The sequence below is a fragment of the Secundilactobacillus sp. MJ173 genome (genome assembly GCF_059704265.1).
In genome coordinates this window covers 57,672-104,666 of record NZ_BAAKGN010000034.1, presented here as the reverse complement: position 1 = coordinate 104,666, position 46,995 = coordinate 57,672, and the positions used below count along the sequence as shown (strand labels likewise).

Below are 46,995 nucleotides of genomic sequence, written 5' to 3'. Positions count from 1 at the left end.
CAATATAGACTTGTGGCACAGCCCCTCTTTTTAATTTATACCAAACAAAAAGCTCCGAACTGGGGAGGTTCGAAGCTCTTTAACGCTGTAATTAATACTCACCGATCATCCTTACACGGGAACTAATTGGTTATCTATTATGGGGGAAATAACACTTAGTTTATTAAAATTTACAGGGAGAAGTTTATTTTATCCCGCAGGACTTATAGCGATCCGCTTTCTCAATTACAGTAAATTCTTATCATCAGAAGGTCAAAGACCAGGCATTGCAGGTATTGCGACGCTACTATGAAGCCGCTACACCTACAGGAAAGCCCTTACCATCATAACGATAAATCGGTACTCTCAATATTAATTAAGACACCGAATACCCATCACACTAATGTTTTGGATAAACATATTTTACCACGTTTACATCAGGAATTAAATTTAATTAAGAAATTTTTCGTTAAAATCCTTGATTTTTTTAAGTAATTATGGGTTTATCATTCAATAATCGCAATTGAATTCAAAAAACAGCTGCATTAAAGGATCCAAACATAAATTCCAAGTCCATGGAGCTTTACTTCTATTTTGCTAAAACGTGTTCAAACAAGCAGACAGCTGCATGTAAGGCCCCTTTCTCACAAACCCCAAGCCCATGGGTTTATGAGAAAGGGGCCTTACACTCCGCTATCTAAACGCTTGTTTTCACACTCTACTTTTAATCCCCCACCGGATGAATATGCTCCACCGCGGCAACCTGATTCAAGAACGCCATATCCTTATCACTGATCTCAAAATCAAGCTCCGCATTGGCCTTCACGTGCGCCATTGACCTTGCTTTTGGTAGCGGTGCAATGTCGTTTTGAATCACAAAACGTAAGGCTAATTGGGGTACTGAGACGTGGTAAGATTCTGCAATCCGTTTTAAGTCAGGATCATTTACTAAATCACCGGTTGCTAACGGTGAATAAGCCTGAATGACAATCCCGTTGTCCTTAGCCGTCTTCACAATAGAATCCTGGGTATACCCAACGTAGTACTGAATCTGATCTACGGCAGGGGTAACCGTCAAGCCGTCCCAGTTTAACAGGTTTTCCAAATCATGGGTATTAAAGTTTGAGACACCCACCGATTTTGCCCGACCGCTGTTGTAAATGTCCTGCATGGCACGCCACACATCGCGATTTTCGGCATCGTGGTTGGTACCCATCTGTGCCCATGGCCATGGTGCGTGAATGATGTACGAGTCAACATAATCAAGGTTCAACGCCTTTAAACTGCTATCAAAGTCAGCCATAGCTTGATCATAAGACTTCGATTCTCCAGGCAACTTAGTCTGAACAAACAAGTCTTCCCGTGCGACATCGCTGGCTGCAATAGCTTCACCAACACTTTTTTCATTCTGGTAGGCTTTGGCAGTATCAATAAACCGATAGCCAGCTTTCAGTGCATTGCTAACGGCATCAACCGTTTCTTTACCTGGCTTAGTTTGCCACGTACCAAAACCAACTTTAGGCATCTTTAACCCATTATTCAATTCAAACGTATCTGTAATCGTCGTCATTCGAATTCCTCCCTATCCAGTTATACAACATATTATATGACCTTATAGTAGGTCTAAGGCAATCAAGAACACTTATCAGTTAGTTACTTTCCTGCTGAAAAATCTTGCCCATTAAACCCGGTGCGATCTGCTTCAGTAATTTGTCGTAGTACTCGACACGGATTTCCCGCAGCAATCACGTTATCGGGAATATCCTTAGTCACAACACTGCCGCCACCAACGATGACGTTACTGCCAATAGTAACTCCTGGCAATACTGTGACGTTAGCTGCTAGCCACACATCGTTGCCAATAGTGATGGATTTAGCAATACAGCCACCCGTCCGCCGTTCAACCGGGTCAAACAGGTGATTACTGGTGTAAAGCCCCACTTTAGGCCCAAAAAGAACGTGTGAGCCAATGGTAATGGGCGCGCCATCCAACATCACGCAATCATAGTTGGCGTAAAAATGATCACCAACGCTGATGTTGCGGCCAAATTCACATCTGAAATTAGGTTCCACAAATGGTGTTTCACCCGCGTGCCCAACCAGCTGCGTGAATAATTCATTTCGCTTATCCGGATCAACTGTCCCATTCAATTTCTGAGTGAACGTCGTAGCTTTTTCTCGCACCTTCATTAATTTGGGATCCTCATCATCGTAAGGTTGACCAGTTGCCATGTAAGCAAATTTTTCATCTAAATTCATTTTAATCTTCCTAACTTCGTTTTAACCCATTATATCGCAAAATCCCGTGATGATTTCAGCAGCACCGAAAGCTGTTGAAACCATCACGGGATAAACTTTATCTAAATTAATTAAATTACTTAGTAGCTGGTTCAGCTGACATCACTTCATCAAGTGCTTCAGCTAACTTCTTAACACCATCCACGATACCATCTTCAGGTGTGTTAGAGTAGTTCATTCTGAATGTTCCGGGAACTGGTTCGTTACCAAAGAATGGATCACCAGGAACCACGGCAACGTTGCGCTTCAGGGCAGCATCGAATAACTTCTGTGAACTCTTAACACCTGGTACAGTTACCCATAAGAACATACCACCTTCAGGATTACTGTGTGAAACGCCCTCTGGGAAGTACTTATCAATGGCATCAACCATGATTTGTTCACGCTTATGGTAGAGTGCACTGATAGCTTTGATGTGATCGTTGATATCATTGTCGGTAAAGTACTGTGCACATACGTATTGTGAGAAGCTGTCAGTATGCAAATCAGCAGACTGCTTCATCATGGTGTACTTCTTAAGCAGCTTTGGTTCAGCCACTACCCAGCCAATCCGCAGACCAGGTGAGAAGATTTTCGACATGGTGCCCATGTAAATAACATGACCAGTCTTATCTAATGACTTCAATGAAGGTAAGTTTTCACCTTCCCAACGAATGTTACCGTATGGGTTATCTTCAAGGACCATAACATCATATTTTTCAGCCAATTCAACTAATTTCTTCCGGCGTTCCAAGGTCATGGTACGGCCAGTTGGGTTTTGGAAGGTTGGTACGGTGTAGATCAAGCGAGCGTCTGGATTGTTCTTCAAAGCTTCTTCCAGAGAGTCCATCTTCATCCCGTCTTCATCCATGTCAACACCAACAAAGTTAGCACCGTATGAACGGAAAACGTCAACCGCAGTTAAGTAAGTTGGGTCTTCAACGATAACGGTACTGCCTTCGTCGAGGAACATCTTACCGGTTAAATCAATCGATTGTTGTGAACCAGTGGAAACCATGACGTGGTCTGCAGTGGTATGAATACCTTCAACTTCCAACCGCTTTAATAGTACATTACGTAATTCGGGTACACCTTGTGCGGAGCCATATTGTAATGCAGCTGGACCCTTTTCGTCTAAGACTTTATCAGCAGCAGCTTTAACTTCCTTAACTGGGAATAGTTCTGGTGCAGGTAAGCCACCAGCAAATGACGTTACTGCTGGGTTTGCAGCTGCCTTTAAAATTTCACCAACGGGATCATTATCAGTCTTAGGTACACGACTAGAAAATTTGTAGTCCATATAAAACACTCCTCTATATGTAAGTTTACTAAAATACATTATGTTAATCCCTGCACATACAGCGATTTAGTTAGTATTATAGCACAAATAATTAGATTATGATTAGGAAATTAATAATAATACCACTATTTTTGATTTTTCAGCTAAAAAAAGTGATGCACATTTGAATGCATCACTCTCTTAAAACTAATCTAACCGCCCTTTACGGTGCCGTACTAAGTAGAACAACGTTGCAACAACCAAAACCGCTGCGCCAACAATCACCGAGATTCTGGTATCTGGGTTAACGAACATGAACCCTACGATGACGAGTAGCATGACAATGGCAAAGTAATCTGAAAATGGGTATAAAGGTAACTTAAACGGATGATTCTTCATCACCATGGCGTTATTTTTCCGGAAACGCAGCTCGGCTAATAAGATAACAAACCACGGAATCATACCCGGTAAGACCGATGAACTGAAGACCACCACGAACAGGTTCGAAGTCGATTTATTATAGGCAGAAAAAACGATATCAAGGATAAAGCCTAATAGAATCCCACCTGAGATACCTAAAATCGAAGCGCTGGGAACCACTCGTTTTGACAAATGACCAAAAATCTTTGGTGCATCATTTTCATGGGCCAGCTTAAACAGCATCCGACTAGAAGAGTAGATTCCAGAGTTGGCGCTAGATAGCGCTGCTGTCAGTACCACGAAGTTAATTACGGAGGCCGCAGCGGTAATCCCAACCTTAGCGAAAGTTGAGACAAACGGTGACCCGATTGCGCTCAGATGATTCCAAGGATAAATGGTGACGATCACAAAAATCGCGCCCACGTAAAAAATCAAAATTCGCAACAGTACTGACTTCACTGATTTAACGATTGCTTTCTGCGGATCAGCAACTTCACCAGCTGTGATTCCCAGTAATTCGATACCTTCGTATGACCCAACAATGATTGACATTGAGAAGAAGAATCCCTTGATACCACCGGTAAAGAACCCACCATGGGACCAAAGATTACTAAAACCAACCGGATGCCCACCATTGCCAAAGCCAAAGAAGATCACCAAAAAGCCAAGAATAATCATCAAGATAATCGTAACCACTTTGATCATGGCAAACCAGAATTCCAGTGAGCCATAAGCTTTAGCGCTGGCGAGGTTGGCAATCACTAAGAAACCAATGATGACCACCCCAACGGTAAAGGTATTAATGTGCGGCCACCAATACTGCAGATACTGAGTGGCAGCCACCACTTCAGACATCCCTACCACAATATATTCAAACACGTTGGCCCATTTTGCTAAATAGCCGCCTAACGGATGAACATATTCCGTCGCGTAATCCGCAAAGGAGCCAGTTCCCGGATTGATGTAAATCATTTCACCCAGTGCCCGCATAACGATGTACAGGATTAAACCGACAAACATATACGCCAATAAAACTGAGGGTCCGGTCCACTTAATGGTTGAAGTAGAACCCATGAACAGACCCACACCAATGGCGCCACCTAGGGAGATCATTTCCATCTGTCCCGCCGTCATTGACCGACGTAACTCAGGTGACGCTTTAACTTTTCGCTTCATTAAATCATTGCCTCTCCAACTTAACAAAATATTTGGCGCATTGAAATCGGGCGCAATGCCGGTTAGCACCGGAACACTGCGCCCGAGATTAAATACTGCCAATATCCGCTTGAGAACCGAACTCAACCATACGAATGAGAATGTTTCTACAAGCATCATTTACCCTTTAATATATTAGCACCAACTGATGCTCAAACAAAGGCATCTTAAGGATTTATTCGTGAAAAAGCACAATGAGACACAAACCGACAGTTATTATTTCCTGCACTTATTCTTGATTTAAAAACAGTCGCTTATTATCTCGCACAAAGGCCGCAAAGGTAGTCGCTGGACGGTGCAAAATCGTTTCGATATTATGATTAACCGTTTTCGTATTGCCAAGTTGCGTGATGATATACAGCATCACCATCACGTTAACAAATTCTTTTTTAACTCCCCGCCGAATCATAGTACGCCGAAATTTTAGTAGACTAGGTTTACTGTAAGTAATCGGCACGCCTAGTTCAGTCGTCATGATTTCAGCCGCCTGCTTGTAAGTAATTGCGGCAGGTCCCGTTATTTCTAATGCTTCACCAAGATACTTGGGGTCGCGTAGAACCGCTACTGCAACGGCAGCAATGTCTTTAGCGTCAATAAAACTGGTCTTAGACCGTCCTGCCGGCACAAATAGATCGTGATTTTGCTGAATATCTTGCAGATGCGTACTGGTTAAATTCTGCATGAAAAAACTTGGGCGAATGAAAGTATGAGGTAACCCCATCTCAGTAATCATCCGTTCAATCTTACGGTGCGGTACCATGGGATTCTTCTCCACACCAATCAAGGAAACAAACACGACTTGGTCAATCTTGTGGTGTTGTAACGCGGTTAAAAAGGGCTTCATATCTTGTTCAGGTTTCGCCAGTTCTGGTGGGCGAACGAAGAAAACTTTATTAATTCCCTTGAGTGCTGGTTCAAAGGTATCAGCATCCAAAAAATCAAAGTGCCGTGTTTTCACACCCAACTGTTTCATCTGGGCCGATTCAGAATGATAAATGCCAGCAACGACCTCCACATCATCGATTGCTGCCAGTTGTTCAACCACCGGCCAGCCAATATTCCCGGTACTGCCCAAAACGAGTATCTTATCCAACATGATGACCTTCTTCCAATTTAACCAGCAAATTTACTAGAATTGCTTGTTCCTGTTGATCCAAGGGAACAGCAAACTCTGACATTTGTGTGTTCGCAATTTGCTCACAGCGTTTAAAGGTTTCTTCGCCTTTAGCCGTTAACGTGAGAACACGTGCACGTCGATCTTGACTAGAAGCATGAACAGCAACCAGTTCTTTGGCCGTCAACCGTTTGACGATTCCCGAGACGGTCGCTCGATCCATCCCGACAATCCCCGCAACTTGAGCTGAAGTTAACGAATCCTTTGACAGCTCCAGTTGAGCAATCACAGCCCACTGCGCACTGGTGATACCTTCTTTTTCCAAGGCAACGTTGAGCTGATAGCGAAGTTCTTTAGCCACATCCATGATGAGATAGCCGAAATTATTCATAGTGTTTCTTCCTTTTTGAAATATAGTTAGTACACTAACTATATCGACTTGTGGAGTAAAAGTCAAAATTGTGCGACTAACCTTGGTTTCTTACCAGACTAGTCGCACAATTTAACACCTATAATTTGATTGTTGCTTTATCCCCATTAATTTGAAAATGAGTCCCATATGGTTCGGACAGTCTTGCTAAACGCTGTAAAATATCTCCTTTATTTGAAATCGTTGGCCATCCCTTTCGACCATCAGAAAGTGAATAATCATAGCCTAATTCAACGGGTCGTATCTCAACGCTTGTCAGCTTACCGTTCTCAATCGTCCAATCTGGTATAAACGCCTGATACAGTTTGGGATCAACTTGCATGCCACGAGTGTAGCCCGCCCACTGAGCGTTAAATAGTTCTTTTATCGTTGAATCAGTTGGCAAATCATACATCTCAAAATAATCAGCAGGTGCTTTGTTCATGCTTTGGATGTTAAGAATGAAATCACCTAAAGAATAGAAGATGGGACGATCCCGATATATTTCAACCGCACGGATCGTGTGTGGCCCATGACCTACAACCGCATCCGCACCACAATCAATACAAGCTCTGGCGAACTGTGCCAGAAAATCTGGAATTGATTCACGATCCTCAACCTTCATTTCGTGGCAATGAATTGATACCACCGCAAAATCAGCCTGATCCTTAGCTTCTTCGATTGATTGCCGAATCCTAGCCATGTCTTTTTCGTCCACTTCAGTAATGTGTCCTGGCTGATCGGCAACTTTAAATCGATAGTCTCCCAACGCAATCGTGTTATCCGGCACTTTTGGCTGAAACCCTGCTTTACGCAATAGCCGATTATTATCGTCTACATGTGTCACATCAACAATCTTAGCTAGCGCATTGCCTTGATCAGGTGTGACAAAATAAGTGGCATGGTAACGCAACGGATTCAATCCTGGTCTACCAGGTAAATAGGCGGAGGCATCACCAGCAATGGCAGCAGGATTAAACGAACTGGTCACACCAATCACACCTACTCGACCATTTGGTGAGTCATAATAAGCTGGCTGAGCGGCTTCTTGCATGTTTCTGCCAGCACCAGCTAAAGGAATACCAGCTGCATCCACGTAGTCCAAGGTTTTAGTTAGACCGCCATACGAATAGTCCATCGTATGGTTGTTAGCAAACGTGGTGGCACTAAAGCCAAATTCTTTCAAATCTTTCAAAATCGATGGATCTGAACAAAAATACCCACCGCCACTATACTGTGACCCGTATGATTCATACTTGTGGACCGTGGTTTCCAGGTTAAAAACACTGGCATCCGCATCTTGAATAATCGACTGGACGGCTTTAAAACCCGGGTAGCCGCCACTAGGCATATGACGTTGAATAATGGCGTCACCAACTGCTACAAACTTCGTCTTCATCTGCGTGTCCTCCCGTATCATTGATAAACTAAAAGCAGTCTGATTATCAGTCAGATCTTGACTGGTAATCAGACTGCTTAAGCCGTTATTTCGACATATCATTTACTATCAAACGTCAATTTTACGCGTTTAATTAGAATTTGATGTCCCAAGCTGGTTGTTCAAGTTCACCATAACTCTTCTTGATTTGGTTCTTAACAGCCTTAGTTTGGTATGCCTTAACAACATCTTTATAAGCTTGCTTGTTCTTGTTCTTCTTAGTAGCAACTATGACGTTGAAGTACTGCTTGTTAGCCTTGTTTAAAGGTTCTTTGAAGATTGAATATTTGATGTTAACGTGATCAGCCATAGCGAAACCACCATTAACGATTGCTGCATCGACATCGTCAAGCTGACGGGCGGTTTGGTTAGCATCGATTGGTGTGATCTTAAAGTTCTTAGGGTTAGATTTAATGTCACTTGGTGTTGGGTTCTTAACATTGTTCAATTTGATCAAGCCGGCACTTTGCAATAATTTCAGTGAACGGCCTTGGTTAGCTGCATCGTTATCGATGACAATGGTAGCGCCCTTCTTTAAGTCCTTAACATTCTTAACTTTGTGTGAGTACAAACGCAATGGTGCAGTGATTGAGTAACCAATTGAAGTTAAGGTACTATCCTTGTGGGCAGCGTTCCAAACATCCAAATATTGTTCAGTTTGGAAGGAGTTAATATCGATTTCACCGTTTTGAACGGCCTTGTTTGGTTGTACATAATCAGTAAAGTCCTTGTACTTAATCGTAACGTTGTACTTATCCTTTGCTTGCTTAGCAACAGTACTCCAAACTGCTTCATCACCCTTAGATGGTGCAACTCGACCAACTGTAACAGTTTGCGCTTTTTGTTTGCCGCTTAAACTGCCGCCAAAACTAAAGAAGCCAGCAACCACAATTACCACAACAACAATAATACCAACGATCCATTTAGTAGATTTCTTCATAATATTTTCTCCTCTGAGTAACAAATTTTATTATTTTTCAAAATAGCCTTTAACCACATCTTTATAAGTCTTGATCGTTTCTAGATAACTGCTGACAGTTGTAAATTCATCGGTCTGATGAACCACGCTAGCGTTATCCGGTCCTAAAACGATGACATCAATGTCAGGATTACCCTTGGTAAACACGCTGGCATCCGTGGCACCTTTGTAAGTAATCAGTTGAATATCTCTACCTTGATAGTTCTTTTCAGCTGCCCGTTTAGCAACCTGAACAAGGTGCTTTTCGGGTGCCGTTTCAACTGGATGCCAACTATGAATGACTTTAAAGGTTAATTCATAATCCGTTGTCGCATTGATATCATCCACCGTCTTTTGAATAGCATCGATAACGTGCTGATTGTCAAAGGCTAATGTCGGCCGAATATTACCAAATAATTCGCCGTATTCAGGAATAATGTTGACCTGATCGCCGCCTTTAATCAGCGTAATACTATGAACCAACTTACCCAGATACTCATCAACCGGTGCATCGTCAAAAATATGCTTTTCGCGATTGCTATATTCGTTCAGACCATCTAAGGCGTTGATGCCTAGTTCTGGAGTTGAACTATGAGTAGATTTCCCCTTACTCTGGATTTCGTAGTTAAAACTACCACAGTGTGCATAGACCACGTTACCATCACTAGCTTCACCAACCACCATGGCATTAACATCCTTTGAAATCCCCTGATCATTCAAACGGTTAGCGCCAGGTGTTCCAAACTCTTCACCCGCGGTAGCAATGAACCGAAGTGTCCCTGGAACTTTGTAGCCCTCTTTAACCAATTCAATGAACGTTCGTACTTGAGCAGCCAAACCGCTCTTCATATCTGCGGCACCACGCCCATATAGCTTGTCGCCAACGATTTCGGCACCAAATGGATCGTGATGCCAGGCATCTGCATTGGGAACCGTAACAGTATCTTGATGACCGGTTAAGACTAGGACATCATCAACTTTCTTCTCCCCAATTTCAGCAATCAGATTGGCTCTTTTATCACCAAATTCATCAATCTTATATGAAATGCCGTTTTCATCAAATAATTTTCCAATATATTTGGCAACTTCAACTTCATTACTATTCGGCGTTTGAATCTTGATGAAATCTTGTAATAGCTTAATTCGTTCGTTATCTTCTTCTGTACTCAACCTATTACCCTCTTCTATTAGTTATCTGTGACTATGACTTGTTGTCTTAGCTAGAACATCACCGGTGAGTTGAACCAGAACCACGAGTACTAGGACTAACAGTGTGGCAACTAACGTAATGTCGTTTGAAAATTGGTTGTACCCGTAAGCAATCGCGGTATTCCCAAGTCCACCAGCACCAATGGCACCGGCCATGGCGGTCATCCCAATCAAACTAATGAGTGTCACCGTCGTAACTCGAATCAATTCCGAACTTGCTTCTCTCAAATAGACATCAAAGATTAAATCCGGAACCGTTGCTCCTAAGGATTGAGCCGCTTCAATTTTCCCTTTATCAACACTGGAAATAGCTGCTTGAACCTGACGCGCATAAAACGGAATAACACATAGTGACAGCGGAACTAACGCGGCAGTCGGACCAATCTGTGTGCCAACAATTGCTTGGGTAACGGGTGCAATAAATGCAAGTAAAATAATGAATGGAATGGCACGAACAATCGACACGATTTTATCAAAAATGTTGAAAAGCACTCGGTTTTCTGCAATTCCGCCCTGATCAAAAATCACAAGTCCAACACCAAAAATCATACCAATGACACCGCCAAACAATGCTGACCAAAAGGTCATATATAACGTTTGTCCAATTGAAGTCAACCAACCGTTTTGTCCCAGCCAGCCTAGATGAACAACGTTAGGCATTAAGTGTGCGAATTCTGACATTATGCAATCACCTCCCTAGAACTGTATTCTTCAACATCGACTCCTGCCTTTTTTAGATAGGCAATCGCCCTTTCACGGTTATCCTTGGCACCTTTCAAGGTGACAAATAATGTTCCAACTGGTGTGCCGCGAAGCTCATCGACGTTACCGAAGATGATGCTGACTTCTACATCAAAATCCTTGTAGAGCGTTGCTGCAATGGGATCCACAACGTCTTTACCAGTGTATGTGAGATGAACTAGTTCCCATTCTTCATGATTCAAACGTTGAATGGCATCCTTATCCAGAAGATGGATGGCCTTTTTAAGTTCACCCTGAGTCCCAATCAACTCTTTGGTTAATTCTTTTTGGGGATGGGTGAAGACGTCGACCAACTCACCACGTTCAATAATTTCGCCAGAACTCATCACCGCAATTTTATCAGCAACTTGTTTTACGGCCTCCATTTGGTGGGTAATTAAAACAATTGTTAGACCCAACTCTTTGTTCAGTCGCTTTAATAAATCCAGAATCTGTGTCGTACTCTTAGGATCCAAAGCTGAAGTCGCTTCGTCTGAAATTAGAATATCAGGATCGTTAGCCAATGCCCGTGCGATGGCAACCCGTTGCTGCTGACCACCAGATAGTTGAGCTGGATAAAAGTCTTTACGGTCCTCTAACCCGACCAGTTTTAACAACTTCAGCGCTTGTGCCGTAACTTCCTTCTCTTTTTTCTTACTATGCTTCAAAGCAAACTCAACGTTTCTAATCACCGTTTTTTCTTCCAGCAAATTAAAATGTTGAAAAATCATGCCAATATTCCGGCGCTTTTCTCGTAACTCCTTAGTGCCAATCTGCTTGGTAGTACCATCCTTTTTTTCAAAAAGCACTTCGCCATTAATTTCGACTTTGCCACTAGTTGGTGCTTGAAGTAAGTTAATGACTCGTACTAATGTTGATTTACCAGCACCAGAATAGCCAACAACGCCGTAGATTTCACCCTGCTCAACCTGTAAAGAAGCATCTTTTACAGCTTGAACGGTGTTGCCTGCTTGATCAAACGAAACGTTGATATTCTCTAAGTTGATTAATTGCTTTGTCATTGATAACCCTCGTTTCAGTTTTGTCTTACCCATATTTGTCATTTAGCTTGATATCATCGTTGCTCACCTGAAGAAATAAAAAAAGTTTTCGTCCCTAAGCCATACTTATATGACTTAGGGACGAAAACTTCGTGTTACCACCCATGTTTATAAATCACTCACATGATTTACCTCAACAGCACAATAATGCTTGGAACGTTAACGGGTCCTACCGAATGAAGAGCTTGCACTCTCCACTATCCTTCAGAAGCTCATCTTCACCATATAAACAAGACTCTTTTTCATCAACCGAGTTTTCTGTGCATGTTTTTTAGGTTACTCTTCTTCTTATCGATTGTTCATGTATTAAAAACACATTAATTGTTTAGGTGGATAACAACGCTGTACTAGCAACAATTTAGATATATGCTAATCACGTTTTAATTTATCCGATTACCTTATGAGAACATTCTAATCATGTATAATTTATTTGTCAAGCTGACATAACTATTTCTCATGAAGGTTATTGAAGAATTGTTCCAGCAATTTGATTCCCGTCTCATAGTCCTTAATCACGATATTTTCATTTGGCGCATGCGGGCCAGACTGCGCATTACCAACCCCAAAGGCTGCGATTGGTGCATTCAAGAAATGATTAAAGTCATATGATGGTCCTGTTCCCGCTGAAGTTGGCAACACTTCAACTTTATCTTCACCGCCATAAACTGATTCTGCAGTGGTGATCAACTCCTTGATCAGTGGTGCATCCATGTCGGAACGGTAAGGGGTAACACCCATAGTGAACTTCACATGGACGTCACCAAAACCGTTTTTCTCAAGCTGTTTTTGAATTTTGTTAGCAATATCAACTGGATCTTGTCCTGGGACTAACCGAGCATCAAATTTAGCAACACCCTGTTTGGGTAACACCGTTTTAACGCTTTCGCCTTCATAACCGCCACTGACACCTTCAATATTCAAGCTCGGAGCAAACAACAGTGCTTCTTTGATGGCATCTTCATCGTCGCCCTGAATAAACGGATATTCGAGCTGGTCTTCTTCCCTGATTTTTGCAGGTGAATAGTACATCTTGTGTGCTAACTGCTTAGCCCGTTCTGAAGGTTCCTCAACACCGTCATAGAAGCCTTCAACGGCGATTTTACCATCTTTGTGCAAACTAGCAATACCGGCGATTAAATGCCAAAGAGCCCCATCAACCACCGCGGCGTTAGAAGAATGCAGATCAATACTTGCGGAATGGGTTGATAGTTCGAAGCAGCTAATTCCTTTATTACCACCGGTGATTACTAGTTGACCAATCTCATTTTTACTACCAGATTCCCAAATAATCAGATCGGTTTTAAATAAATCAGCATACTTGTCAAAATAACTATGAATTCCTTGGCTGGCAATTTCCTCTGCACCTTCAACCAGAAACTTGATGTGTACAGGTGGTTGCCCATTTTCATCTAGGTAGTCCTTTAACGCTGTCAATCGTGCAAACAAGTCACCTTTACAATCAGCAACACCACGACCAAACAACTTGCCGTCCTTTTCGGTTAGTGTCCAAGGATCCGTATGCCATAAATCATATGGTTCAGCTGGCTGAACATCATAGTGATTGTAAAATAAGATGGTTGGCGCACCTGGTTTTTCATCAGGAACCGGAAAATCGGCGAATACCAATGGAAATTTTTCATCCGTAAACACCTGAACTTTGCCACCAAGTTCTTCAAAGGTTTGCTTCAAGAAAGCCGCTGTTTCAGGAATATTCTGGTATTTAGCAGAAACTGAACTTAACTTAATATACTGGGCCAACTTTTGTCGATAGGTTTCAATATTTTTCTCTGACATCAAACCACTCCTCTTCCAAATAAAAACGTCCTTAGATTCTAAACTTAGAACCTAAGGACGACTGCCGCGTTACCACCTTAATTTCCACTTTTCTCACAAAAAGTGGCTCAATAAGTTAGAGCAAAATCTGCTGTAACCTTGCATGAATAACGCACGCAAACCCGTAGACAGCTTAGCTAAGCCTCACTGCTAGTTTAAATTCAAGACCATCTTCAAACGTGTTGCCTTACCAGCTTTCACCAACCGCCAGCTCTCTTTTAAGGCGCAACATCCTACTCATCTTGATCAACTTTTTTATTCTCATGTGATTGCCATTGATAATAACGCTTTTGAAATCGAACTGTCAACTTTTAAAGTATGCATTTCCATAAATTTCTAAAATTATATTCTACTCATCCGTACAGTAGAGCCGTTATACTTACTGAACCCAAAATTATTCATTTAAGAATTTAAAATGATAGGCTTTACTATTTAATGCCACATACCGATAGTCATTGTCCAATTTTAAGATGGAAACGCTCAGCGGATCGTTGCCCTTGTAACCGTTATACGTTCCTACTAAATACATATTAATGGTGCCATCTGGTAACATTCTCCCTTTATACGAGGTGGCAACACTATCATCGGTATCATCACCGTGTTCAATTTTCATAATGGTTTTAGTTTGCTGATTCCACTTCAATTCAACGCGACTTGGACTAATCGAGTTGGGATAGTAATTGTAAGTGAGCGTTTTATCACCATCTTCCAATTCATCAGCTATATCAACAAAAGTGTGTTCTTTATTTTTGGAATCGAATAAAATTCCCTGAGTGACTAAAGAATCGTAAACATCATCATCAGCCATTGCCTCTTTGATTGCTGACTTAGAACCATCCATTTCCAAAAACAAGCGATTTTTCAGGTACTTATCAATTTTAGCTTGGCTATCAATTTTGTCAGGTTTCAACCGCACCGAATTCTTGACCCCAGATATTACCGGATATCCTTGATTAGCTTTGGTGGTTAACTGTTTAACCGGAATCACCGCATCCTTTTCCTTGTGACCACTAGCATTGGTACTGCTATTACCACAGCCGGTTAAAAATATAACGCTTATTAACCCGGTTAACATAAGTCCTTTTTTCATCGAAATCCCTCCATTAGTTGTGAGTAGAATCAACGACACTGCCTTGATGTTTCGTGTCATCGTGGACATACCTTAGCATTGGTAAACGTCACCATCTGTCGCTAAATTAGTTAATTTTCCTTTTTCCTTATATGTAAATTAGTTTTTCTTTGCGATATAATAAACACATTATAGTAACCGCTTTCTGTCGACTGGATATCGCTGATTTTTTAATTTTCTATCTGTTTAACGACATATTCTGTCGTCAAGACACCGTATACTATGTTTGTTCAATACTAAATACAGAAAAGGTAGGTCTTTTACATGACAACTTTACCGTTTAACAATCTCGATAGCTGGGCAATTTGGGATGTTCCTTCAGATTTACCAGAAGATCCAGCAGGCAAAGAAAAAGCTTTTGGTGAAAACTATCAACCAGAAACATTCCCATCCGCACAGTTACCCAATGATCTTTCTGCTTATCTTAAACAAACTAAGTATGTTTTGATTGGCATGAACCCAGGTAATGCAGTCATCGACCACCCCGCTGATCAAGCTTTTCTGAATTTCCATGGTCAAAAGAAGAGTATGGATTATCGCTTGGCTGCAGCCACATATGGCACTGATCTGTGGGGCGCCTTTATGACCGACCTCTCACACACAATCGACAGTAAAAGTAATAACGTTGAGATTACGGAAAGTGATGTAGCTGAATTGGAACAGCACTTAGATGAGCTGGGAATTCCTAGTGACGCTACCTTAGTTGCTTTAGGTAACAAAGCATTCACGCCACTTTCAAAATTTGCTAAGAGACCTGTAAAAACCATTCCACACTACTCAGGATCCAACGGTCATTGGAAAGCTGAAAAAGTTCACGAAAAAATTTTAGAGGTTACACAACATTAATCAAAAATAGACCTGATGTTTGAAAAAGCACCGGGTCTATTTTTGTGAACAACGCTGACACTATTCAAAATCAATTACATATCGCAACTCAAAAAATAATGAGTTCAAATAGCATTGCGTCCCTTTTATCGTTATTGATATCGCTCTATCGTCCGCTTAAGTTCCTCACGAATTTCATGCCTAAGATATTCAGGCTTCACTCCCGATACCAAGGATCCCTGACTCATCAACCAAAGCTTAGCCCCTTGTCTAGCCACGTTGGGACACTTGATTAATACCTCACGGGACCCATCCTCTGAAGTACGTATTTGCTTAACACTGCTTTCAGGAAACCGATCCAATGCCGTTTGCGGGAAACCACGGTACCAAAATTCCAACGTGGTGTCGCCACCGCCAGATAGGAGATACGTCTTTTTTCGTAACTCGCCGACATCTGTTTTATCAGTTCGAGGCACTGTTACTTTGCCACTATTTGTACTACGGAATGTGATGAACCGATCCAGCCGATAAATTCTACTTTTCTGATGTTCATCGTCATACAGCAGAACATAAAAATAGTTCTCTGAAAAATACAGGCTCAGAGGGACCCCTCGCCGTTTTTTTGTTGTACTGGAATTAGGGACACTGCTTTGATAGGTAAATTTTATCGTTGCCTTTTTATCTATCCATTCCGTAAAGCGTTTCACACGATCAATCAAATCTGGCACCGTTTTTACTGGATAATACTTACTAAGTGTTTCTATGGTTTGTCGCTGCAAAAAGTCTCGCTGTTTTGGGGTCAGATAGTGTTTTAAGTGCTTGACGATTTTTTCCACATTATCTTTATTGAGAGCTCTTGATCCAATCAAAACTTTAATGACTACTAAAGCTTCCTCAACCGTAAAATCGTCCATTTTTTTACTTTGGGGATAGTCCGGATCATCTGATCTATATCGTAATTGATACCCAGGGATTGTTTGATCAAATTTCACAGTATAGGCACCCACATCGGGCAAATTTTTCATCGCCTGTCTCATCGCCCTTAAATCCCGCTGAATCGTCCTTTGATCACCAATAATAAAAGCATCAGTTACATCTTCTATGGTGAAATAATGTTTCCGAAATAGCCATAGCATCTCACCGGTAACTCGTGCTCTAATATCAGAATCCCACTTCACTTTCTTTTCGTTATTTTGATTGGCATCTGTTTGTTTATCCATTTGGGTAACTTCCCTTCTAGATACAACTTATCTTTCAGCATTAATATAGGCGGTCATAACGTCATTTGACGTCGTTTCTTTAGCAACAATATTAAACACAATTTTATTTTTTTAATTAAAAAATTGGTTACTAGCGACGTATACTGTCGCTGAACCTCAGTATACTATATCTACCGGTTAAGGAAATTCTAATTTACCAAGAATGGAGCGTGTTTGTCTATGTATCCGTATGAAGAAACCAGATATACCAAAGCTGTCACACTAAGTGGTGCAATTGAATTAAATCGGCGCCTTAAAAAAATCTCCGACCATTTAGCCGTTATGTTTCAACCTGAATTTATCATCGGTACCGGTGATGACCGAACACTGGTTGATGCCAGTTTCACTATTTTTTGGCGTGACAAAGATATCGTTTCGAAACCACTCCGAACTTTTGAATTAGGCTTTCTTGCTATCCCAGCTCGTCAAACTCAGGAAATCACTAATGCGGCCCATCTATTCGACTCAACTATCGCTACTCAAATTAACGAAACTTGTAACACTTTTGAAAATAACTTCATGCCTCTAGAACAATTCATTCCTGATAGATTAAACCCTTCCGAGCCCGATCTCCCGTTTGATTTGATGATTCTCGATAGTAGCCTTGACAGTTTATTTCCTTATGTTCGTACCTCACCGATTAAATCCACTGAGCTGAACCTGGACGATCCGCAAGCCCCCCTTGTAGATGATAGTGATGCTTCAATTCCCTTTTGGATCGATGATCTTAACCAGGAAAAATGTTTAAACTTAATCCGTACGGCTACAAAACATCAACTGACCGATTTGAATAATGAAAGTGATAATATGGATGATTTTCTATGTTGGTTCTACCGCGACTTTACTCAGTTTCAATCCTTTATTTTTAAATTTCTTCAGTCTCACCATTACGATACTATCCCTCAAAAGCTGACAATTGATTTGAATGAATTACAATATGAATCTTTTCTGAATGATTTGCGATATGAATCTGATGACGAATATGTGTTTGATGATAATTTCTATCCTGACAATATTCCGTTAACAACCCTTCGTTGTGCTTATGATCAAACAATCAACGGGCTACAAGTTCTAGCACTTCAGCGATACCAAGCCTACCGCATCCCCAGCCAATCTATTTCAGCAATCGTTACCTATGCTGATGACACTCAGGAGTTAACGATGACGTTAACTCACGTCCCTGAAATGATTCAGGCCTGGAAAAAATAGGTTTTAATAGTCATCCTGCCAATTTATGCCGACCCTTTTGCCAATTCCAAACGAGGTATTTAATGATGGAAAATTCTGAATTTTGCGACCATGCTGATTTAAACTATGTCGTTTTTAACGTCACCATTGATGACATGTCTGACTTGTCACATGGTGGCTTCTACAAATTGTTACAGCCAGTGGAAGAACCATTTCAATTTTTATTTAACCAAGTTACTTACACGGACGACTCAGCACAGTTAATTCTAACAGCCTTATCGTTGACAGAGGTACCGCTTTACTCAGTCGCAACCACTTTCCTTGATTCTAAAGACGGACTGCATTACATCATTACTAATCAGGGACATGGTCGTGCTCCCATTGACATCCCATGGTATGATGAGCCCGAGAGTGGTAACACGCTGAGCGAAACGGTCAGTTTGAAAATTCGAGACAAAGCCCTCTGCCAGTCTGAAGATAAAGTCCGTCATTATTTGGAATCAATTTCGGACACCGTTAATTTAGTCATTATTAATAAAATTGATGTTTTTCCAAGAAAAATTTCTCGCGTACTATTTACACTCATTTCTCTGGACGAAGTCACTGAAGCTGATGTTTTCACTACTGATAGTCTTCTAGGAGATTTCAAACGTTTTCGATACCGCATTGACGATCATTGTTTAAACATTGGCGAGAAAAGATTAAAAGTTTGGTATTAATTTCTTGGGTAACTAAATCTTTCAAATATAGAAAAAAAGCAATTCACAGATTAACACGCAATCTGTGAACTGCTTTTTTCTATATCCATTCAATTATTGAACGTTATCCAAATCATTCGGATTCAACCGGTGCTGATACAAGCTCTGATCCGTCTTATCAACGTCCGTGCTTAAGGCATCTTCAATCACCTGTTGAACTTCTTGCATATCCGTCTTATTAAAGAACGGCACCGCAATCGTGTAGCCGTTACCGCTTTTTTCAATTTCCAACTGGGTCATAATACCGTTTAAGAACATCCCTACACCTAGAACCATCAAAATCAACCCTAATAGTACGGATGCATCCATTGCAGCGAAACCAAAGAAAAACAATATAATCCCCCAAATGAAACGACTTATTTTATACGCTGTATTCAACGAAACGTTAGAAATGTTTTTCAACGGTACGTTTTGAGTATGTGAGCCCGCTGGAAAAACACCTAAAACCGTATTCTTTTCATTAATTCTGACAAACCGATAATCCACCGAAATCTGGCCCTTGACCCAAAATAACAGGGCACTAGCTGAGAACTCCTTTTTGATCCACGTATTGCCTCTTGACTTCGTGTATGTCGTCTCTTCGGGTTCCGATTCTTGCGGCTGTTCAACTTCAGGTTCCGGTTTAACCTTAGCCTTAGGTGTTTCCACAGCAACATGTGCTGTTGGTCGCTTAGCTGCGGTAGTTTCCCCTACAGAACTCACCTTTTCAGCACTATCGCCCATGTTTGCCACTAATTTATGCCCGCAATTCGGACAAAAGCGCATCTCTTTAGATTCAATCTTAGCACCACATTTAGGACAAAAATTCATGATGATTCCCCCTATAATAAAGTATGAAAGCGATTCTCCTCAAACAAATTAAGTATACTCTCCCCCGAATATCGGGACAACCTAATAATTAAGAAAAGATTAAGATTTGATGTGCTTTAGATTGTGCAATTTCCCTTTGAATCAAAAAACAGCTATCAGAATGATCAACATTCTAACAGCTGTCTAAATACTAGTTATTTTCTGGCATCACCAAAATTGGCTTGATAACTTTCCCCGACTTAGAATCTTCAATTGCTTCATTGACGTCAGCTAAATCATAGAACTTAACCAATTTATCAAATGGAAATTGTCCATCTTGGTATAGCTTGATCAATTTTGGAATAAATAATTTAGGGAGTGATGATCCTTGTAGGACACCGCGAACCGTCCGTGCGGGAATCAGAATATCCTGCGCGATATTGAAATTGCCTTCAAAAGCCCCGCCAATAATCCCAATCTGACCGTAGATGCCAGTTGAGCGAACAGCGTTTTCAGCTAAACCATTAACGCCAGCTGAAACAACGCCAAACTCAACACCGCCCGCACTAATCTTATTCACTTCGGCTGGTACATCAGGCGTCTTCTTACTGTTGATGACGTTGGTTGCGCCTAATTCAAGCGCCATCTCAAGTCGGCTATCAACCACGTCAACGGCAATGATTGGGTCACAATGAGCAACTTTGGCAGCCATGATTGCGGCAAGACCAACCGTACCAGTCCCGAAGATAACGATGCCGTCGCCTGGTTCTGGTTTCAAGTCGTTCAAAACGGTTCCTGCACCCGTTTGCAGACCGCATCCAAGAGGACCAAGTAACTTCAAATCAACATCTTTAGTCACTTTAACCACGTTTCTGGCTTGCACTTTCATGTAGTTACCGAAAGAACTTTGCTGGAAAAATGAACTCAATGCTTCACCATCAAGTTCGTAGCGGGTACCACCATCAATATCCTTGCCCTCAAAGTTTAGCTCATTCATCCGCTCGCAAGCGTATGGCCGGCCAGCAACACACTGTTTGCAGGTTCCGCAACTAGCATACGAAACAGTAACGTGATCACCCTTTTGGAATTCAGTCACACTTGAACCAACAGCTTGCACAATCCCAGCACCTTCATGGCCCATAATCATGGGAATCGGTGCAAAGCCTGTGGGACCACCATTGATTTCTTGAATATCCGCACCACAAATCCCACTTGCAACGGTTTTAACTAATAGTTCGTCAGATTTTAATTTGTCATTTAAATTAACGTTTTTAACAACGAGAGGATCGCCTTGTTTTAACGCAACTGCAGCTGTAATTTCCATGATAATACCTCCATCAAAGTTTGATACTTATTTCACAACCATAGATTATCATGGAAATACCCGCTAAAATGTATCAAATTCCACCAAAATGTCACTATTTAAATAGCAGCTCCTGCCCGTTAGTCAACGTTAAAAATAACTGAATCAGCGTTTCAATATGAGTATGACGATGCTCGTCACTTAAAAAGCTCACCAAAAACATGTAAATGGCTCCCGCGTAGGTGTTACTAATATAGGTTTCATTCAAATGCACAACGTTATTCATCTTCATGATTTCACGATTCATAAACGCCACGTTATCAATAAAAACTTCACGCAGGCCTGACCACTCGATCAGTGCAAAGAATTCCCGATGATTGTCCCAATATGACAACAGAAAACTAATCATTGATTGCGCATCCAGTTTAGAAGTTTGGGTGAAGTGGTGCAATGCGTTTAGTTTAAATTCATGGATCCGCGATGTGATGATTTCGTCTTTATCTTGATAATGCCGGTAAAATGTTTGACGAGACAATCCAGCATACGAAGCAAGCTGCTGAACAGTTAACGTCCCGTAATCCAAGCCCTCTGATTTAATCTGCAGCAGTGCCTGATAAAACTTTTCCTTGCTCTTATCTTTCGCCGTTATTTGAGTCATTTTTTAACCTCGATAACCTGATTTGATACCCAAATTATAGCATGGCTAAACACCTATAAGACAATCTGTCTCTGCTCATCAACAACTATGTGGTAATCAATCGGATTAGCCTACACATTAATAATCACGATGCCCACCCTGTTTAACAAATTCCCAACTTTCACTGACGTTTTTACTCATTCGGTTTAACAACGATTTGACTTGCTGAACCTCGTCGTCACTGAAACCCGTCAGCGCAACCTGAGTTGAATAGTCGTTTTCTGCCTTGATTCTAGGGTAAACTTCTTGCGCATATTCAGTGGGCCAGATGTGTTTGATTTTGCGATCATGGTCATCCGTTTCACGGCGCACAAACCTATTTTCTTCTAATCGCTGTACCGCTCGAGTGGCCGTTGCCCGATCCACCTTAATCAAATTAACCAACTCGGTTTGCGTTAACCCCGGGTGTTCACAGATTCGTGTGAGGTACATGTACTGACCGCGCGTCAGGTGATACTGTTTAAATTCAATATTGGCGATGCCATCTAGTGCTTTGGCAATGACACCGATGGTTCTCAATGGATCATCGCTCATTTAAGCTACCGTAAACGTGTCAACATCAGCGTCAACACCAAATTCAGTTTGAAGTCGTGCCTTCATTGTGGTCACTGCTTCAGCCTGACGCGCACGTTGTTCTGCGTTAATCGCTTCGATGACTAAAATAGCATCCGTAGTTTTTTCTGTTAGCATAGTCCGTTCGCCATCACGCCAGTTGAAACAACGGCAGACTGCCCCAATTTTATCGTAGTAAATCACTTCACCAGGCAAAGCGGGTTCGTCTTCATCCACACCCAATGGCTTAAAGGCCTCGCCACCCTTAGCGACTCCAAGGTGCATTGGCCCATCGATGGTAGCTAAATCTTCGCCACCACAAGGAACGCCAAATTCCAGCGAAACGCTATTGTACACGTCCACTAACGGATTGATTGGGGAAAGCGTCTTGCCCTGATCTACTCGCTTTAATAAAGCTTCGATGGATGACCGAGCGCCCTTCTTTTTCTTGAACTTACTGTAGGCATCACGCCATTGTGCGACTACCGGATTATTGCGGAAAGTATCTTCCGTCAAATACTGGTGAGACTTCGCCATAGCATCATCTAATAAAGCTTGAAAATGTGGATCTTGTGACTCATCAACAGTGTTATTTAAACCATGAACAGTTAAGGTATTGATTTGGGCATCCGGAAAAAGATCCCAAAAAGCTGGATCAACAACTAAATTAGCCATATTGACACATCCTAAATTAGAATTTAGTACTTGCATTTGCAACTACTGGTTAACTTGATTTTACATTAATGCTCTGTCGGTTGCAATCTACACTTAATAAAAACCAGAATAGCGTATTTGAAAATTCGCCATTCTGGTTTCTAAAGTTTAATAATGTCAATGTTTAAAGGTCTTTTACATACCAAGCAGTACATGCCTTGTGGGCTGGTTTATCTCCCAAAGGTTTATCGAGCTGTGTAAAGCCAACGTGCGAATATAATCCCCGTGCTGACGTATAATTCAAAAACGTTTCTATGTAAAATTTTTCATAACCGTATTCCTTAGCGGTCTTCTCTGCCAAAGTTTCTAATTGATGGCCGATGTGATGCCCTCGAGCAGCCGGTGTTAGGTATAACTTTTGAAATTCCGCCGTGTTGGGGTATGAAAATGGACCAAGACCGGCGCCACCCACTAATTCACCGTCAACTTCTGCCACCCAGTACTTCGCTTTATCCTGCTGTGCGTAGTGCTCTGCTAAATGATCCAGAACCTCATCATAATACGGTGAGTCGGGTAAATCATTGCCATACTCACGAATAGCAGCTTGAATAATCTTTTTGATCTGTGCGTTATCCTTTTTCTCGATTGGTCTGATTTTCATGCACAATTCCTCCATTTAGTAGTTAGCGTTCAAAACATCATGAACTAACTACAAAGTTTACTTCACTTTTAAGCAACTGGCTATCCTTTTTACATTTCACTGCTGAAATTTTATTTGACCATCAACCTGCCCCAACACGCCATCATCCACGTACAATTTCAGTCATTTGAGTTTACAAAGGGCCCCTGAAAGCGCTCTATATCAACAATTCGCACTATTTCTGTTGATTTGTCAATTATTTTTAGGTAAAACGGAATTTTCTATTGGAAAAGTGTTATACTTCATTTTGGGGACAAAGAGCAGTTCCAAGAGAGAGAGCCATAGGACGTAGAAAAAAGTTTATCAGGGCTATAAACAAAGACGTGTTGTTAATCAACACGTCTTTTTTACTGTCTTCAAAATAAGTACAGAAAAATAGCCCCAACAGTGATTATCTGCTGGAACTATTACTGTTTCCTTATTCAATAAGTACCGCGATGGATGATGCCATTATTGAGTAATGTACTCGCTGATCAATTTCCCTAATTTTTTATTCAACTGCCGATCAGGAAATAAATCGACGAAGACTTCAGCACCGCCGTTGATAATGATGCCCGTATCGCCCTCATTAGTATAAAAAGGTGCGTTCGGTGCTTTTTCCTTACGCCAACTAAAAAGAATAATTTCAATCTTCGAATTATTGTAAATGCTGATGAGTTTAGCTGGGGTTACTGCTTCTGCAAATTGCTGCTGCGTGATTTTTAAGCAATCGTAGAAATCTTCTACTGGTTTCTCATCAACCACATAGCCACCGCCAAAGTCATTTTGCACTAAAAACTGGTCTAACTTGCTAGGATCCACATTATTAGCAGCTAAAAAATCAGAAATTTTTCGAGTCGTTATTATCATAGTTTATTCCCCTCTACAAATATTTACATTCCTATCTAATAATAGTTTACCCCAAAATGATTGGTTTTTGTTTAATCTATTCATCCTTAATGTTGTAACTAAGTGTGTATCTGGATTTTCTCTTCTCCATACAAGAACTCACCCTAGAGGACACAAGCGTTATTTATCCGCTTGTCTGCTCCAGAGTGAGCATAACCCATTATTTGTATGCAAGTTATTTTAGCGTCAGTTCAGTGGGTAACACTAAAATTTATGATGTCTGAAATCTTCAATCATCCGCCACGTTAAACTAAGCGTCTTATCATCATGGGGAATCTTGTCACGATCAAACCACTGTGCTTTAGAAAGTTCATCAGTTTCGAGTTCAATTGGCAAATTCTTATCTAGTTCAGCCGTGAAACCCATTAGCAACGAATGACTAAACGCCCAGGGCTGACTGCCGTAATAATTGATATTATGCACAGAGAGTCCGACTTCTTCTGAAACTTCTCTCTTAATTGTGTCCTCAAGTGTTTCACCTATTTCGACATAGCCAGAAAGCAACGCATATTTTTGGTATCCCGTTAGAAACTTTGTTAGCAAGATTTTATCACCATTGGTAATTGCTAAAATAATTGCTGGTGAAATTTCAGGATAAATTTTTTGCCCACAGAATCTACATACCAATGCCCGCTCCTGTTTATCTTGGACCAAAGGCTGCCCACAAAACCCACAAAATTTGTGAGTTTCATACCACCATCCAAGGTGAGCTGCGGTAGCGATAGCGAAACTAAGCCATTGCGGCTGTAATTCTCTTAACGCTTCCACGGATTCAAAACGATACTCGTTACTTTCGTTCACGGACTTCGTAATCAAAAAGAATGAGGTACCATCAACAGATAGTAGATAGGTATAATCATCACTGTCAAAATGCCACTCTTTGTCAGAAAATTCAAACGTTGGTAGTTGATCCGATTTTAATAAAAGTACCCGTTTGGAAGAATAAACGACAATAAAATCATCCTTTTTAGGCGTTCGTGCACGGTGATACTGATTGTCCAAAACCGTTGGCGCTATGTCTTGCAACATTTTGAATACAGTCCTTTCAAATAGGTTAAAAATCTTGCCTTGCTCTAATAACTATATCATTGGGCAAACAAAAAAATGGGGATGCTAGTAAAAATACTGTTGTTTTATAACATTTCTCTCAAATTTAGTAAATGAAAGTGGTGTAGCGATGACGCTGTAGAAATAATCTCCTGCCGGAAAGTCAGCTGAGGATACTGAATCAGTTTGTTTCTGACAGTCGGTCGAACCACAAAGCCAACGTACTCAACAGAAAAGAGCCAAGTTCATCTCACATGATCTCAGCTCTTTCGCTATATAACGGTAATTTTATTAAGAACAAAAAATTCGAAGTCAATCCCAATATTCAATCAAATTACACTTTAAATTCTCGAATCAGTCGTTGACGTTGTGCCAATGACTTCTTTTCCACTTGCGAAAAGCTGTACCACTTAAAATGGAAAAGTTTCGTCTTAAGAAACGTCCCTCGAAACATCGCTTTTAAAAGTGGTGCGCCAATCACCCAACGATAAATCCAACTTGGGGTGCTCATCGTGGTAATCACTTTGATTTTAGGTTGCCGAACGAGTTTGGTTTGCATCGATCCAGCCTGATACAGACAGCCCTTTGCGTAAACTTTATCGAGAAAACCCTTCATCGTTGCTGGCATGACTTCCCACCAAATCGGGAACATAAAGATGATTTGATCCGCATCTAATAATCGCTTTTGATAGTCTGCAACTTGAGCGTTAATGGGCACTCCTCGTCGCCAGTTCGATAAGTCTTCAGCGGACATCACTGGATCAAAATGATCAGCGTGGAGATCGATGAGGTCCACTTCTGAATGTTCAGCCTTCAGCTGTGTAATAACCTGCTTGTAGATTGCTGCAAGAAAGGAACGTTGATGCGGTACATTTTCACTAGCAGTACTTGTATATGGGTGGTCGAAGATAATGACTGTTTTCATTTTTAATTTGCCTCACTTGTTTTTTTGATTGAGGTCAGTTTAGCATCGCTCGATCATAGGCACATTAACTTATGTTAATTTCAGCGAAAAATAGAAATAATCATATAACAGTAATTGGTTGAGACGCCTATTCTCATAGCATCTAAGTTGTTTCTTTGTTTGCGAAATTTCTCTTTAAATTATCTATTCACACCGTCTCTGACACACAACGTAGTATACGATCGAAGCAACCCCAATAATGACCATTGTCAAATTCGTCCAGGACATATCTAATACAAGATCGTTATCCCATTGATAAAGCAAACAACATAATGTGAATAGTCCCATGAACCAAGCAGGCAAATAATATTTAGTACGCGATAACCAGAGTGTCACAATTGCCAGTACGCCAAAAATAACAACGGCTAAAGCTGTCACCATCGAAAAATTGGTAAAAGCTGTAAAAAAGTTCAGGTTAAGGCCCACAAGCCCCATTGAATAAGTCAGTGAATACAAACCACTGACAAAGGCCAGCCAAGCCGTCATTAAGCTTAATAGTAAGATGTTCATGTTGTTCTGCTTTTGATGAATGATTACTTTCAATGACAACACTCTCTCCCATTGAACACAACGTTTTTGTTAAGCTTATCACATGAAAAATTGTTGCACAAACGTCACTAGAGATTTTCACGCCCTTACCACCGAAATTTAAACGAGCGGAGGAACATCTCCTAAAACCACAAAAAAGCCGTTTGAAGCAACTGCTTTAAACGGCAAATATAATTTCGCCCCCGAGGACTCTACCCAGAAAAAATAAGATTTATCAGGATTAGTATGAATTAGTAAATCGCCACAATAATTGGATTTACGCAATAGTTACGATAGCTAAGATAATATATTCTAAATAGTTTTTCTGTAAGAATAATGTTAATGAGAGCAATAAAACGTTACGTAAATTGAGTAATACCGGTGAGTCAGCATCCTGTTCAACTACAATTTTGTTAAATTAACCATTAGTAGTCGAGTTGCTTTTAAATCCAGACAACAATTCTGGTACAAATTCAACCGAATTTAGTTAATCTTAAAAAGGCCACCGACAGAGAGTCAGTGGCCTTACAGTTCTAGAATATTTAATTAAGCGGGAAAGACCGTCATCGGAAGACTATTTTATTAACAGTGAATTCTCAAAAGAGACTAACGTCACCTGAGGGTTCAATTGTTGTCTATCCCACCCCTCTGAATAAATCATTCAGCAACCAAATCATTTGTAATTCCCATCAAAAGCAAGTTTAGAAACCTTGGTTGATTTAGCAATGTGCAACTTGTGAACGTGTAGTTTATTATATTCAAATGCATATCTAGATACACTCTTCAGTCCTTTATTGAACTTAACCGTTTTTAATTTATTCGATACAAATGCAGCAGTTCCGATAGATCGAAGAGATGATGGACAATTAAGGGTTGTCAGCTTATTATATGCAAATCCACCCCAACTGATACTAACCAACTTTTTGTTGAGCTTTAGAGACGAAAGCTTGTTAAATTCAAAGGCATCTTCACCAATATACTTTAGGTCTCTCGGAGCAGTGAACGATGTCAGCCGAGCATAGCTAAAGGCATCTTCGCCAATTGAAGTTATTGTGTCAGGTAAATGAACTGATTTTATAGCTCCGAAATTCGAATCAAAAGCGTTTTTTGCAACCTTGGTTACCGTATACGTTTTTCCATTATCTGAATCCACAACTTTTTCTGGAATAACGACATTAGCTGGATTGGTATGTTCGTACCCGTCTGAATCGTCAATTCCGTAAACCGTAGCCTGCTTACCAGTCCCTACATACGAGAAGCCTTGATATGCAAAAATATCCTTAGCTGAAGCATGCTGTGTATTAACCCCTAAAAATAATACTGCCGCTAAAGAAACTAGTAACAGATAAAACATATTCCCCTTTTTCATACGTTTTTCCTCCCCATTACTCAAAACAAATCTTGAATTTAAAGCACAGGTTAATTTTAAGTTAAATGATTACCTGAGTCAAAATTAAAGTCGATTTTTAAATGATAGCCATCATTGGCATACTGCCAGACTTGAGAATTGTCGATCTCAGGTTGAGTCACCGTATGAAGCTACCCATATTACCGGCTGATATTTTACCTGACCGCGCCTAATCCGCTGACGATTAAACCAACTAGCTGAGGTCTAGACGAACAAATAATGGGTCCCATGCTGATTAAGTAGATTACATACAAAGACTGATTTACCACATCATTAGCGTACCATTAACAGATAGCTCACTGAGTCAGGTTCATAAATCTATTCAGCTGATCAATACAAAAACATCTAAGTCTGTGATTAAACTATCCGTAGCCTTCTTTAGCTTTAAAAGCTTGCCGAATATTTACCGAAAAATATTCGGTAAATATAGTAATCTACGGACAGTAAAAAAATAAAACGCTGATATATCAACGTTTTATTTAATCATATTAAGTTAAAAAACACCAATTGCGCCCCCCGAGAGTCGAACTCGGATCATGAGGACCGAAATCTCATGTGCTATCCATTACACTAAGGGCGCCCAACACAACTATGATAGCGGTGTTGAACTATGATTTCAAGTCTAACGCATACCCGCGATTCTTGTAGCTGCCTCTTGCAGGTATAAGAAACAGGCATCGTTGCTTGCCTTAAAATCCGTCACAAACGAGTCCGTCTGCGGCTTAATCGTCTCAATGGGCTGTTTCATAATATCAATCACTTCAATATTATCCCCTGCCCACTTTGCTGAATCGTAGTGACCTTCTTCAGCAAATTCTAAATAGGCTTGAAATGAGGCTAATACTGTTCTTTTAATAACTTCGGCTTCCGTCACGGTCTCACCGTTAGCTTGACGGCGAGCAACTTCTTTTTCGACTTCTGCCATGGTTTCTGGTACATCAATTTCCATGAGTAATTCCTCTTTCTGTCATAGTCTTCAACACATTTTAGCATGTTACATTCCAAAACTCCTGTTAAGTTTCCTTGAAGAAACGATATCGATTAATACATCTTAACAATCATTAGTAATGAAGGAAAGCGTTGGCTCTTCTCCAGCTACAAAATGAGCAATAAATTAAAAACTCCTCTGCAATTTCTCATTAAATCAGGTAAACTAGTGATAAAGAAACTACAATTTGTAAGTAAACGAGGAGATTACTATGACACTCTTATATCGCAGTACTCGCGGCACTGCAGACGAGGCCTTAACCGCATCCGCCGCAATCCTACAGGGGTTAAGCCCAGACGGTGGCCTTTATGTTCCAACTGAAACACCCCAACTCGATTTAGATTTAAACGAACTACCAAACATGTCCTATCAAGAAGTTGCCTTCAAAGTACTCAAAGCATTCTTGACCGACTTCACAGATGACGAAATCCATAACTGCGTCAATGCAGCCTACGACGATAAATTTGACGACTCACTGATTGCGCCAGTCACTCACCATGGCGATGATTACTATTTGGAGCTCTTCCATGGCGCTACTATCGCCTTTAAAGATCTGGCGCTGTCCATTCTACCTCACCTTATGACAACGGCAGCCAAGAAGAATCATTTTAAGAAAGAAATCGTGATTTTGACTGCCACGTCTGGTGACACTGGGAAAGCTGCTATGGCTGGATTTGCGGACGTTGCTGGCACCAAAATCATCGTCTTTTACCCGAGCCAAGGCGTTAGTGCCATTCAAAAACAGCAGATGATTACCCAAGTGGGCGAAAACACCTACGTAGTTGCGATTAACGGTAACTTTGACCAGGCTCAAACTAACGTTAAAGAAATTTTCAACGATAAGGATTTTGAAGCACAACTCGATGCTCACGGATTCCAATTCTCGTCAGCCAACTCTATTAATATCGGTCGGTTAGTGCCCCAAGTCGCTTACTATTTCTACGCTTATGGTCAACTGGTTAAACAAGGTGCCATTAAAAATGGTGATACCATTAACTTCAGCGTGCCAACTGGTAACTTCGGTGATATTTTAGCGGGTTATTACGCTAAACAGTTAGGGTTACCTGTCAACCGCTTGATTTGTGCTTCAAACCAAAATAACGTCCTGACTGACTTCTTTAAAACTGGTTACTATGATCGTGTCCGTCCATTTTTCACAACCACTTCTCCATCCATGGATATTTTGGTCTCCAGTAATTTGGAACGGCTCGTCTTTCACGCAACTGGTGAAGATGCCACGCAAACAGCTGCTTACATGCATGAACTAGAAAAGAACGGTCACTACCAGGTTAAACCGGCCGTCCTTGAAAAACTGCAAGCTACTTTTTCAGCGGACTTTGCTAGCGGTGATGATGACCAGCAAGCCATCGCTAACGTTTATACCACCACGGATTTCGCGATTGATCCTCACACCGCCATTGCAAAGGCCGTCGCGGATAAATACCGGCAAACAACCAACGACAAGCATCCGATGGTTATCGTTTCAACTGCCAGTCCATATAAATTCCCCAACGCGGTTCTCAGCGCCATTGAGGGCCATCAAGTTGAAGTTGACGGCCTTGACGCTGTGAAACAACTTCAAAACCACATCAACGTACCGCTGCCAAAAGCCATTGAAACCCTCTTCCATGCCGAAGTTCGCCACAACACCACGGTGCAGCCTGATAAAATGCAGGCAGCGATCACAAAAATTCTAAAAATTGACTAAGTAAAACTATTCAATTTATACAAATACAGTTATACTTTAATAGTCAACTTTTTAAGTAACCGAGGTGAAAGTTTGTGGCAGATGTTAAGAAAGATTATTTAACCGTTTCAACCTATAACGCTATTCTCCATCGTCAGCTCCAACGTGATATGAATCAGCTGTTGATTAAGGATAAATTACCCGTTAACATTACGGAAATGTATCTGATGGTTCTGATTCTTGAGAGTCAGCCTGTCAGTCAACGACGCGCATCCACAACGCTAGCTGTCGATGAAGGTCTGATGACACGAATGGTCAAGCATTTAACTGCACTTGGCTTAATTCATAAAGAAGCAGCCGCCAACGATAAACGTGTTAAGGAATTGACACTTACCGCGGATGGCAAAAAGCTACTGGATTATGGTTTATCCAAGCTTGATGAGTGGTGGCAGTCTTTTGCACCCGATTTAAAAGAGATCGATATTAATACTCTTGGACGCGATTTATTTGATGTGTCAAAGGTTGTGCTGTCTGATCGGCATCAAACAACCTTAAACGGCAATCGTGTCGATAAGGAAATTAAAAATTAAATTCGTTTCTTAAATCAACTAAACACAGGATTCCGATAATGGTGATCAACTACCTATTACCGGAATTCTTTTTGCGAAAAATCGCTTAACTTCTCACTGGTATTCCAGTCACTAAACGACTACGCTAGACTTGAAGAAAATAGTAAGGAGTGGTTGAGATGACACGAACAATAAGCATTGCTCAGGCACGTCAGGGCGATTCACACACAATCCAAGAAATCGGTATTCCATCATTAGTCCTGATGGAACGGGCAGCTTTAGGTGCAACTGGTCGATTATTAAACGGCAACTTTGATTTGTCGGCCGTTTTAGTTTTTGCCGGTACAGGCAATAATGGTGGTGATGGCCTCGCAATTGCCCGAATGTTACATGTGCGAGGTGTTAAAGTTACCGTTATGCTCACGGGTGCGGAAGACCACACGTCTACTGAAACTGCACAGCAGCTTAAGATTCTGCATTACTATCAGATTCCTGTTATTCCAGCAAGTACTGATCTAACGGGTTACACCACGATTGTTGATGCCATTTTCGGCATTGGTTTGGATCGGCCGGTCGAAGGTAAATTTGCTGATTGGATCAATGCAATCAACGCTTCATCCGCTAAAGTTTTCAGTGTGGATGTACCTTCAGGATTAAACGCCGATACCGGTGAGCCACAGGGTGCCACGGTGAAGGCGACTGCTACCAGTTCATTTGCTTACGCCAAGAACGGTTTTGTTACTGATCAGGGTAATCAGTATACTGGGCAATTATACGTTGAAGATATCGGCGTGTACTTAGACGATCAATATGAGGGTTAGCTCAAGCAACCAAAAAGGCTTAGAAACGGTGATATTCACTGTCTCTAAGCCTTTTTGTCAATTAACTTTTAAGTTCAGGAAAATTTTCGCTGTGAGCCCTTATATGCCACTCTTTAAACGCTTGTTTTCACACTCTCTTAATCGCCCACGATTACCTTAATAGCTGCAGCATAGATGTCCATCGCTGTAAACATCTTTTCTAGTTCCCATTGTTCATCCACTTGATGCATATAGTCTGGTACTTCTGGCAACATTGCACCAAAGGCCACGCATTGGTTCATAGTTCGCGCATACGTTGCCCCGCCAGAAACTTGCGGTTCAGTATCATCTCCAGTAACCTCACGATAAACGGTCATTAGTTTTTCAACCAATTCACTGTCCTTAGGGACATATAACGGTGCCAAATAATCGAAATCTTCATAACGATATCCATATTCAGCAATCTTCTTTGTCATCTTCTCAATCAGTTCATCGTGGTCTACGGTTACTGGTATCCGCATATCTACCTGCATCCGTGTCTCTTCAGGACCGACTTCAATATTTGAAATATTAATCGTCAGATGCCCAGACGCTTCATCTGCTACTTCACCCATTAAATGAGTGCCGGTGGCATCTTCTTTGAAGCAACGCCCAATCAATCCCAGCGGTCCATCTGGGAAAACTTGATCCAGCGCCATTGCTAGTCGTAACACCGCGTTAGTCCCATTAGGTGCTAACATTGCGTGCACCGATTTACCAGTGACGGTAATGCCATCTTCATCCGTTTCATAGTCAAACCCGAAGCCGTCCAGCGCTGCTTTTACTTCCGCCAATTTTGGACCGTTGTATTGCGCTTTTGCAGGAACCGCGTTGAAGGCATGCTGCATCTTTAAGCTAAATGCCGTACTGCCTGGTCCAACAAAGTAGGATTGTTGCAGTCCTTTTTCAGCATAAGTCACCGGGAACTCAGAGTCTGGCGCGATACCATGAGTAATCGGTGCTTCTTTTTGCTGATAAACAGCAATTCCACGCCAGAGTGTTTCTTCATCCGTACCGAAAATGAAACGAATCCGCTCTTTGAAAGTCACGCCAGCATCCATTAAGGCCTTAACAGCATACAACGCCGCGATTGATGGTCCCTTATCATCTTGAACACCACGTCCATAGGCCACGCCGTTTTCAACCACCAGTTCAAAGGGATCATGGCTCCAGTCCATCACATCACCAGCTGGGACAACGTCTACGTGACCAAGAATACCAAATATCTCTTCACCTTCGCCGACTTCCGCGTAGCCGTAATTACCATCCGGGTCCGTATAAGTTTTAAACCCGAGTTCAGCGCAAATTTGCATCATTTCATCTAATGCATCACGGATTGGCTGACCAAATGGCGCACCCGGCGCAGGATCTGTTGTACTTGACGGATGTTTAACCACTCGTTTGAGGGCTTCTACAGCTTCTTTTTGATGGGTTGCTTTGATGTAGTTTTCCATGGTTGGGTCCTCCTTGTTTTGGGTGTTGAGAGTTTCTTCGATATTGTTTAATTTGGCTGTGCCAGGTAGAGAACTGCATGCAAGTCAGTGTTCTAACTGCTTTGTTTCGTACATTGCCTAATCAGGCTACAACAAGCAGAGAGCTGCATGTAAGGGGCAGCTACCTAAAATCCAAGTTCGGGATTTTTGGCACCCGCCCCTTACACTCCGCTCTCTAACCGCTTGTTTCCGCACCTTACTTAATTAGGCTCCTACAGACAGAGACTTGCACCTAAGCCAATACCGCTATAAATCCAAGCCCGGGATTTCTACCGGTATCAGCTTAGGCTCCAGTCTCTAACCGTCTGTATCCGCACCTTATAAAATTGCCAATACTCCCAAGAACACACTCGTCACAATGAACAGGTAAATCATCAATTTGGCGATCCACTTCCACCATACACTAATGTTGATGTGCGCAATGGCCAAGGCCCCCATCACAACACCTGAGGTTGGGGTAATCAAGTTTACCCAACCTGACGCTGCTTGGTACGCCGTGATAACTACGCTGCCATCCACGCCAGCAAATTTACCCATCGGTCCGATAATTCCCATAGTTGCTGATGCAAGACCTGAAGTTGACGGAATCAGGAACGACATTGGAATGTAGAAAATGTAGGTAATGATAATGAAGACACTTTCTGAGAGACCCTTAAGTCCCATTTCACCCCAATGAAGCACCGTATCAGTAATTAAACCGTCGTTCATCACCACTTGAATCCCACGAGCAACCGCCACGATGATGGCTACACTGAGGAATTCTGCCATACCGCCAAGGAAGGCGTGAATGAAATCTGCTTCCTTCATCTTATAAACAAACATCACCACAACTGCCATTAATAGGAAGAGCATGGTAATTTCTGAGAAGTACCAGTCACCCATCGGTACCATGTCGCTACCTAAAATGTTACCTAATACCGGAATACCAGATAGCCACTTCGTTGTACTTTCAAAGAATGTCCAATTACTATTAATCGTGCTCCAAGGAATCAAACCAACAATCATCAGCAGGAATGTTAAGCCAAATAGCGTGAGGACCCCTTTTTGCCGACCAGTCATAGTGCCGCTTTCATCCGCATCGCTGACTGAGAAACGATCCAGATCTGCTTGACGCTGTTCAAACACAGCTGATTTGCTTGGATCTTTTTCAACCTTTGACGCATACCGGTAAACATACCAGATGCTCAGTACCAGGGTAATAATCAGCAGCAGTAACCGTGGGAAGAGGCCCTGCCCCATCGAAATATCCAAGGTTTGACTGGCCACACCAGTCGCGAACGGGTTCACCGTTGAAGCCAAACAGCCAATTTGTGACCCAACTAAGATAATCGCCACGGCTGTTAAGGAATCAAATCCTACACCGATCATCACTGGAATCAGCAGTGGATAAAACGCAATGGTTTCTTCTGCCATCCCATATGTTGAACCGCCTAAAGCAAACAAAATCATCAAAATCGGAATTAAACGTTTTTCTTTTCCTTTATATTTACGAACAACAGCACCAATACCGTCATCCAACGCCTTGGTCTTGTTAACAACACCAAGGAAACCACCGATCACAAGAATAAATAGCGAGATTGAAATTGCGCCTTCGGTATGGTCGTTACCGATCATCCCGTAAATTGGTGCCATGAAGACGTCCCAAATACCTTGTGGGTTCGCCGTTACTGACTTATAAGTATGCGCAATAATATTACCAGCTTTATCTGTGTTATAAGCCCCTGCAGGAATAATCCAAGTGAGAATTGCCACTAAACAAATAATCATGAACAGAATCGTATACGCTGACGGCATTTTAAACCGTCTCTTTTTCGGTTCTACTTTAGGTGTTTGCATCGTCCTCATCTCCTTATCACTATTCTTTAACACTTTTAGTTTATCGGAGACAAGTAACCAAATTATGACTATTGTTTGAAAATTTTTAATTTTATACTAATTCTGAGCATTATTCTTTACTTATTTGTTTAAATCAAGCAAATTCATGTCATCGGTAAGTACCAAATACCACTACATATATGCTATAATCCTCTTGAAAACGTCATCACAGGAGGGATATCTATGACTGAAGAAGGATACATGAACATTCAAGACGCAGATCCAGATATTATTGTTGACCTGAAATACGCGACTACCGATAATTTCACTGGCCGAGTCATCTATGACTTTACCACCGCGATTGCCAGAATCGGTACGGCGAAGAAACTCGCCAAGGCCGCCAAAGCACTTAAAGAGCAAGGCTATCGTATTAAAGTTTGGGACGCCTACCGACCAACCGAGGCTCAGGAAAAATTATTTGAAGTCGTTTCTGACCCCACTTGGGTTGCGAAACCAGACCGAAATTACTCCCATCAAAAAGGCGTCACTTTTGACCTCACCCTCACTGACTTAGATGGTAAAGAAATCGAAATGCAGTCCGGTTTCGATGATTTCACAGGAAAGGCAGTCCGTGACTACCCACGAACCCCCACTCAAGAAAAGAACTTCCAGACCCTAGTCAAGGCTATGACCGATGCTGGTTTCGTTGGCTACGAAAACGAGTGGTGGGATTATCGCGATACGAATATGGATGATTATGGGCCATTAGATGCAAATCCAAACGACTTTGCGCACGCGTAAAAACCTGAGCCAACTATTAAACATTTACGCTAAAACTGACTATACTATTCTATGGTGATTACCACCTCCAAACGATCAACTCAAGTACGTGGCTCCGCAGAAATACGACCAGACTTGACTATGGTGATTGCCCCCAATCTGTAATGGATTGGTATTGAGTTAACTCAAAAAACACCGCCCTTTATGTGAAGGACGGTGCTTTTAGTTTCCTATTAAATTTACATTTACTAGGCTCAATGCTACAGTAGATTTGTACGAATATTAAGTGAGAAGGACACGTTTTGAATCGTAAACTATTAATTAGCACCGCTGCGTTGATTGCCGGATTAGGCATCGCGTATAGTAGCCTGCAAACACCAACGGCTTCAGCATCTTACCGAGTCGTAAAACGAACTGAGGACAATGCACCATTCTCGACGTTTTACCTTAAAAATAAACATAGTAACGCATACATGTGGAATTTATCCCACACGAAAAAGCTTCATAATTTAAAAAATTATCCTCACACAACCTGGTCTCGAACTTCAACGATTACCTTACAATCAGGTAAAAAGCGGTCAATCTACTATCAAGTTACCAATGGCCGTTACAACGGTTATGTCTGGCACGGTTACTTCAAGGCTGGTCAGAACCCTGACGTTTCATACAGAACCAACAGTGATAAGGAAGTTGTGTACAGCAGCATTCCCAAGAGTGACTGGAGTCAAGTGGGGTCAGAAACTGATTATACACTGAAGAAACCTCAACTAACTGGGCTTTCTTCGTACTCGGCATACGCTAAAAAACCAACCACTTCGCAAATTAACAAAGTGGTTGCCTTCATTAAAGCTTCGAACAACGCTGCCGGTATCACAGGCACTGGATCATTAGCACCCGACCATGACGGTGATCCAACCTACAATGGCTGGCAAAACTTCCGCATCGTTATGCGGCCGATTAGCTCATCAAAATCTAAGACCATGGTGCCATATGTCGAATACATGACCAACAACGTTATCGATGAAGGTACCGGTAATTCTTACTCAGGTAGCGAATGGGCAACAGCAGGAACCTTCAAAGCCTTTTACGATGCCGCCTCTGCCGTCAGCGTCAAGAGTTACGACTCAAACAAACAGCCGTCAGATACCGGTACAGTCATATTCACACCCATCAGTTACGCTTTACCTAGTTATGCCGTCGAAGACCCCTATTTCTACACTCAAGCTGATAAAATCTACACTCTAGCCAAGGGCAGTCTGTCAGTTGTTCAAAACGGCACTCAACTTGAATATGTCAAAACAGCCAACATTTTGAAGTTCCCTAATCAAATTGTTTATCGCAATGGGATTGCCTATGGTCTAGCTGATCCAACCCGTACCGCAGTTAATATCAACCATAGTAAGGCGACCCATTACCGTCAGATTGATCCAAACTTTACCTCACCTGCATTTAATGATGATGTTTATCGTAATGGCAAATGGACACAAAACTTCTCAGTTGTATTAGACGAAGACTGGGCCGAGAACGTTAATGGTGGTGCGGCTCTAAAACCAGCAACGATTATGCTGACTCAACCAAGTACAGATCCTGATAAAATCCCAGATTTCAATCCACCATATCCGGTTAAAATGGGCACGACCACGGCAGATGCTAACACGTTGCGTAACCTATATGCCCCAAGTAGTGTCTGGGCAAAATACCTGAAGTAATATTTTAATCATGCTTCAAAACTCAGATTCCGGCCATTTAACGCAAATAAGACCTATTCCGGCAAAGTTTCCACCGGAATAGGTCTTATTTGCGTTAAATTCTGGAATCTACCGCGTTTTGTCACACACTCTACTGTTCATTATCATCCGTAACTTGTTTAACAAACGAATGGTCTGGCACCCGAATCAGCGTGAACCGGTTGGCTAATCGACCCGCGTGAAGACCAATACCGTTTAGAAAATCTTTTTTATAGGTGGTTTCTACAACACCGACCCAAGCTTTTTGATGCTGCTTTTCCATCTGGTTAACTTTCTTGGCATCCCACTTATACGAGGATGCCACCAGGTTGATGGGATGTGGTCCCGCCGAAACGGTGGCACTGTCACCGGGAACAATGTCCTTTTCACCCTGAGTATAAAAGGTATAATACTGTGCCGGTTTACGGCCATTGCCCGTCTTAACGATGACGTAATCTGATTTACCTACAGCACTGGTGTCTAGGACCAGTGGCTTATACTGATAAGCAATAGTAACTCGATTAGGATTAAGTTGACTGACGTCTTGGAACAACGTTGCGTAACCCATCCCCCACAAACCCAGCAGGAAAATCACTAATTCAATACTCGATTTGGTTAAATTTTGCCACGACCAAGACCGTTTCTCCGTAACTAAAAGCTTCAGCCGGCGCACACGCATATCGTGCACCATCCAAATTAAGTAGATTAACAGTAGAAGCCAAAGCCCCATACCGACTAAATTCCATGCTGATTTCATGCTAAATTCTCCCATTCTTATCCATGATTTAATGCTTTTGTCACTTTGCCCCACCCGGAGAAGCGCTTAACTTCCTTTTAGGTTATCGAAAATGGGGTTCAAAAACAAGTCCTTAGGTAGAAATGTTTCCATGACCTATAATGTTATTATACAACATAAGTAGGGGGCTTTTGAAATGTGTACCAGTCTTACATTAACAGCTGCGGACGGCACCCATCTACTGGCAAGAACGATGGATTTTCCAAACGTTGATCCTTGGAAACCAACTATTCTTGAAGCCGGTACTGAATGGCGGCCAATTTTAGGCGAACAGCACACCAGTAAGTATCGGATCGTTGGTTCTGCTCGCCACTTGAACGGCCATTATCTCTTTGGGGATGGGCTGAATACTCAGGGACTTAGTTGCGCTGAACTTTATTTTCCCAACCGGGTTCACTACTACGATGAACCGCAAGCTGGCATGACGAACCTCACGCCTCAAGACTTCATTCTGTGGGTGCTTAGCCAGCACAGTACGATTGCGGAAGTCGCTGCTGACCTGGACAACCTTGCCCTTATCGGCAAGGTCTGGTACGCAGAAAACAAGGTCTATCCCTTCCACTGGTTATTAGCGGATAAAACTGGTGCAACGGCAGTGTTAGAGCCCACTACCCACTCGCTGACCTTAATCAGTGATCCACTAAACGTGCTGACTAACACACCTGAACTCGCTAACCATATTGAACGCGTTAACAACTTTTTGAATACCGATGCCATTCATTTACGATGTGCGGCTAGTCAGTGGTTAACTGAAAACAAGCCGTTGCCAGAAGGACCCATTCCCACCAACCGGTTTATCAGAACCACGATCAACCTGTGGGGCCAACCCCAACCAAAAACAGCTCATGATGCGGTTGCGCGTGCAGATTCGATCCTTCAACAGGTAATTATTCCCAGACAAGCAGGCAAACAGCCGACTAATCATAATTTTACCCACTATATTAGTATTATCGACACGTCTCATTTAAGTTACTTACAGTTACCAACTGATGGCACACCAAAATCAGAAATAACCCTTTAATTCTCTTAAATAAAACCAAAAAACGGCGATTTTAAATTAAAATCGCCGTTTTTTGGTTTTATTTTTTAGGAAAATCCCTAATTTTCCAGCTTTTGTTACAATCCTGCAATAAAGAAGTAGCGCCCGTTATAACGGGATTCACCGCACCATAATAGGCGTGATTCCGCCGAAAGATTACGTTTCTGTCGATTTCATTAATCTAATAGATAATTCACTGAAACACTACTGTAACTTAGGATTGATACACTTAGTTCTGTTGAATTGAATAAGACACATATGAATTTAAAAAAGACTACATAAACGCACAAAGGGGATATTTAGAAATTATGAAGAAATGGTTCGTTAAACTCGCACTTACAGCAATTGCAGTTCTTGGTTTCACAGTTGCCGCTAACATGACTCACAGTACCACAGCAAACGCCGCTACAACACCTTCTTACTCAAAGATTTACAAAGTTGCCAAACAACAACTTGGCAAACCTTATGGCTGGGGCGCAACTGGCCCTTCTCGGTTTGACTGCTCAGGTTTAACTTCATACGTCTACAAAAAAGGCGCTTCAAAAGCTATTCCACGTACGGCCCAAGCTCAGTACAACAAATATAAGAAGGTTTCATACGCCCATGCTAAGAAGGGTGACTTGGTCTTCTTCGGTGGCAGCAAGCACAGCATCAGTCACGTTGGTCTCTACATCGGTGGCGGTAAAATGATTGATTCTCAAAACCGTGGCGTGATTATTGAATCCGTTAAAGCACCTTGGTGGCACCATGTTGGTACTGCTCGAGTAACTAACTTAAGCTAATCATATGTAATATCCCCAAGACCTGATCGTCGTGATGACGATCAGGTCTTTTTGTGTCGTGTGTGTGGCAAAAACTCGGTAGATTCCGGCCTTTAACGTATCGCACTCAAGTACACTTCCAACTAACTTTAAATCCAAAACTGATTGAAATACTTACCAATATAGACTCATGCACAACTTCAGTTAACGTTTAGAAAATGTCACACAACACTCTGTTAGTTTCTAAAAAACTGATTCTACCACATCTGGTAGAAAAATAAGAAAGTTACGCCATATATTGTTGCTTTTTTCAAACGGATGTTCTACGATTAACATATCGAGAAAAAGGAGACTTAGCCGTGAACAAACAAAAACCGCAACAGTCACATATTCAGATTACGGTTCGCTTTGTGGAAAAGCAAAACGGGAAAAAGGCGCTGTTTGATGCGCGCAAAATTCTACGTAGCTTAAACCACCTGACGCATGATGACCGTCTCATCCGCCGTATCAACGCTCTTGTGCTTGCTCAAATTGCCGGTTATTCTCAAATTGATACAGCTACGATTCGTCAGCTGATCATCTCCACTTTAAACCTGCTTAACCATCCTGAACTTGCAAAGCGCTACGATGAATATCGACCATCTGCGACTAAACAAGATCAGTTTAAACAGCTGTCATTTTTTAATCTATAATCTTACACACTAATCATGATTCAGCCTGACTATCAGATAAGGTATCTCTGGTAATCAGGCTGATTTTTCGTCATGATAAAAAGCAGCATCCTCCAAATGGGATACTGCTTCAAGTTTAGTTTAAATTATGAACTGAGCTGTGATTCTAAATCGCGTAATTCAGCCACACGAACTTCACGTGGTAAGAACCGGCGAATCTCCTCTTCGTTGTAACCAACTTCCAAACGCTTGTCATCAAAGATGATTGGACGTTTGATCAAGTCAGGATACTTAACGACTAAATCAACTAATTGGCTGACTGCCAAATCGTCTAAGTCGATGTGCAGTTTTTTGAAGACGTTTGAACGGGTTGAAATAATATCTTCACTACCGTTTTCGGTTAAGCGTAAAATCTGCTTAATCTCATCTGCATTAAGTGGATTGGACTTAATATTACGTTCCTTAAACGGAATATGATGATCTTCTAACCATGCACGCGCTTTACGACTTGACGCGCTGCTTGGTGCAACATATAAATTAATCATAGATAAGCACTTCCTTTATTTCGCTTTCTCCTAGCAACAAACAAAAAACTAAAACAAAAGCAAAGGTGCGTCTTAATTCATTCATTACTAAGTCCCCAACACTTCATCATGAACAGTTTTATAATACCATCAATCCTAGAATAATTCAATACTACTTTTATATTTTTTAGCTTGTGAAAAGATAATTATCTTTCAGCCCGAAATTTGTCAGAAATGTTATAACCACGCGCGTTATAACAATATAGATTTGTGTGCGTTTATAAAATTGATTTATCAAACTATGAATCCGTTATAACGTCCCAAAACGCTTGCTTAGCCTAGGTTTACTTACTCTTTGAAAGTAAAATTTGACACCACAAATTTAGTTTTATCCACTTGTAAAATTGTTATCACAGTTTAAGTTTTCGGATTATAGTAATCAATAAGAACATGAGTTACAATTTGATTAATTAAATTGAGGGAGTGGGTTCATTGACTTCGTTCTTTACGGTTTTACTATTAGTCGTTGCTGCCATCGCAGCTAACATCATATATGCTGTTTATCCCAAAATACCGCTAGCTTTTTATGAAATCGGTGCGGGAATACTGCTGTCACTAGTACCGCTTTTTAATCATTTTCATTTGGAACCAGAAATCTTTATGCTGATGATCATTGCACCCTTAATGTTCAACGATGGTCAAAATACGGACATGCATCGTTTACGGAAAAACATGAGTTCAACGCTTTCCCTAGCGGTGGTTTTAGCCTTGGTCACGATTGTAATTGGTGGCGGATTGACACACCTTTTATGGGGGACGTTACCACTGGCACTTTGCTTTGCGCTGGCCGCTATTGTTACCCCCACTGATACCGTTGCCGTTTCATCGATTACATCAGGAATTGAAATGCCGGAACACGTCATGGGTGCTTTGGAAAACGAATCACTTTTCAACGATGCTTCCGGTATCGTGGCAATGGATCTGGCGTTAACCGCCTTTACAACCGGCAAATTTTCACTAGCTCAAGGATTTCAACGGTTTTTAATCGTCTTTTTTGGTGGTATTGCTGTTGGGATAGTCATGGGGATGATCATTGTTTTAATTCGTGTTCTTTTTCAGCGTAAAACGTTGGATACGATTGCTGTGATCCTACCATTCAGTTTACTAACACCATTTATCATCTACTTAACTGCCGAGCACTTTGGCCTTTCTGGCATTTTAGCAGTAGTAGCTGCCGGTATCGTCCACGGTATTCAAGGTCAGCGCCTGCGATTGACTTCTACTCAAACACAACTAGTGAACAAAACAACTTGGGACACCGTGACAAACCTGCTCAACGGCTTTGTTTTCGTATTATTAGGTGCATCCATTCCAAGTGTGTGGAATGACCTTTCATCAACTGAAGTCCATCATTTACCCCTATTGCTTTTAACTGCAGTAGGACTGTACCTACTCATGGGGCTGATGCGCTTTTTGTGGTGCATGTTTAACCTGGTTTCTTTGCCTTCTGAAGACACCCGAATTAAAGACAACCTGTTAATGGCACTTAGTGGTGTTCACGGTACGATTACGCTCTCAATGGCCTTCTCGTTACCTTTGGTTGTAGTAGGACACACTTTCCCGTTTCGCAGCGCCATTATTTTGATTGCTGGTATCATCATTTTACTCAGTATGATCGTGCCAAGTTTGGTGTTGCCAATTCTTTTACCAAATAAACAGGCACCCTATTCCGAAGAAGAATTTAGCGAGCAAATCGTTAAAATGGTGAATTTTGCCATTGACCAGCTGCGTAATACCAATGATAAATCTGGAAGCTTGGCCAGTGTTATTGAAGTTTTAAACAGTCAAAAAAGTCAGTACCGGAAAAATGCGGATAATAAGCTCGTTCATCAACTACTCGAACAGGCAGAAGATGTTGAACACGCTGCGGTGACTGAAATGATTGATAATGGCGACGTTGAAGCAAAAATTGGCTGGCAATATAGCCGTGCCATTACATTGCAATCTCAATTCGCCTTTCTAAGTCCATGGGCCCGACTTAAAATGTGGGTTAAAATGTGGGAATTCCGCTTTTTCCCAAAAACTGCCCGTAGACAATTTAACCGAGCTTTCAGGCAAAAACGTGAAGCAAAAATGAAATCACTCAACGAACACGGACAACCTGATCAAGTTAATGCTCACCATCAACTTTACTTTCAACATCAAGATGAACACCGGCATCTTGGTAGAAGGCAGCAATCACCATCGCAAAATCAGTTTGATTTGCGTGCTGCAACACCACTGCTGCCGGCAGTTTATCAGAAACAAGACTCGCCACAGTCGCAAGAACGTCCTGCGACGGGTCAGCAGTCTGCCCGCAAACAACGCGGTCGCAGGCGTCGGGGTGATTTCAGTCCAGAAGCACGAGCGGCTTTTAGTAAACTAAACCAGGTCTGCTATGACAGAGCCATTGGCTACCTTGATTCCATTGAAACTGATGATAACCGTCAAGAAATTGACGTTGTACGCCATTATTACGCAATGCGTCAGTCAAGAACGACTAAGAGTGAAGAATCCAGTGACGCTGAAAATGAACTGTTTTTAATGGCTTTTCAATTTGAGTACAGTTACGTCCAAAATGTCAGTCAACAAGAGCACCTGTCCAATGAACTGACTGACGAACTCCATAAGAAAATTTCGATGGATCAAATGGTTTATATGCAAAATAGCAATTAGGTAAGGGGCTTAACTATATTAAATCGGCTATTTGGTAACTTAACTGTTATGTTATCTTCACACTTTCTTCACATTTTAGCTCTATATTGACCCTATCTTGATATTTAAATAATATTAAGTGAGCTTTTTCATTTTACTCCTCCAAAGTAAAATAATATTTTCGTGAACCCCATCACGAAAATGCCTACTCCTATGTTGGATCTACCCTCCCCCGGGTGGATCTTTTTTTGTAGGGTGCGGAGGCAGACGGTTAGAGACTGGAGCCTAGTGAGGAAAAGTCAAAAATCCCGGGCTTGGATTTATGATTTTTTCTTACTAGGTGCAAGTCTCTGTCTGCTGTAGCCCAACTACGGGTGCGAAAGCAAGCGCTTAGAGAGCGAAGCCTAAGGTGCTTTCGGCAAAAATCCTAGGCTTGGATTTATGGTCCTCTACCGCTAGGTGCAAGTCTCTGCTTCGTGTAGCCCAACTAAACAATGTTAACCATACCCAGCTACATTCTTGTCTGCTGTAGCCCAACTAGACAATATAACAGACGAAAGTGATTTAAGTGTCCCTTAACTTGCCACATCCCAACCAAACAATGTTGCAGTCCGGTTGCTATCCCGTCAGAAAAAACTTATAATTTTCTATAATATTATAAACCGCATTGGAGGAAACGATATGGTCACACTTACGATTCTTTCAACTAGCGATACGCACGGCTTTATTTTCCCAACCAATTACGTCAAGCCCAGAGCGCACATGCCCTTTGGACTCATTCGGGCTGCAACGGTACTTGCTGCGGAACAGCAGTCAGCACCGGGTCCAGTAGTCACCATTGATGATGGTGATTTTTTGGCTGGCTCGCCTCTAGCCTACTATGTCGCCCAGGTACAGCCACACTCAGATCCGCAGCCGCTGGTCAGAATCTATAATCAAATTCACTATGACGCTGAAGTTTTAGGTAACCATGAATTTGACTATGGTACTGATTATTTAGAGCGGGCGTTAAATGCCAGTGACCGTCCAGTTGTTAATGCAAATATCCTTGATGATGCCGGCCGGCCACTCTTTGGTCAGCAATATCGCATTATAGAACGTCACGGCATTAAAATTGCCATTATTGGGTTAACGACTCGAGCCGTGTTACAGTGGAAAAACCATGCTAACGTGAGTGCGGATGTCCATTTCCACACCGCTGTTTCCATCGCTAAAGAACTAGTACCCCAACTTAAAAAAATCGTTGATGTTGTGATTGTTTCCTATCATGGCGGTTTTGAACGCAACTTAAAGACCGGCAAACTGATTGAATCGCTGAGCAACGGTGAAAATGAAGCTTATCAGCTACTCTCGGAAGTCAAAGGTATCGACGCATTGATCACTGGTCATCAGCACCGTAAAATAGCGACAACGGTCTTCGATGTGCCAGTGACTCAACCCGGTTATCGCGGTGAAGCCGTAGGTAAAATCGTGCTCCATTTAGAACCCTCAAAAGCGGGTGGGTACGTCGTCACTGATAAAAGCGCTCACATAATTGAAACCAAAAACGCTGAATACGATAGAAACATTGCCATTTATAGCCATCAGCTCGATAAAAAGGTGGATCACTGGCTGGCTGAACCCTTAGCACGAATAGATGGTGACCTCACCTTCAAAAGTGCTCAGAAAGCCAGAATGCAAGAAACAGCTTATACTGAATTTATTCAACGCGTCCAGATGACAACTATGGACGCTGATATCTCCGCAACCTCATTATTTAACAACGAGGGCCACGGGTTTGAAAATCCCATCACCATGCGTAACATCATGACTAACTACGTCTATCCAGATGGGCTAGCGTTAGAACTCATCACCGGTAAAGAGCTTAAAGCAGCACTTGAAAAGACCGCGACTTATTTTACACTCAATCTCAACAATGAGATTATTGTTAATCCTGCCTTCTATTCCCCGAAATTACGCCATTATAATTATGATATGTACGAAGGCATTA

43 protein-coding genes, 1 tRNA gene and 1 other annotated feature (1 of these 45 cut by a window edge) are annotated in these 46,995 nt (G+C 41.7%); of the genes, 13 read left to right on the top strand and 31 right to left on the bottom strand.

Annotation, left to right across the window (positions count from 1 at the left end):
- Nucleotides 1-703: 703 nt before the first annotated feature.
- The 13 genes from AC6H04_RS05490 to AC6H04_RS05430 form a co-directional block, all read right to left on the bottom strand.
- On the bottom strand, nt 704-1,549 hold the full coding sequence (locus tag AC6H04_RS05490; protein ID WP_497570729.1) for an aldo/keto reductase: 846 nt from the start codon (nt 1,547-1,549) through the stop codon (nt 704-706).
- An 83-nt stretch (nt 1,550-1,632) separates the two neighbouring features.
- On the bottom strand, nt 1,633-2,238 hold the full coding sequence (locus AC6H04_RS05485; RefSeq protein WP_497570728.1) for a sugar O-acetyltransferase: 606 nt from the start codon (nt 2,236-2,238) through the stop codon (nt 1,633-1,635).
- 115 nt (nt 2,239-2,353) lie between these two features.
- The gene (locus tag AC6H04_RS05480) at nt 2,354-3,556 is read right to left on the bottom strand and encodes an aminotransferase-like domain-containing protein (protein ID WP_497570727.1); all 1,203 of its coding nucleotides are present in this window, start codon (nt 3,554-3,556) and stop codon (nt 2,354-2,356) included.
- A gap of 186 nt (nt 3,557-3,742) precedes the next feature.
- Nucleotides 3,743-5,131: an amino acid permease gene (locus AC6H04_RS05475; RefSeq protein ID WP_497570726.1), complete on the bottom strand. Its 1,389-nt coding sequence runs from the start codon at nt 5,129-5,131 to the stop codon at nt 3,743-3,745.
- Between the two features lie 268 nt (nt 5,132-5,399).
- Nucleotides 5,400-6,263, bottom strand: a complete 864-nt coding sequence (locus AC6H04_RS05470; RefSeq protein ID WP_497570725.1) for an SDR family oxidoreductase — start codon at nt 6,261-6,263, stop codon at nt 5,400-5,402.
- Entirely contained in the window at nt 6,256-6,675 is a 420-nt protein-coding gene (locus AC6H04_RS05465) for a MarR family winged helix-turn-helix transcriptional regulator (protein WP_497570724.1), read from the bottom strand. The genes AC6H04_RS05470 and AC6H04_RS05465 overlap by 8 nt, the downstream gene beginning before the upstream one ends.
- A 118-nt stretch (nt 6,676-6,793) precedes the next feature.
- Nucleotides 6,794-8,092, bottom strand: a complete 1,299-nt coding sequence (locus AC6H04_RS05460) for a CapA family protein (protein ID WP_497570723.1) — start codon at nt 8,090-8,092, stop codon at nt 6,794-6,796.
- Nucleotides 8,093-8,225: 133 nt separating this feature from the next.
- Complete coding sequence (locus tag AC6H04_RS05455) at nt 8,226-9,071, bottom strand: MetQ/NlpA family ABC transporter substrate-binding protein (RefSeq protein ID WP_497570722.1); 846 nt, start codon at nt 9,069-9,071, stop codon at nt 8,226-8,228.
- A gap of 30 nt (nt 9,072-9,101) precedes the next feature.
- A complete protein-coding gene (locus AC6H04_RS05450) occupies nt 9,102-10,259 on the bottom strand; it encodes an ArgE/DapE family deacylase (RefSeq protein ID WP_497570721.1) in 1,158 nt (385 codons plus the stop codon).
- Between the two features lie 21 nt (nt 10,260-10,280).
- Nucleotides 10,281-10,979, bottom strand: a complete 699-nt coding sequence (locus tag AC6H04_RS05445) for a methionine ABC transporter permease (RefSeq protein ID WP_497570720.1) — start codon at nt 10,977-10,979, stop codon at nt 10,281-10,283.
- Nucleotides 10,979-12,061 carry a methionine ABC transporter ATP-binding protein gene (locus tag AC6H04_RS05440; protein ID WP_497570719.1) on the bottom strand — a complete coding sequence of 361 codons (1,083 nt, stop codon included), beginning with the start codon at nt 12,059-12,061 and terminating at the stop codon, nt 10,979-10,981. Before AC6H04_RS05440 ends, AC6H04_RS05445 begins: the two co-directional genes overlap by 1 nt.
- Before the next feature lie 486 nt (nt 12,062-12,547).
- Entirely contained in the window at nt 12,548-13,894 is a 1,347-nt protein-coding gene (locus AC6H04_RS05435) for a M20/M25/M40 family metallo-hydrolase (RefSeq protein WP_497570718.1), read from the bottom strand.
- A gap of 50 nt (nt 13,895-13,944) precedes the next feature.
- Nucleotides 13,945-14,192, bottom strand: a binding site (T-box leader).
- 135 nt (nt 14,193-14,327) lie between these two features.
- Nucleotides 14,328-15,023 (bottom strand): hypothetical protein, encoded by a 696-nt coding sequence (locus AC6H04_RS05430; RefSeq protein ID WP_497570717.1) that lies wholly within the window; start codon nt 15,021-15,023, stop codon nt 14,328-14,330.
- Between the two features lie 303 nt (nt 15,024-15,326).
- On the opposite strand from AC6H04_RS05430, the gene AC6H04_RS05425 reads away from it, so the two are divergent.
- A complete protein-coding gene (locus AC6H04_RS05425; RefSeq protein ID WP_497570716.1) occupies nt 15,327-15,908 on the top strand; it encodes a hypothetical protein in 582 nt (193 codons plus the stop codon).
- A gap of 131 nt (nt 15,909-16,039) precedes the next feature.
- Here AC6H04_RS05425 and AC6H04_RS05420 read toward each other — a convergent pair whose 3' ends face one another.
- A complete protein-coding gene (locus AC6H04_RS05420; RefSeq protein ID WP_497570715.1) occupies nt 16,040-17,107 on the bottom strand; it encodes a helix-turn-helix transcriptional regulator in 1,068 nt (355 codons plus the stop codon).
- A gap of 219 nt (nt 17,108-17,326) precedes the next feature.
- Between AC6H04_RS05420 and AC6H04_RS05415 the strand changes: the two genes are divergently transcribed.
- Both AC6H04_RS05415 and AC6H04_RS05410 read left to right on the top strand, forming a co-directional pair.
- On the top strand, nt 17,327-18,355 hold the full coding sequence (locus tag AC6H04_RS05415; protein WP_497570714.1) for a hypothetical protein: 1,029 nt from the start codon (nt 17,327-17,329) through the stop codon (nt 18,353-18,355).
- 62 nt (nt 18,356-18,417) lie between these two features.
- Complete coding sequence (locus AC6H04_RS05410) at nt 18,418-19,053, top strand: hypothetical protein (protein WP_497570713.1); 636 nt, start codon at nt 18,418-18,420, stop codon at nt 19,051-19,053.
- 93 nt (nt 19,054-19,146) lie between these two features.
- Here AC6H04_RS05410 and AC6H04_RS05405 read toward each other — a convergent pair whose 3' ends face one another.
- The 13 genes from AC6H04_RS05405 to AC6H04_RS05345 all read right to left on the bottom strand — a co-directional run bounded on the left by AC6H04_RS05405 (nt 19,147) and on the right by AC6H04_RS05345 (nt 29,571).
- Nucleotides 19,147-19,902 carry a zinc-ribbon domain-containing protein gene (locus tag AC6H04_RS05405; RefSeq protein WP_497570712.1) on the bottom strand — a complete coding sequence of 252 codons (756 nt, stop codon included), beginning with the start codon at nt 19,900-19,902 and terminating at the stop codon, nt 19,147-19,149.
- A 190-nt stretch (nt 19,903-20,092) separates the two neighbouring features.
- Nucleotides 20,093-21,205: an NAD(P)-dependent alcohol dehydrogenase gene (locus tag AC6H04_RS05400; RefSeq protein ID WP_497570711.1), complete on the bottom strand. Its 1,113-nt coding sequence runs from the start codon at nt 21,203-21,205 to the stop codon at nt 20,093-20,095.
- Nucleotides 21,206-21,299: 94 nt separating this feature from the next.
- Complete coding sequence (locus tag AC6H04_RS05395) at nt 21,300-21,842, bottom strand: TetR/AcrR family transcriptional regulator (protein WP_497570710.1); 543 nt, start codon at nt 21,840-21,842, stop codon at nt 21,300-21,302.
- Between the two features lie 117 nt (nt 21,843-21,959).
- Entirely contained in the window at nt 21,960-22,415 is a 456-nt protein-coding gene (locus AC6H04_RS05390) for a MarR family winged helix-turn-helix transcriptional regulator (protein WP_497570709.1), read from the bottom strand.
- On the bottom strand, nt 22,416-23,108 hold the full coding sequence (locus AC6H04_RS05385) for a B3/B4 domain-containing protein (protein WP_497570708.1): 693 nt from the start codon (nt 23,106-23,108) through the stop codon (nt 22,416-22,418).
- 163 nt (nt 23,109-23,271) lie between these two features.
- Nucleotides 23,272-23,748 (bottom strand): GNAT family N-acetyltransferase, encoded by a 477-nt coding sequence (locus AC6H04_RS05380; protein ID WP_497570707.1) that lies wholly within the window; start codon nt 23,746-23,748, stop codon nt 23,272-23,274.
- A gap of 489 nt (nt 23,749-24,237) precedes the next feature.
- Nucleotides 24,238-24,636 carry a hypothetical protein gene (locus AC6H04_RS05375; RefSeq protein ID WP_497570706.1) on the bottom strand — a complete coding sequence of 133 codons (399 nt, stop codon included), beginning with the start codon at nt 24,634-24,636 and terminating at the stop codon, nt 24,238-24,240.
- A 243-nt stretch (nt 24,637-24,879) separates the two neighbouring features.
- Nucleotides 24,880-25,704, bottom strand: a complete 825-nt coding sequence (gene nudC, locus AC6H04_RS05370) for an NAD(+) diphosphatase (protein ID WP_497570705.1) — start codon at nt 25,702-25,704, stop codon at nt 24,880-24,882.
- Nucleotides 25,705-26,056: 352 nt separating this feature from the next.
- Entirely contained in the window at nt 26,057-26,647 is a 591-nt protein-coding gene (locus AC6H04_RS05365; RefSeq protein ID WP_497570704.1) for an NAD(P)H-dependent oxidoreductase, read from the bottom strand.
- A 183-nt stretch (nt 26,648-26,830) separates the two neighbouring features.
- Entirely contained in the window at nt 26,831-27,229 is a 399-nt protein-coding gene (locus tag AC6H04_RS05360; RefSeq protein ID WP_497570703.1) for a hypothetical protein, read from the bottom strand.
- 658 nt (nt 27,230-27,887) lie between these two features.
- Nucleotides 27,888-28,583 (bottom strand): leucine-rich repeat domain-containing protein, encoded by a 696-nt coding sequence (locus AC6H04_RS05355; RefSeq protein WP_497570702.1) that lies wholly within the window; start codon nt 28,581-28,583, stop codon nt 27,888-27,890.
- Between the two features lie 547 nt (nt 28,584-29,130).
- Nucleotides 29,131-29,202 (bottom strand) — tRNA-Arg (locus AC6H04_RS05350).
- A gap of 42 nt (nt 29,203-29,244) precedes the next feature.
- Complete coding sequence (locus AC6H04_RS05345; RefSeq protein WP_497570701.1) at nt 29,245-29,571, bottom strand: hypothetical protein; 327 nt, start codon at nt 29,569-29,571, stop codon at nt 29,245-29,247.
- A 250-nt stretch (nt 29,572-29,821) separates the two neighbouring features.
- On the opposite strand from AC6H04_RS05345, the gene thrC reads away from it, so the two are divergent.
- The 3 genes from thrC (at nt 29,822) to AC6H04_RS05330 (ending at nt 32,687) form a co-directional block, all read left to right on the top strand.
- Complete coding sequence (thrC, locus tag AC6H04_RS05340) at nt 29,822-31,318, top strand: threonine synthase (RefSeq protein ID WP_497570700.1); 1,497 nt, start codon at nt 29,822-29,824, stop codon at nt 31,316-31,318.
- 74 nt (nt 31,319-31,392) lie between these two features.
- The gene (locus AC6H04_RS05335) at nt 31,393-31,887 is read left to right on the top strand and encodes a MarR family winged helix-turn-helix transcriptional regulator (RefSeq protein WP_497570699.1); all 495 of its coding nucleotides are present in this window, start codon (nt 31,393-31,395) and stop codon (nt 31,885-31,887) included.
- Between the two features lie 158 nt (nt 31,888-32,045).
- Entirely contained in the window at nt 32,046-32,687 is a 642-nt protein-coding gene (locus AC6H04_RS05330) for an NAD(P)H-hydrate epimerase (RefSeq protein ID WP_497570698.1), read from the top strand.
- 137 nt (nt 32,688-32,824) lie between these two features.
- Here AC6H04_RS05330 and AC6H04_RS05325 read toward each other — a convergent pair whose 3' ends face one another.
- Both AC6H04_RS05325 and AC6H04_RS05320 read right to left on the bottom strand, forming a co-directional pair.
- Nucleotides 32,825-34,159, bottom strand: a complete 1,335-nt coding sequence (locus AC6H04_RS05325; protein ID WP_497570697.1) for a M20 family metallopeptidase — start codon at nt 34,157-34,159, stop codon at nt 32,825-32,827.
- Nucleotides 34,160-34,516: 357 nt separating this feature from the next.
- Nucleotides 34,517-36,043, bottom strand: a complete 1,527-nt coding sequence (locus AC6H04_RS05320) for a YfcC family protein (RefSeq protein WP_497570696.1) — start codon at nt 36,041-36,043, stop codon at nt 34,517-34,519.
- A 213-nt stretch (nt 36,044-36,256) separates the two neighbouring features.
- Here AC6H04_RS05320 and AC6H04_RS05315 point away from each other — a divergent pair, with 213 nt between their 5' ends.
- Together AC6H04_RS05315 and AC6H04_RS05310 are read left to right on the top strand one after the other, a co-directional pair.
- Nucleotides 36,257-36,814: a M15 family metallopeptidase gene (locus AC6H04_RS05315; RefSeq protein WP_497570695.1), complete on the top strand. Its 558-nt coding sequence runs from the start codon at nt 36,257-36,259 to the stop codon at nt 36,812-36,814.
- A gap of 281 nt (nt 36,815-37,095) precedes the next feature.
- On the top strand, nt 37,096-38,502 hold the full coding sequence (locus AC6H04_RS05310) for a hypothetical protein (RefSeq protein WP_497570694.1): 1,407 nt from the start codon (nt 37,096-37,098) through the stop codon (nt 38,500-38,502).
- 130 nt (nt 38,503-38,632) lie between these two features.
- On the opposite strand, the gene AC6H04_RS05305 is transcribed toward AC6H04_RS05310, so the two are convergent.
- Nucleotides 38,633-39,277, bottom strand: coding sequence for an LVIS_2131 family protein (locus tag AC6H04_RS05305; protein ID WP_497570693.1), 645 nt, complete (start codon nt 39,275-39,277; stop codon nt 38,633-38,635).
- 175 nt (nt 39,278-39,452) lie between these two features.
- On the opposite strand from AC6H04_RS05305, the gene AC6H04_RS05300 reads away from it, so the two are divergent.
- From AC6H04_RS05300 to AC6H04_RS05290, 3 genes are all read left to right on the top strand, one after another.
- Nucleotides 39,453-40,337, top strand: a complete 885-nt coding sequence (locus AC6H04_RS05300; protein WP_497570692.1) for a linear amide C-N hydrolase — start codon at nt 39,453-39,455, stop codon at nt 40,335-40,337.
- Between the two features lie 326 nt (nt 40,338-40,663).
- Nucleotides 40,664-41,137 (top strand): C40 family peptidase, encoded by a 474-nt coding sequence (locus AC6H04_RS05295; protein WP_497570691.1) that lies wholly within the window; start codon nt 40,664-40,666, stop codon nt 41,135-41,137.
- Nucleotides 41,138-41,475: 338 nt separating this feature from the next.
- A complete protein-coding gene (locus AC6H04_RS05290) occupies nt 41,476-41,808 on the top strand; it encodes an ATP cone domain-containing protein (RefSeq protein WP_180245684.1) in 333 nt (110 codons plus the stop codon).
- Between the two features lie 125 nt (nt 41,809-41,933).
- Here AC6H04_RS05290 and spx read toward each other — a convergent pair whose 3' ends face one another.
- Nucleotides 41,934-42,332, bottom strand: a complete 399-nt coding sequence (gene spx / locus AC6H04_RS05285; protein ID WP_098824604.1) for a transcriptional regulator Spx — start codon at nt 42,330-42,332, stop codon at nt 41,934-41,936.
- A 471-nt stretch (nt 42,333-42,803) separates the two neighbouring features.
- Here spx and AC6H04_RS05280 point away from each other — a divergent pair, with 471 nt between their 5' ends.
- Together AC6H04_RS05280 and AC6H04_RS05275 are read left to right on the top strand one after the other, a co-directional pair.
- On the top strand, nt 42,804-45,026 hold the full coding sequence (locus tag AC6H04_RS05280; protein ID WP_497570690.1) for a cation:proton antiporter domain-containing protein: 2,223 nt from the start codon (nt 42,804-42,806) through the stop codon (nt 45,024-45,026).
- Between the two features lie 660 nt (nt 45,027-45,686).
- Nucleotides 45,687-46,995 carry the 5' portion of a bifunctional metallophosphatase/5'-nucleotidase gene (locus AC6H04_RS05275; protein ID WP_497570689.1) on the top strand. 278 nt of this gene lie beyond the right edge of the window, so 1,309 of the gene's 1,587 nt are visible here — the first part of the coding sequence; the start codon lies at nt 45,687-45,689; the stop codon falls past the right edge of the window.

Bases quoted from the DNA above. Each gene is read 5' to 3' on its own strand.
- AC6H04_RS05490 (WP_497570729.1), bottom strand. From the start codon at position 1,549: ATGACGACGATTACAGATACGTTTGAATTGAATAATGGGTTAAAGATG.
- AC6H04_RS05485 (WP_497570728.1), bottom strand. From the start codon at position 2,238: ATGAATTTAGATGAAAAATTTGCTTACATGGCAACTGGTCAACCTTAC.
- AC6H04_RS05480 (WP_497570727.1), bottom strand. From the start codon at position 3,556: ATGGACTACAAATTTTCTAGTCGTGTACCTAAGACTGATAATGATCCC.
- AC6H04_RS05475 (WP_497570726.1), bottom strand. From the start codon at position 5,131: ATGAAGCGAAAAGTTAAAGCGTCACCTGAGTTACGTCGGTCAATGACG.
- AC6H04_RS05465 (WP_497570724.1), bottom strand. From the start codon at position 6,675: ATGAATAATTTCGGCTATCTCATCATGGATGTGGCTAAAGAACTTCGC.
- AC6H04_RS05460 (WP_497570723.1), bottom strand. From the start codon at position 8,092: ATGAAGACGAAGTTTGTAGCAGTTGGTGACGCCATTATTCAACGTCAT.
- AC6H04_RS05455 (WP_497570722.1), bottom strand. From the start codon at position 9,071: ATGAAGAAATCTACTAAATGGATCGTTGGTATTATTGTTGTTGTGGTA.
- AC6H04_RS05445 (WP_497570720.1), bottom strand. From the start codon at position 10,979: ATGTCAGAATTCGCACACTTAATGCCTAACGTTGTTCATCTAGGCTGG.
- AC6H04_RS05440 (WP_497570719.1), bottom strand. From the start codon at position 12,061: ATGACAAAGCAATTAATCAACTTAGAGAATATCAACGTTTCGTTTGAT.
- AC6H04_RS05435 (WP_497570718.1), bottom strand. From the start codon at position 13,894: ATGTCAGAGAAAAATATTGAAACCTATCGACAAAAGTTGGCCCAGTAT.
- AC6H04_RS05430 (WP_497570717.1), bottom strand. From the start codon at position 15,023: ATGAAAAAAGGACTTATGTTAACCGGGTTAATAAGCGTTATATTTTTA.
- AC6H04_RS05425 (WP_497570716.1), top strand. From the start codon at position 15,327: ATGACAACTTTACCGTTTAACAATCTCGATAGCTGGGCAATTTGGGAT.
- AC6H04_RS05420 (WP_497570715.1), bottom strand. From the start codon at position 17,107: ATGGATAAACAAACAGATGCCAATCAAAATAACGAAAAGAAAGTGAAG.
- AC6H04_RS05415 (WP_497570714.1), top strand. From the start codon at position 17,327: ATGTATCCGTATGAAGAAACCAGATATACCAAAGCTGTCACACTAAGT.
- AC6H04_RS05410 (WP_497570713.1), top strand. From the start codon at position 18,418: ATGATGGAAAATTCTGAATTTTGCGACCATGCTGATTTAAACTATGTC.
- AC6H04_RS05405 (WP_497570712.1), bottom strand. From the start codon at position 19,902: ATGAATTTTTGTCCTAAATGTGGTGCTAAGATTGAATCTAAAGAGATG.
- AC6H04_RS05400 (WP_497570711.1), bottom strand. From the start codon at position 21,205: ATGGAAATTACAGCTGCAGTTGCGTTAAAACAAGGCGATCCTCTCGTT.
- AC6H04_RS05395 (WP_497570710.1), bottom strand. From the start codon at position 21,842: ATGACTCAAATAACGGCGAAAGATAAGAGCAAGGAAAAGTTTTATCAG.
- AC6H04_RS05390 (WP_497570709.1), bottom strand. From the start codon at position 22,415: ATGAGCGATGATCCATTGAGAACCATCGGTGTCATTGCCAAAGCACTA.
- AC6H04_RS05385 (WP_497570708.1), bottom strand. From the start codon at position 23,108: ATGGCTAATTTAGTTGTTGATCCAGCTTTTTGGGATCTTTTTCCGGAT.
- AC6H04_RS05380 (WP_497570707.1), bottom strand. From the start codon at position 23,748: ATGAAAATCAGACCAATCGAGAAAAAGGATAACGCACAGATCAAAAAG.
- AC6H04_RS05375 (WP_497570706.1), bottom strand. From the start codon at position 24,636: ATGATAATAACGACTCGAAAAATTTCTGATTTTTTAGCTGCTAATAAT.
- nudC (WP_497570705.1), bottom strand. From the start codon at position 25,704: ATGTTGCAAGACATAGCGCCAACGGTTTTGGACAATCAGTATCACCGT.
- AC6H04_RS05365 (WP_497570704.1), bottom strand. From the start codon at position 26,647: ATGAAAACAGTCATTATCTTCGACCACCCATATACAAGTACTGCTAGT.
- AC6H04_RS05355 (WP_497570702.1), bottom strand. From the start codon at position 28,583: ATGAAAAAGGGGAATATGTTTTATCTGTTACTAGTTTCTTTAGCGGCA.
- AC6H04_RS05345 (WP_497570701.1), bottom strand. From the start codon at position 29,571: ATGGAAATTGATGTACCAGAAACCATGGCAGAAGTCGAAAAAGAAGTT.
- thrC (WP_497570700.1), top strand. From the start codon at position 29,822: ATGACACTCTTATATCGCAGTACTCGCGGCACTGCAGACGAGGCCTTA.
- AC6H04_RS05330 (WP_497570698.1), top strand. From the start codon at position 32,046: ATGACACGAACAATAAGCATTGCTCAGGCACGTCAGGGCGATTCACAC.
- AC6H04_RS05325 (WP_497570697.1), bottom strand. From the start codon at position 34,159: ATGGAAAACTACATCAAAGCAACCCATCAAAAAGAAGCTGTAGAAGCC.
- AC6H04_RS05320 (WP_497570696.1), bottom strand. From the start codon at position 36,043: ATGAGGACGATGCAAACACCTAAAGTAGAACCGAAAAAGAGACGGTTT.
- AC6H04_RS05315 (WP_497570695.1), top strand. From the start codon at position 36,257: ATGACTGAAGAAGGATACATGAACATTCAAGACGCAGATCCAGATATT.
- AC6H04_RS05305 (WP_497570693.1), bottom strand. From the start codon at position 39,277: ATGAAATCAGCATGGAATTTAGTCGGTATGGGGCTTTGGCTTCTACTG.
- AC6H04_RS05300 (WP_497570692.1), top strand. From the start codon at position 39,453: ATGTGTACCAGTCTTACATTAACAGCTGCGGACGGCACCCATCTACTG.
- AC6H04_RS05295 (WP_497570691.1), top strand. From the start codon at position 40,664: ATGAAGAAATGGTTCGTTAAACTCGCACTTACAGCAATTGCAGTTCTT.
- spx (WP_098824604.1), bottom strand. From the start codon at position 42,332: ATGATTAATTTATATGTTGCACCAAGCAGCGCGTCAAGTCGTAAAGCG.